Raw genomic sequence first — 55,037 nt, 5'->3', positions numbered from 1 at the left:
AGCAATGAATGCCAGTCGCGCCGACCTCGTCGGCTCACATTCTGCCGGTCGGTCGGCCGCGACGTCCCGGTCGCCGTGGGCGATGCTTGCCATGGCGACCCTCGGTTTTGCGCTCAACTTCTGGGCCTGGGCGTTGCTCAGCCCGCTCGGACCGCTCTTCCGGACCGAGGGGACCCTCGGCAGGCTGACCGAGTCCGACGTTGCGCTGCTGGTGGCGGTGCCCGTCCTGGTCGGGTCCCTCGGCCGGATCCCGGTCGGCGCGCTGACCGATCGGTTCGGCGGCCGCATCATGTTCCCGCTGGTCTCCGCCGCGACCGTCGTACCGATCCTGTTCATCGGCGTCTTCGCCCTGGATTCGTACGCCGCGCTCCTGGTCGGCGGCTTCTTTCTCGGCATCGGTGGCACCACGTTCGCCGTCGGAGTGCCGTTCGTGAACGCCTGGTTCCCGCCGGAACGAAGGGGCCTCGCGGTCGGAATCTTCGGCGCCGGCATGGGCGGTACGGCGATCAGCGCCCTGACCACTGTGAAGCTCTACAGCGACGTCGGCCACCGGGTTCCGTTCCTCATCACCGCGGTTGCCCTCGTCGTCTACGCCGTGGCCGCCTGGCTGGTACTGCGGGACGCGCCCGGCCGCAAGCCCGCCCAGGGATCGTTGCTGAGCCGACTGGTCGCGAATGCCAAACTGCCGATCAGCTGGCAGGCGTGCATCCTGTACGCCGTGGCCTTCGGCGGGTACGTCGCCTTCTCGGTCTACCTGCCGTCGTACCTCAAGACCGCGTACGACCTCAGTGCCGCCGACGCGGCCAACCGGATGGCCGGCTTCGTCGCGGTCGCCGTCCTGATGCGGCCGATCGGTGGCTGGCTGTCGGACAATTTCGGGCCGATCCCCGTACTCGCCACCTGCTACGCGGTCGTCGTCGCGGGCGCGGCGGTGGCCTCCACCACCCCGTTGCTCGAGTACGTCGGCACGATCGCCTTCCTGTCCATGGCAGCCGCGCTCGGCGGCGGCAGCGGAGCCACTTTCGCACTCGTTGCCAAGGTCACCGATCCGGCCCGGGTCGGCGGCGTGACCGGGCTGGTCGGTGCGGCCGGTGGGCTCGGCGGATTCGTGCCCCCGCTGATCATGGGCTATGTCTACGGCCGCACCGACTCGTACGGGATCGGGCTGATGTTGCTGTCCGTCACCGCAGCCTTGACGCTGGTGCTGACTGTGACGATCGTGAGAAAGACCGCGAACCAGAGAACCCGTCCGGAGCAGTCGACCAGCGAGGAAGCTGCATGAGCACTGGGGCTCGTCCAGAACATGGCCAACCGGGACTGGACGGAGGGCTGACCGAGGCCCTGGTCCGGACTCGCCGCTACTTCACCAGGTCCGAGGTGTCCGACGACCTGCGCACCCTGCACAAGACCGGCGGCCGCGGGGCCGACGACTTCTACCGCGACCGCTGGAGCCACGACAAGGTGGTCCGCTCGACCCACGGCGTGAACTGCACCGGTTCGTGCTCGTGGAAGGTATACGTCAAGGACGGCATCATCACCTGGGAGACCCAGCAGACCGACTATCCGTCCGTCGGTCCCGACAAGCCTGAGTACGAGCCCCGCGGCTGCCCGCGCGGCGCGGCCTTCTCCTGGTACACCTACTCCCCCACCCGCATCCGCTACCCCTACGTCCGTGGCGTGCTCCTGCAGATGTACCGCGAGGCCAAGGAACAGCACGGCGACCCGGTGGCCGCGTGGGCTCACATCGTCGACAACCCTGCGCGCGCCCGGCAGTACAAGTCCGCCCGCGGCAAGGGCGGCCTGATCCGTGCGACCTGGGAGGAGGCCACCGAACTCATCGCCGCCGCGTACGTGCACACGCTGAAGAAGTGGGGTCCGGACCGGATCGCCGGGTTCTCCCCGATCCCCGCGATGTCGATGGTCTCGCATGCCTCCGGAGCCCGGTTCACCTCGCTGATCGGCGGCACGATGCTGTCGTTCTACGACTGGTACGCCGACCTTCCGGTGGCCTCCCCACAGGTGTTCGGCGACCAGACCGACGTACCGGAGTCCGGGGACTGGTGGGACGCCGGGTACCTGATCATGTGGGGCTCGAACCTGCCGGTGACGCGGACGCCGGACGCACACTGGATGGCCGAGGCGCGGTACCGCGGGCAGAAGGTGATCGCGGTGTCGCCGGACTACGCCGACAACGTGAAGTTCGCCGACGAGTGGTTGCCTGCGGCACCTGGTACGGACGGCGCGCTGGCGATGGCGATGGGCCACGTGATCCTGAAGGAGTTCTTCGTCGACCGGGAGACGCCGTACTTCACCGCCTACGCGAAGGCCTACACGGATCTCCCCTACCTGGTCCGCCTCGACGATGTCGGCGGCACCTACCGGCCCGGCAAGTTCCTCACCGCGGCCGATCTCCCGGGCACCACCGAAGACAACGCCGATTTCAAGACCGTGGTGCTGGATTCGGTCACCGATCAGCCCGTCGTACCGAACGGGTCGCTCGGTCACCGCTTCGGGGAATCCGGTCAGGGCAAGTGGAACTTGGACCTGGGGTCGGTCGATCCGATGCTGTCACTGGCCGGCGGAGAGACCGTGGAGCTCCGGCTGCCACGCTTCGACACCGGCGATGGCTCGGCGGGAGACCTGCTGCGCGGTGTCCCGGTACGACGAGTGGGCGGCCACCTGGTCACGACCGTCTACGACTTGATGCTCGCCCAGTACGGCGTCGCCCGCCCCGGACTGCCAGGCGACTGGCCGGACTCGTACGACGACGACGCGCCGTACACACCGGCCTGGCAGGAGCGCATCACCGGGGTCCCGGCGGCAGCCGCTGCCCGGATCGCCCGGGAGTTCGCGCAGAACGCCGAAGACTCACGTGGCCGCTCGATGATCGTGATGGGTGCGGGCACCAACCACTGGTTCCACTCCGACACGATCTATCGCGCCTTCCTCGCGTTGACCACCCTGACCGGCTGCCAGGGTGTCAACGGTGGCGGTTGGGCTCATTACGTCGGTCAGGAGAAGTGCCGGCCGATCACCGGCTGGGCCCAGCTCGCGTTCGGGCTGGACTGGTCGCGACCGCCGCGGCAGATGATCCAGACGGCGTACTGGTACCTGCACACCGATCAGTTCCGTTACGACCCGTTCGGCGCGGACACGTTGGCGGCGACGCAAGGACAGGGACAGCTGGCCGGGAAGTCAACGGCCGATCTCATCGCGCTCAGCGCCCGGCTCGGCTGGATGCCGTCGTACCCGACCTTCGATCGCAATCCGCACGACCTGGCCGACGACGCTCGGGCAGCGGGACGTCCGGTCGCCGAGCACGTGGTCGACCAGCTCAAGTCCGGCAACCTCCGGTTCGCCTGCGAGGACCCGGACTCCCCCGAGAACTTCCCGCGGATCCTCTCGGTCTGGCGGGCCAACCTGCTCGGATCCTCGGCCAAGGGCAACGAGTACTTCCTCGAGCACCTGCTCGGCGCAGGCTCCTCATTGCGGGCCGCTGAGGGCGCCCGTCCGCGCGAAGTCGAGTGGCACGACGAAGCGCCGCGGGGAAAGCTCGATCTCCTGCTCACACTGGACTTCCGGCAGACCAGTACGACGCTGTTCTCGGACGTCGTCCTGCCGGCGGCGACGTGGTACGAGAAGCACGACCTCAACACCACCGACATGCACCCGTTCATCCACTCCTTCAACCCCGCCATCGCGCCGCCCTGGCAGACCCGCACCGACTGGGACGCCTGGCAGACGATCGCGGAGAAGTTCAGTGAGCTCGCCGCCGAGCATCTCGGGGTACGTCGCGACGTCGTCGCCGTACCGCTGCTGCACGACACGCCCGACGAACTGGCGAACCCGCACGGCATCGTCCGCGACTGGAAGGCGGGTGAGTGCGAACCAGTGCCTGGCGTGACAATGCCCAAGCTGGTCGAGGTCGAACGGGACTACGGCGCCGTCGCGGCCAAGATGTCGGCGCTCGGACCGCTGATGGACAAACTCGGCGCGACGACCAAGGGCGTCACCTACGACGTGACCGAGTCGGTCGACTACCTGCGGGCGAAGAACGGCGCCGTCCGCGGCGGGCCGGCCGACGGCCGCCCGTCGCTGAAGCGCGACGTCCACGCCTGCGAGGCGATCCTGGCGCTGTCCGGTACGACGAACGGCCGCCTCGCGACCGAGGGATTCAAGACCCTCGAGACCCGGGTCGGCAAGTCTCTCCATGACCTGGCCGCGGAGAACGAGGGCAAGCGGATCACGTTCGCCGACACGCAGGCCGCCCCGGTGCCGGTCATCACCTCACCGGAGTGGTCGGGCTCGGAATCCGGCGGCCGGCGGTACTCGCCGTTCACCATCAACGTCGAACGGCTCAAGCCCTGGCACACGCTGACCGGCCGGCAGCACTTCTTCCTCGACCACGACTGGATCGCCGAACTCGGCGAGAACCTGCCGGTCTACCGGCCACCGCTGGACATGGGCGCACTGTTCGCCGAACCGGAGATCGGCTCGGTCACCGAGCACGGAGTGACGGTTCGCTACCTGACCCCGCACAGCAAGTGGTCGATCCACTCGGAGTACCAGGACAACCTGTTCATGTTGTCGCTGTCCCGCGGCGGCCAGACGATCTGGATGAGTGACAAGGACGCGGCCAAGGTCGGGATCGCGGACAACGACTGGATCGAGGCGGTCAACCGCAACGGGGTCGTGGTGGCACGGGCGATCGTGTCGCACCGGATGCCCGAGGGCACGGTCTACATGCACCACGCGCAGGACCGGTTGATCGACGTACCGATCGCCGAGACCTCGAAGAAGCGCGGCGGCATCCACAACTCGCTGACCCGGCTGCTGATCAAGCCGACCCACCTGATCGGCGGCTACGCCCAACTGTCCTTCGCGTTCAACTACCTCGGCCCGACCGGGAACCAGCGCGACGAGGTGACCGTGATCCGGCGCCGCGCTCAGGAAGTTCAGTACTGATGCCCCGGAGCGGAGCGACACAATGAAACTGATGGCGCAGATGGCGATGGTGATGAACCTCGACAAGTGCATCGGCTGTCACACCTGCTCGGTGACCTGCAAGCAGGCGTGGACGAACCGGAGCGGGACCGAGTACGTCTGGTTCAACAACGTCGAGACCCGGCCCGGTCAGGGGTATCCGCGGACGTACGAGGACCAGGAGACCTGGAAGGGCGGCTGGACGCTCAACCGGCGCGGCCGGCTCACGCTCAAGGCGGGCGGCCGGCTGAAGAAGCTGCTGACCATCTTCTCGAATCCGAAGATGCCGTCGATCCAGGACTACTACGAGCCTTGGACCTACGACTACGCCACTCTCACCGACGCTCCCGCCCAGCAGCACACGCCGGTCGCCCGGCCGAAGTCGCTGATCTCGGGCCAGAACATGAAGGTGTCCTGGTCGGCCAACTGGGACGACGACCTCGGCGGTTCCGCGGCGACGGCCGAGCGCGACCCCGTGCTCCGGAAAGTCGGCGACAAGGTCAAGTTCGAGTTCGAACAGACCTTCATGTTCTACCTGCCGCGGATCTGCGAACACTGCCTGAATCCGTCCTGCGCAGCCTCGTGCCCGAGCGGCGCGATCTACAAGCGGACCGAGGACGGCATCGTGCTGGTCGACCAGGATCGCTGCCGGGGCTGGCGGATGTGCATCTCCGGCTGCCCGTACAAGAAGGTGTACTTCAACCACCGCACCGGCAAGGCCGAGAAGTGCACCTTCTGCTTCCCGCGCGTCGAGGTCGGCCTGCCGACCGTCTGCTCGGAAACCTGTGTGGGCCGGCTGCGCTACATCGGTCTGATGCTGTACGACGCCGACAAGGTCCTGGCCGCCGCGTCGACGCCGGACGAGCACGGGTTGTACGAGGCACAGCGCGACGTCTTCCTCGATCCGTCCGACCCCGATGTACGACGGGAAGCCGAGCGGGCCGGGATTCCGCATGACTGGATCGAGGCGGCTCAACGATCGCCGGTGTACGCGTTGATCAACCGCTTCAAGGTTGCTCTGCCGCTGCATCCGGAGTACCGGACCCTGCCGATGGTCTGGTACATCCCGCCGCTGTCTCCGGTCGTGGACGTGGTCAAGGAGACCGGCGAGGACGCGGAGAAACGGGAGAACCTGTTCGCCGCCATCGACGCGCTGCGCATCCCGATCGAATACCTGGCCGAGCTGTTCACCGCGGGCGACGTACGGCCGGTCGACCTGGTCCTGCGCAAGCTCGCGGCGATGCGCTCGTACATGCGGGACATCAATCTGGGCCGTGATCCCGACGGTGCGATCCCGCTGACCGTCGACATGACGGAGGAAGAGCTCTACGACATGTATCGGCTGCTCGCGATCGCCAAGTACGACGAGCGGTATGTGATCCCGGCAGCGCATGCGGAGGAGGCGCATGCGCTGGAAGAGTTGGCGTGCTCGCTCGACTACGAGGGTGGGCCGGGGATGGGCGGATCCGGGCCGTTCGGCGAGGGCTCCGGCGTACCGACGCCGATCGCGGTCGAGAACTTCCAGATGCTGAAGGACCGGCAGACCAGCGACCGCGTGAACCTGCTGAACTGGGACGGCAAGGGCAGACCGGACGGATTGTTCCCGCCGAAGGACGGTGGCCAATGACCAGACACCCGGATCCGAAGCTGCCGGCGCATCAGTTGACGATCGCTTGGCAGGCCGCGTCGTTGCTGCTCGATTACCCCGACGGCGGACTGGTCTCACGACTGCGGCTCATCCACCAGGCAGCAGCGGAACTCCCTTCACCTGTTGGCGATCCGCTGCGCTCCACTGCCCACGCCCTGGCGTCGGAGGATCTGTCCGCGCTTCAGCAGATGTACGTCGACACCTTCGACAATCGGCGGCGGCACAACCTCTATCTGACCTACTTCGCACACGGGGACACCCGACGTCGTGGGGTCGCGCTGCTCCGCTTCAAGCAGACCTACCTCCGATCCGGCTTCGTGCTGGACGAATCGGAGCTGCCGGACCACCTCTGCGTGGTGCTGGAGTACGGCGCGACGGTTGATCAACGACTGGGGTGGCGCCTGTTGCTCGACCATCGTGCCGGACTCGAGCTGTTGCGGCTGGCTCTCGCGGAGGCCGGGTCCGCTTGGCACGGCGCCGTACAGGCTGTCACTGCGACGCTGCCGCCGCTCGGCGGTGACGAACTCGCCGCCATCGACCGCCTCGCCGCCGAAGGCCCACCACAGGAGGAGGTCGGACTCACGCCGTACACCACACCGGCCTTCGATCCGGCGACCCAGCCGTTGCCGATGCCAACGTTCCCGGGAGCGCGCCGATGAACGAGTTCCTGTGGGTGGTCGTTCCGTACGTCTGCCTGACGGTCTTCGTGGTCGGGCACATCTGGCGGTACCGGTACGACAAGTTCGGCTGGACCACCCGGTCCTCGCAGCTCTACGAGGACCGGCTGTTGCGCTGGGGCAGCCCACTGTTCCACTTCGGCATCCTGGCTGTGTTCCTCGGCCATGTGATGGGGCTCGGCATACCGAAGTCCTGGACCGAGGCGGTCGGCATCTCCGAAGGGGTCTACCACTTCCTCGCTGTCTCGATCGGCGCGATCGCCGGCTTCGGCACGGTGGTCGGCCTGGCCATCCTGATCTACCGCCGGCGTACCGTCGGGCCGGTCTTCTCCGCCACCACGCGGATGGACAAGGTGATGTACCTGTTCCTGGCCACGGTGATCCTGCTCGGGCTGGTCAACACCGTGGTGGCGAACATCGTCGGGCACTACGACTATCGGGAGGGTGTGTCGGTCTGGTTCCGCGGCATCTTCCGGTTCGATCTGCATCCGGAGCTGATGGCTGAAGCGCCGCTGACCTTCCAGTTGCACGGCCTGGTCGCCATCCTCCTCTTCGCTCTCTGGCCGTTCACCCGGCTCGTCCACGTCTTCAGCGCACCCATCGGTTACCTCACCCGGCCGTACATCGTCTACCGGAGCCGCGACGAGCGGATCGCCAGTCACTCTCCACGCTGTGGCTGGGACACCCCTGACAAGTAGGCCCTCGGTCCTGACCCGCCGGGACTTCGTCCCCTGGGGCACCGGCTCCAGCTGAGATTGCATGGTGGTACGGCGCTCAGGAAGGCACCCGAGATGAACACCACCACCCAGCACCAGCTCACGGTCACCATCACGGCCGGTGAGGTGCTTCGGCCCGTCCATCCGACTCTCGAGGGCATGTCGCGGCCGGAATGCCTGACCTTGCTCCAGACCGGCGACATCGGCCGGATCGCCTACCGGGCGGCCGATCAGCTCATCGTGGTTCCGGTGACGTTCAGCCTGTACGACGAACTGATCGTGTTCCGAACCGCCGAGGACTCCGCGATCGCGCAGTACGCGCTGGAGCCGGTCGCGTTCGAGGTGGACCGGATCGACGAGGGCATGCACGAGGGCTGGAGCGTTCTGGTCAACGGCACGGTTCGGCCGGCCACCGACGAGGAGGCGGCCGAGGTGCGCGGGCGGGTGGAACCGTGGGCCGGCGGCACCCGCGACGCGTGCATGGTGATCGAGCCCGCTCAGATCAGCGGCCGACGGCTTCGTGCCTGGTGACCGGCACCGCAAGGTCGGGACCTTGTGCCCTGGCCGGGCGGCGTACCGAGAGGAAGGGTGGACGGCGATGCACACTCACCATGGCTCACTGCGGCCGGCGCTTCTGCCGCTCGACGGCGTAGACGGCCGCCTCGGTCCGGCGCTCCAGACCGAGTTTGCGGAGCAGGCCGGAGACGTAGTTCTTCACGGTCTTCTCGGCCAGGAACATGCTTTGGGCGATCTGCCGGTTGGTCTTGCCCACCGCGATCTCCGCCAGGATCCTGCGCTCCTGCTCGGTCAGCGATTTGTAGCGGGGGTCTTCCTCGTCCTCGGCCGGATGCCGCAGCCGCTCCAGCACCGCCGCCGTCATAGCCGGGTCGAGCAGGGACTCCCCTGCCGCCAGCCGACGGACCGCGCCGACCAGGTCGGTGCCGCTGACCTGCTTGAGCAGGTAGCCGGCCGCCCCCGCCATGATCGCCGTGAACAGCGCGTCGTCGTCGGAGAACGAGGTGAGCATCAGGCACGCGGGCGGATCGTCCATCGCGGACCGGACCTCCCGGCAGACCGTGATGCCGTCACCGTCGGGCAGCCGGACGTCCAGGATCGCGACATCCGGCCGCAGCGCCGGGATTCGGGCCACCGCCTGCGCTGCCGTGGCCGCGTCGCCCACCACCTCGATGTCTGGTTCACCCTCGAGCAACTGGGCCAGACCGAGCCGGACCACCTCGTGATCGTCCAGCAGAAACACCTTGATCGCCATGCTGCCTCGCTCGTGGGTCGAGTCACTCTTCAGCCCAGAGTAGTCCTGCCGCTCCCCGGGATACCGCAATGACGACTCTCGACCGTTTCGACACCGCCGGCCTCGAGATCCTCACGCCGGCGGAGTGCCTGCGCCTGCTCGGTTCGGTGCCGCTCGGGCGGCTCGTCTACACATACGGCGGGCTGCCCGTCGTACGCCTGGTCAATTTCGTCGTCGACGCTGACACCGTTGTCTTCGCCAGCGCCGACGGGGACAAGCTGCGGGCTGCCGAACGCGGTGACGTCGTCGCTTTCGAAGCGGACGCCGTCGATCCCGACAGGCATCTCGGCTGGACCGTGACGTCGGTGGGCCACTTGTCCGTCGTACCGTCCGACGAGGCGGAACAACTCGCCCGCGAGATCCGGCTCCGTTCCTGGGCACCGCTGCTGAACCCGCGCCTGATAAGGCTGGGTATCGAGTCCGTCAGCGGCCGCCGGCTTCGCCCCTGGGCTCAGCGTCCCCATGACTGAGGTTGTCCCGCGGAGCGCCGAACCCGCGCCCAGCGTGGCGTACTTGGTACCGTGAGCGGATGGGGGCATCTGAGAAGGGCGGCACCTGGGACGAAGGCACCTTGGAGTTCACCGGTCTGTCCCGAGTGCGCCTCGACGCCCTGCTGCAGGAGCTGCTCGGCCGGGTCGACGAGATCATGGACACCCAGGAGCGGCTGCGCGCGCTGCTGGACGCGGTCGTCGGCATCGGCGCGGACCTGGACCTCAACAGCACTCTCGACCGGATCGTCACCGCGGCCTGTGACCTGGTCGGCGCGCGGTACGGCGCGCTCGGCGTGGTCGGCCCGGACGGAAAGCGGCTGGTCCGCTTCATCACGCACGGCGTCACCGGCGATCAGATCGCGGCGATCGGCCCGTATCCGGAGGGTCATGGGATCCTCGGCTTGTTGATCGACCACCCCGAGCCGCTACGGCTGCACGACCTCGCCGAGCACCCTCGCTCCTTCGGTTTCCCGGCGAACCACCCTCCGATGAAGTCTTTCCTCGGCGTACCGATCCGGACCCGCGACCATGTCTACGGCAACCTGTACCTGACCGAGAAGTCCGGTGGCGCCGACTTCACCGTGGACGACGAGCGCACCATGATGGCGCTGGCCGCGGCGGCCGGTGTGGTGATCGAGAACGCCCGCCTGTACGCCGACACCGAACGCCGCCGGCGGTGGCATGAGGTGACCGCGGAGATCACTCAGCTGATGCTGGGCGAGTTCGACCCGGAGGAGGCGCTGCAGTTGATCGCCCGGCGGGCCCGTGAGGTGTCCGGCTCGCAGGTCGGCGCAGTACTGCTGAGCGAGAATGGCGAACTGGTCGTCCGTACGATCGAGGGACCCGAGCAGTTCCAGCGCTTTGTGGGAGCGCGGATCCCGGTCGACCTGCCGGTGGTCGGTGACGCCGTGACGGGTGACCAGCAGCTCGTGATCGAGGATCTCGCACAGCTGGCAAAGGAACTCGGCCGGATGTCTGACGTACCAGAGCTCGAGGGACTCGGCCGCACCATCGTCGCACCGCTGCCGGAAGGTACCGGCGGCGGCGCCGGATTACTGGTGGTCGCCGCCGAGCGCGGCGCCACGATCGGGGTCACCGAGGGAACGGACCTGATGCGGATGTTCGCCAATCAGGCCGTGCTGGCGCTGGAACGGGCGCAGGCCCAACGTGATCGGGACGTCCTTGCCGTACTGGAGGATCGCGACCGGATCGCCCGTGACCTGCATGATCTGGTCATCCAGCGTCTGTTCGCCACCGGACTGCAGTTGCAGGGCATGTACCGGATGGCACGACCAGAGCTGCGGGAGCGGCTCAGCCGGGCCGTCGACGACATCGACACCACTATCCGCGATCTGCGCGCGGCGATCTTCGAGTTGCAGCAGGAACCAGGTCAGAGGTCGCTGCGCTCTGACGTTCAGGCCCTCGTCGCCGAGTATGCCGAACCACTCGGCTTCCGGCCGACGCTCGTCTGCACCGGCCCGATCGACACAGTCGTCCCAGCCACGGTCCGGCCACAGATCCTCGCCGCTGTGCGGGAGTCCCTCTCCAACGTCGTCCGCCACGCCCAGGCCACCGAGGTGACCGTCGAGGTGATCGCCGACTCGGAGTCGGTGCTCGCCCGGATCACGGACAACGGGATCGGGATCCCGCCCGACCGCCACCGCAGCGGCCTGCGCAACCTGACCGAGCGCGCCGACTCACTCGGCGGCTCGGTGGATGTCAAGGGCAATCACCCGAACGGCACGGTCGTCGAGCTGCGTGCACCACTGAACCGCGGCTGACGCAGGCGGCGCGAGCGCCAGTCCGGCACGCGCACCGACGGGGGCGAGGCGGATCCTGAAGTCGACCACACAGCGCCCTCCTGGCTGCGCAGGACCCTCGGGCGGCTGGGCCGGGACCTTCGCCTCTGGCCGGTGTTCCCGGCACCGGCGACCCTGGACCTGAACGAGCAGCCAGGAGGCCTGTATGACTGAGCACACGATCGTCGTCGGCGTCGGCGGTGAGTCGGACTGCGAGAACGCGATCCGCTGGGCGGCCGCCGAAGCCGCCGCACGTGGCACCGGCATCCGGCTGGTGCACGCCTTCGTCTGGCCCGAGTTCCCCGTCGCGCTGGGACCGAGCGAGGTCGCGCCCGGCTTGCGCGCGCACGCCGACAAGATCGTTGCGGACTCGCTGGAGCTGGCGACCAAACTCGCACCGGAGATTCCGATCACGGCGGATCGGGTCGATGGCTTCCCCTCACCCGTCCTGCTGCGAGAATCCCGCACCGCGGACCTGATCGTGATCGGCAGCCGCCGGCTCGGCGGGGCCCTGGGTGTCCTGGTCGGCTCCACCGGAACGGATCTGGCCGCCCACGCGCACTGCCCGGTGATCGTCGTCCGCCCCGATGATGCCGTCGATCAGGGCCGCGGAGTGGTCATCGGGTACGACGGTTCGCCCGCCGCCGGTGTGGCCCTCGACTTCGGCCTCGACTACGCCCGGCGTCACCACGTCGACGCGCGAGTGGTCGCCGTACATGCCCCGAACGACGACCAACAGCGGGTCACCCAGCACGACCTGGCCCGCGCGGTTCAGTCCCGGCAGACCGGCCCGGTCGCCGAACTCATCCACGTCACCGGCAAGCCGGCCGAGGAGCTGCTCCGCTGGTCGGCCGACGCACGTCTCGTCGTGGTGGGATCCCGCGGCCGAGGCGGCTTCACCGGCATGCTGCTCGGCTCAGTCAGCCAGACCGTCCTGCGCCAGGCGCGTTGCCCGGTCGCCGTCATCCCCCGCTCGGCGGTCCAGACGTCCTAGCCTGCCGGCTGCCCAGGCGTCCTGGTCTGCTGACGACAGGACCGCCGGTGCGATGCACCGACGGTCCTGGTCTCTGTGACCCGGTCATGATCTCGTCCCGCTACTGGAACCTGGTCGTTCCCGGCGCGGGCACGGTGTCGTCGAAGGCCCAGGTCAGCTCGTTGCGGACGTCGACGACACCGTCGACCTGGCGCGTCAGGTGCTCCGCGACCGCCACCAGACTGCGGTGGTCGATCTCGCCGGCCAGCGTGACGACACCGTCGGTGACCGTCACCTCCACCGCGAACGGGTCGTCCCACAGGCCGTGCTCGATCACGTCACGGCGTACCCGGGCCAGAATCTCGTTGTCAGGCGCAACGAAAGCCTGGAGCAGGTCGGAGCGGCTGACGATGCCGGTGAGCACCTCGCCGTCGGTCACCACCAGCCGGGTGATGTCGTGCGTGAGCATCAGCCGGGCCGCCTCGTCGAGGCTCGAGCCGCCTTCGATGGTCACGGCCGGGTGGGTCATCACCTGGCCGGCCGTCAATGCTGCCGCCTTGCCCCTGGCCCGGTGGTGCCGCCACCGCAGGTACCACGGCAGCGGACGCGCCGCCCTGAACTGTTCCTTGTGCAGCAGATCCGTCTCCGACACGACGCCGACCACTGTGCCGTCCAGGCTGGTCACCGGGACCGCGCTGATGTGGTGTTCGGTGAGGGCCGTAGCCACGGCCTTGAAGGACGCGTCCGCCTGCACTGTGACCACATCCCGGGTCATCACATCGGCGACCGTCAGTTGGTGCCTCATCGCTTCTCCTTCCGGTGCCGCGCCACCACGACCGGGCAGGCAGCACACTGTGCGGCAAGCTCCGGCTCAGAGAGCCGAGCCGCAGACGACGTTCGATCTTCCTTCTCGTGGGTGTGCGTCCTGCTCACGCCGACCACCGCTGCCGGCGGAACGGCCGGACCGTGCGGAGCATCGGCCGGAGCTCTGCCGCGAGCTCCTCGCCCCAGGCGCGGGCGCGATCGAGCTCGCCCTGCTCGACCGGACCGGTCATGTCGTGGACGAAGAAGCTCGCCGGGGCCACCATCAGCTCGAAGTCGCGGTGCCGCAGTAGCTTGGCCGCCGAGCGGGCGGCGGATCCGGGCAGCCGGCGGACCTTGGTGACCCGGGTGTCGAAGGTGGCCGCCACCGTCGGAGTCGTCCGGTCTGGCAGTTCCTGCAGCCACTCCCTGATCCCCTTCTCGGGCGGCATCATGACCTGGTCCTGTTCGGCGGCCTGTGTCCTGGTGGAGCGCCGGCTCATGCTGAACGCGTGGGTCGGCCCACCGACGACCAGCAGCCGGACATCTGCAGGGATCTCGGCCGGTGCCTGGTCGGCACGGACCAACTCGGTGTTGATGACGTCGTGCAGACCGTCCCTGATGGCGAGGGCGATCTTGTGTGTGTTGCCGAACATCGACTCGAAGACGATGAGGGCTCGCGGTGTCTCGGCTGTGGACATGGTCAGCTCCTTGTCTCGGTAGGGGATCCTCATGTCAGTAGGTCGGTACGACGATGTCGCCGCGCCGGACGGGCTTCGCGAGCAACCGTTCCCGCTCGGCGACGGTCGGGTGATGGGGAACGATCGCGACCGGGCAGGTCATCGCGGCGACCGAACGACGAGCGACCGGATCGGCGATGGTCAGTGGACCCGTATGCGCACCCACCACGATCAGTCCGACCTCCCGGCTCTCGTGGACCAGGGCCGACACCGCGTCCCGGCCGGTGAGGAACCTCGTCACCCGGACCTCCGGGAACTCGCGTGTCCAGGGCGCCAGCGCCTCGGACAGGGTGTGGTCGGCGCGGCGGATCCAGGAGTGGCCGTCGTCGTCGGAGATCTTGCCCTCGCCGGCATGCAGGACGATCAGATCGCCCTCACGGTCGGCGGCCTCCCGGAACGCGAACTCCAGCGCCTCGGCCGACAACGGCGTACCGTCGATGCCGACGGCAACTTTCCGGTCGGCGGCCGACGGCCGCCACAACAGCGGAACCACGACGACCGGGCAGCCGGTCCGTCCGGCCAGGAACAGATTGCCCTGAGCGGCGAGCAGGCGCTGCGGTCCGCGCGCGCGGGTCCGGCCGACGACCAGCATCCGGGCATGCCGGGCGACCGTCGGCAGCACCCGCTGCCTGGACCCCTCCTGCGAGACCGCGTTCAACTGGAGACCGTAGCCGTACCGGTGCCGGATGTGCGCCACGGCCGCGCGCAGGCTCGCGTCGGCGAGCTCAGCCGGCGGTTTCGGCAGTTGGCCGGGCTGCATCGGCGAGTACGCCGCATGCGCGTGGTACGGCGCGGCGAGAATCACCGCGGCGCCGATCCGTAGCGCCTCCATGCAGGCGTAGTCCACGATCCGCAGGCCCTCCGCCGTGCCGTCGACCTCCACCGCGATGGGGCCGGTCCGTGCCCAGGTGCTCATGTCGTCCCTCCCGTTCTGACACTTCGAGCGTCTCAGTGGGTCGGACGGCCGCGTCAGAGCCGCCGGGCCCCAGGTCACGTGACACATGGCTGACCCCCACGGGACCTTCGGCCCGTGGGGGTCAGCCGGCCTTCGCCGTCGTCCGGATCACCGCAGCCAGGGGTAGCGCTGGACCAGATCGAACTTGCCCCACCAGCGACCCAGACCCCAGAAGTTGCCAGCAGCAACCAGAGCCAGGACCACCAGGGTGATCGCGCCGAGGATGTGGTCGTCCAGCACCGGGTTGTTCTCCGGAGGCAGAACGGCACTCCACATCAGCAGGTACAGCAGGGAGCCACTGACGGCCGCGATCCGCATCCCGATACCCAGCGTCAGCGCCAGACCGATACCGGCCAGACCGACCATGAACAACGGCGTGACCCACCAGTCACCGACCAGACCCTGGTAGAAATCCGCAAACGGACCAGACGTTCCCTTGCCCAGGAACCCAGCCGTCGGGTCACCACCATCGATCCAGCCCTTACCGGCCGGAGTGGCGTAACCCAAGCCGAAGACCTTGTCGATGAAGGCCCACAAGAAGCTCAGACCGAACGCGATCCGCAGTACAGCCAGCGCACGGCCGGCCGCCACGGTGATGACCGGGCGCCGATCACCGTCGGGTTCCGTCACAGGTGTCGCGAGGTTCTGCCGGTGCGGTGTGGTGGTCATGATCTTGTCCTCTCGTCTTACTGGTTGCCCTGATCGTCCGCCGACCGCCGGTGCTGTCGGCAGAGGCCGTGGTCACCGCCCGGGGTGCCGAACGTCCCGACCCCTCGGGACCGATGCCGCTGCCCGGGCTCAACAGATCCCGGGCATGCTGGGAGAGCGGCATCACATCGCCGCCGAGCAGGTCGAGGAGGCCCCCGATGTCGGACGTCCAGCTGTCGACAGAACAGATCGACGTACTACTCCGCGCAGCGGTCGCGGCGCCGAGCATGCACAACACGCAGCCGTGGCGGTTCGAGGTGAACGGCCATGTCATCGACGTCTACCTGGACGGATCCCGCACGCTGCCCGCGGAGGACCCGACCGGCCGGGCGATGCGAATCGCGGCCGGCACGGCGACCTTCAACCTGCGGTGCGCGGCGGCCGCGCTCGGGTACGGCACCTGGCTCGGCCTCGCTCCGGAGGCCGAGGAGCCCGATCTGCTCGCCCGGATCGTGGTGGAGCCGAGCAGCACGCCGGACCAGCAGTTGCGCGATCTCTACACCGAGATCCCGCGTCGACACACCAGCCGTGATCCGATCCGGACCGCACCGCTGGACCAGGAGACCCGGATCGACCTGGTGAGGGCCGCGCTGGCCGAAGGAGCCGAGCTCACCTGGCTGTCGGCCGAGCAGATCGAGACCGTCGTCGACATGTTCCTCGACACCGATCTGCGCGAGATCGGCGACTGGCGCCGCAGCGCGGAACGAGCCCACTGGGTGGGCGGCAACCGTTCTGACGACGGCATCCCCAGTTCCGCCCTCGGCCCTCGCGCCAGCAGCTACCGGACCGCGTTCCGCGACATGGGCACCCGGCCCGCCGATCGGACCCGGACCCAGGCCACCTTCGAGCAGCACCCGAACCTGGCCGTGCTGTCGACCGAGCACGACGAACCTGCCGACCAGGTCGCCGCCGGCATCGCGCTGGAACGCGTCCTGCTGACGGCGACTCGCGTCGGTGTCGCCGCCTCGTTCCTGAACCAGCCGCTCGAGTACGAGGACCTGCGTCAGGAGGTCCAGCGGACGACCGGCAAGGCCGGGTTCGCCGACATGGTGATCCGCTTCGGCCACGCCCGCCCGGAGGCCTCCACTCCGCGCCGTCCGATCGAGGACTTCGTCCGGCCCACTCCCCCACCGGAGTAGGCGTCTGAAGGAGGAACGATCTCTCCAGACCTGTGCGGGCGGCCGACCGACGTACTCTCGCTGTATCCGGGATTCAGGGGAGGACCGCGATGACTGGCACAAAGCACGGACGGCTGCCGAAGAAGGTCTACGAGGGTGAGCTGCTGCGGCTGCAGGCTGAGCTGGTGAAGCTGCAGGAGTGGGTCCGGGTCGAGGGTGCACGGCTCGTGGTTGTCTTCGAGGGACGCGACGCGGCCGGCAAGGGAAGCACGATCAAGCGGGTGACAGAGTTCCTCAACCCCCGGGTCGCCCGGATCGTCGCACTGCCGGCGCCGACGGAGCGGCAACAGACGCAGTGGTACTTCCAGCGGTACGTCGAGCACCTGCCGGCCGCCGGCGAGATCGTGCTGTTCGACCGCAGCTGGTACAACCGGGCCGGGGTCGAACGGGTGATGAAGTTCTGCACCAGCCAGGAGTACGCGCGGTTCCTGCACCAGTGCCCGATCTTCGAGCGACTGCTCGTCGAGGACGGCGTACTGCTGCGCAAGTACTGGTTCTCGGTCAGCGACAGCGAGCAGGAGAACCGCTTCCGCAGCCGGCTCGACGACCCGATGCGCCAATGGAAGCTCTCGCCGATGGATCTGGAGTCGATCACCCGCTGGGAGGACTACTCACGCGCGAAGGACGAAATGTTCGTCCACACCGACATCCCGGAGGCGCCCTGGTACGTCGTCGAGAGCGAGGACAAACGCGCCGCCCGCATCAACATGATCGCCCACCTGCTCTCCACCGTTCCGTACCACGAAGTGCAACGCCAGCGGCTGAAGCTCCCGGCCCGTCCGCCGTCCGGAGGATACGAACGCACCCCTCGCGACATGCAGACCCAGGTCCCCGACCACGCCGCCGGTCTCGCCCGTCGCTGACCGCTCGTGCCGCCGAGAGGCCCCGCCTGAGGTGACCTTCGGCCCTGCTCCGCGCCCCGGGTACGGCGTGCAATGGCATCAGGCGAACCGAATGAGCTGAACTGTGATGCTGATCAGAGACTTGATGACCACACCGGCGATCACCGTACTGGGCGAGACCCGGTCGGTGCGGCGCTGCACAAAGGCATCGTGAGGTGACCGGGCCGGCCGGCGATCAGGCCCGCCGCCCGGCAGACCATGCACTCGAGCTGGAGGGCCTTCGATGTCGAGACAGGTACTCGTGGCCTATGCCACCAAGATGGGCGCGACCGCGGAGATCGCCGAGGCGATCGGTGCCGAGCTCCGCGAACACGGTCACCACGCCGACGTGCGGAACGTCGCCGGCGTCGAGTCCATCGCTGACTACGACGCGGTGATCCTCGGCAGCTCGATCTACATCCGCCGCTGGCGTCCGGAAGCGGTGCGCTTCCTCCGCAAGCATGCCGACGAGCTCGGCGACCGGCAGGTCTGGCTCTTTCACAGCGGACCCGTCGGACCGGACAAGGACCAGGAACAGGAGCTGCCGGTGAACGTCCGGCGGCTGGCCCGGCGCATCGATGCGCCACCGGTGATGACGTTCGCCGGACGGCTCGAACCCCAGACCGCCAAGGGCTTTCTGGCCCGTCGGCTCGCCCGGGGTGAGCTCGCCGTCGACTCCCGGGACTGGACGCTGATCAAGAACTGGGCAGCGGGCATTGCCGCAACGCTCACGTCGATCGAGGCCGGTTCCTGACCAGGACCCGGCCCTGCGGTGATCGCCGCGATCAGTTCGCCGGCACCGCCGTACCGTTCACACCGGCGGAGAACGGGATACCTCGCCAGCCGGCCGGCGCCGGGCGGACACCGACGACTGCAAGGTCGCCGGCCGGCCCGTCCTTGGCCCAATCGATCGTCAAGGGCCGACCGCCGTACAGGCTCTCCATCGTCGCCGCCCAGTCGGCGAGGACGAGGGCCTCGACGTCGGTGAGGACGTGGCGGCAGCGCTCGTCCGGTCCGGTCGGGACGGTCCTGACGCCACGGGATCCGGCGCACACGACCTTGGTCTCCTTCGTCCCTCGGCGCCGCGCGACCAGCGTGCATGCCGACAGCCCGTCCAGAATCACGTACTCGTCCGGGTTCACCGCGGCACTGTTCGCCGGGTCGCCAAGCCCCCAGATCGCCTTCACCCGGACCAGCCGGGGAGACCTGTTGTCGAGGACCTCCACCGTGCCGGAGGCGGGGAGTTCAGACTCGCCCATCCGCTGCACCTTGACGAACATCGCGGCCGCGAGCTGATCGAGCCCGCACTTCTCCCTCAGCAGGATGGCACGTCCAGCGAACAGGATGGCGAAACACCGCTTGCAGGCGGCCAGCAGCTCCCTGCTGGTCCGCACGTTGAAGAAGATCTCCTGGCGGTCCACGAAGGGCGCCGCTCCGCTCCGGACGACAAGCGGCGTACCGTCGCCACCCAGCTCCCGGTAGGCCGTGGTGATGGCCCGCGCGAGTCCGGCCGGCATCTCCGCGTAGGCGAACGCAGTACGTATCGCCGCTCCCACCGCGAGCAAGTCCGCACCGTGCCGATAACGCCTGAGCTGCCCGGCGATGAACGGCCTGAGCGACGTCGAGCGGATGAACTCCTGGTACGCGTCCACGGTGACGGTGAAGCCGTCCGGGGTCGTGATGCCCAGCGGGCTGAGCTCTCTCACCACCTCGCAACCGCGGGCGTACCCGGCCTTCCCTATTTCGTCGACACCGGCGAAGCGACTCATCTCAAGCTCCTTCATCGCTTCCATTCCATCCGCGCCCCGCCGAGTCCAGCAGGGCCGAAGGTCCCTCCACCACGGCCATTGGCCCTGACCTCACCGTCCCGGCGACGGTCACGGCGGAATCCGTACGGCGGCGCTACCGGTCTGCCGATTTCCGGGATCGTGGGGTCGTGGGCTTCTTCGGACGGGGGATCGAGATGATGGTCCAGCCGGCGGCGAAGATCACGACCAGGAGGACGCGGACCGACTCCGACAAGTCGCCGGTCCAGACCGCGGTACCCAGCACCCAGGGGAAGAACAGGAACCAGACGACGATCTCGGCGAACCACGGCAGGCCCCGGATCGAGCTCGCGAGCGCGTCCAGGCGATCCGTCCGGAGCAGGACGAAGAACGCCACCCACATGCCGACCATCCAGACGAACCAGACCTTCGAGCTCGTCGTGACGCGACGTCTCACACTCGGCCGGCGACTCGGCTCCGGAGCGGTGGTTTTCGACAGGTGCTCAGACATGATGGCCTCCTTCACAGGCCGGTTTCTCTCTTCCGACGGCGTCTGTCGCCGTCGGCTGGTTCAGAGATCGATCTCGTGCTCACGCAGCCGAGCGCGGGCGTCATCGAACTCGTCGCGATCGAGCTCCCCGGCGGCGTACCGGCGCTCGAGGATGTCGAGCGGCGACGGAAGCACCCGCGGCGCCGGCCGACTCTGCCTGATCAGGTGCACCCCAAGGCCGACAGCACCCGCCACCAGAGCAAGCCAGAGCATCAGCGCGAGCACGATCCAGACCACGTCCTGGCCACCCATGTCATGCATCATGCGGACCTCCTCATCCCGTCTTCTCAGGAGGTGTGAACGACGGCGATCGGGCTGGTCGCGTGGTGGAGCACGCCCCGGCTGACCGAGCCGAGCAGCATCGATGTGACCCGGCGGATGCGGCGGCCACCGACAACCAGCAACTGGGCGTCGCCGACCTGTGCGGCGGTGATCACGCCGTCGACCGCGTGGCCACGGCGGACATCGACCTCGACGGTCAGGTCCGGATGCTTCTGTCGCAGTTCGTCCGCAACGGACTCGACGTACCGCTGAGCGTTCTCGGACCACTCACTGCTGATCCCGGCGACGTTCGTGGCATCCCAGCTGTAGATGTTGGGCAGGTCCCAGACGTGCACGATCCGTAGCGGTACGTGCCGCTCCTCGGCAGCCGCGACCGCGAACTCGATCGCCGCGTAGTTCTGACCGGAGTCGTCGATCGCGATGAGGACCGGACCGGCGTGGTCGTCCGGTTTCCATCCGTCCGGTACGACGACCACCGGCACAGTTGCCCGATGGACCACCGCCTCGGAGGTCGAACCGATCAGCAGTCGCTTGAAGGCACCCATGCCCCGCCGTCCCACGACCAGCATGGCGCTCCCCTCGGCGGCCTCGGCAAGTTTGATCGCAGGTGGCCCCACCCGCAGGTCGGCGTCGTGGTCCAACGTGCTGCCTGAGCTGTCGAGGTGCCCCTGGACATCGCCGACCAGGTTCGTCGCCGTGTCGTCGATGACGATCGGCGACCAGTACGGCGTACCTCGGACCGCCTCATCGATGACATGGATCGCACGCAGCGGCCGGTGCCGAAGCTCTGCCTCCTGCAGCGCCCACTCGAGTGCGCCGCTCTCACGCCAGGAACCGTCCACGCCGACGAAGATCAGCCGCTCGGAGGTGTTCATGGTCATGTCCTCTCCCCTTGGTCCCTCACCTCGATCGTTCTGCCGCCGTCGCGACACCGGCAGGGTCCGCGGTCACCACCGGACCTGCCGAAGGACCCGGCTACTCGGGACCGATGCCGCTGCCCCCCGGCAAGACGCCGGGGCAGGCTGATAACGCGACCACTCATGCGTCGCCGCGGCAGGTCGAGAAGGAGTGCTGACAATGAACGGAACCGCTTCACTGCTCCGTGAGTTCGACCGCTGGGACGAGGATCTGAGCAGACTCGAGGACGAGTACGCGGCAGGTGACTGGGCCCAGCGCGAGCGGCTGATGATCACCGCGCAGCGTACGGTCGCCACCTATCGGGGCCGGATTCTCCCCCTGCTGAAGGCAGAGGATGCCCCGGCCGTGACGTATGCGCACGTGGTGACGGATCAGCTCACACATGCGGTCGACCTGCTCGAGGATCTCCAGCGTGAGCTGGTCAAGCCGGGCCAGATCAGCCGGCTGGAGCTACGCATCGACGAGACGCTCGCGGTGATCCGGGTCCTCGGCACGGTCGTCCGCCGCGTCCACGAACTCGACCACGCGAATCAGCCCTGATCCGGGCGCGGAAGGAACCGATATGAGCATCACCAACTCCGTCACCGAGGACGAGGTGGCCATCCTGCTCGCCGCCGCCGGACAGGCACCCTCGATGCACAACGCCCAACCCTGGCGGTTCGAGATCAACGGACCGGTGATCGACGTCCTGCTGGACGCCGAGCGCGCCCTGCCCGCGGCCGATCCGGCCGGCCGGCTGACGCGCGTCGGCCTCGGAGCCGCGGCGTTCAACCTCCGCGTCGCCGCGGCCATGCTCGGCCACGAGACGACGCTGGCGATCGACCCCGACCCGGCCGTACCGGACGTGGTGGTGCGAATCTTCCTGGCCGACCGGAAGGTACCAGTCGCGGGCCTCGGCTCCCTGTACGGCGAACTGGGCCGGCGCTTCACCTATCGCGGCCCGATGGCCGACGTGCCGATCTCGGCCAGGCTGATGCAGCGGCTGACCGACGCGGCGACGGCCGAACGAGCGGACCTGCGGTGGCTCGACGACGAACAGCGCGCAGGCCTCGGATCGATCCTGCGGACCGCCGACGACCGCGACATTCACGAGGAGGACCGGCTGCACGAGCGGCTGCAGTGGATCGGCGGTGACCGCCAGGCCGAAGGTGTTCCAGAATCCGTACTCGGCCCGGTGCCGGCCCGTCCCGCCCCCGTCCGGGACCTGTCTGCGGGCTTCGACCACCCACGCCGCGGTCAGGCTGTCTTCGAGCCGGCGCCGATCATCGCGGTGCTCGGTACGGCGGACGACGACGAGCGAGCCTGGGTACGGACCGGCCTGGCGCTGCAGCGAGTGTTGCTCACGGCAACGTCTTACGACCTGGCGGCGTCGTTCCTCAACCAGGCCGTCGAGTACCCGGACCTCCGCGACCAGGTCCGGACGCTGATCGGCCGCGATACCTGGCCCCAGCTGATCCTCCGCCTCGGCTACCCGGCCGAGGGATCCGGCCTGACCCCCCGCCGGCCGTGGCACGAGACCCTGAACTACCCGCACTGACGCGCCATGATGAACGACTGGAGGATGCGGTTCACCGGGTACGACCCGCTCGACGAGCGTCGACGGGAGGCGCTGTGCACGGTGGGCAACGGCTACTTCGCCACTCGTGGCGCCTGGGCCGGGTCCGTGGCCGGAGACCACCACAGCCCGGGCACCTATCTGGCCGGGTACTACAACCGGCTCACCGACGAGGTTGACGGACGGACCGTCCAGAACGAGAGCCTCGTGAACCTGCCGGACTGGCTGCCACTGACGGTGGCGGTGAACGACGGCCCATGGCTCACGCCGGACAACAGCGACGTACTGGAACACACCGAGGAACTCGACCTCCGGCGCGGCGTACTGACCCGATCCTTCCGCCTGCGGGACGCCGACGGCCGGGTTGTCGCCGGGGTGGAGCGCCGGTTCGCCAGCATGGCCGATCCTCATCTGGCCGGACAGTCCCTGACCGTCACGGCGGAGAACTGGACCGGACAGTTGCGATTGGCAACAACAATCTCCGGCGAGATCCGCAACAGCGGTGTCGAACGCTACCGGAAACTGTCCGGCGACCACCTCACCGACATCGAGACGAATCTGCAGGGCGAGACCCTGCTCGTCGCCGCGACGACCCGGCAGTCCCGCAGCAAGATCGCGGTCGCCAGCCGAACAGTTGCTGGAAGCAACGACAAGTGGCGTGGGAGCAGGTCGGCGAAGTCCGTGTCGAGCGAGCTCGTGGTGACGGTCTCGCCCGGCCGGGCCGTCACCGTGGAGAAGGTGGCGGCCATCTACGGATCGCGGGACGCCGGCATCTCCGAACCCGTCACGGCGGCACTGACCGCACTCGATGCCGCTCCCGGTTTCGACGAGTTGCTCGACGCTCATGTCCTGGCCTGGTCACAGCTGTGGCGCCGGTTCGATGTCGACGTGACAGAACCGGCCGACGGCATGCAGGCCGCCGTACGGCTGAACCTGTTCCATCTGCTGCAGTCCGTCTCACCGCACTGTGCCAACATCGACGCCGGCGTACCTGCCCGCGGCTTGCACGGGGAGGCCTATCGCGGCCACATCTTCTGGGACGAGTTGTTCGTGTTCCCCGTGCTGACGCTGCGCGCACCGGCCTTGACGCGGGCGCTGCTGCTCTATCGACATCGTCGGCTTCCGGCCGCCCGCCGGGCCGCTCGGGAGGCCGGATTCCGCGGTGCGATGTACCCCTGGCAGTCCGGCAGCGACGGTCGCGAGGAGAGCCAGCGACTACACCTCAATCCGTTGTCGGGACGCTGGACCGAGGACGCGACGTTCCGGCAGCGGCATGTCGGCCTGGCCGTTGCCTACACGATGTGGCAGTACGTCGAGACGACCGGCGATCGGGAGTTCCTGGCCGACCACGGGGCCGAAGTGATCATCGAGGTGGCGCGCTTCTTCGCCAGCCTCGCGCGGTACGACAAGGCCCGGGACCGCTATGTGATCCGAGGCGTGGTCGGACCGGACGAGTTCCACACCGGCTACCCGGATCGGCCCGCCGAGGGGATCGACAACAACGCCTACACGAATGTGATGGCCGCCTGGTTGCTGGGCATCGCCGCCCGGGCACTCGAGGCGCTGCCTGTCTGGCGACGGTCCGAACTGACGGAAGCGCTCGGTCTCCAGCCGCAAGAACTGAACCACTGGGACGACCTGACCCGGCGGATGTTCGTACCGTTCCACGACGACGGGGTGATCAGCCAGTTCGAGGGGTACGGCGACCTCGCCGAGCTCGATTGGCCGCACTACCGCGACCGGTACGGCGACATCCGCCGGATGGACCGGATCCTCGAGGCCGAGGGGCACGACGTGACGTCGTACCAGGTCTCGAAGCAAGCCGACGTCCTGATGCTGCTGTACCTGCTGCCCCGGCAGGAACTCCACGACGTGATGCATCGGCTGGGCTACCCGCTGTCCGCCGACATTATCCGCCGGACGGTCGACTACTACCTGACCCGGACCTGCCACGGCTCGTCGTTGAGCGCGATCGTGCATGCCTGGGGCCTCACCTCGCTCGCACCGGACCAGGCGCTCAGCTTCCTCCATGAGGCCGTGCACAGCGACCTCGGCGATGCCGTCCAGACCAGTACCACCGCAGAGGGGATCCACCTCGCCGCGATGGCGGGCAGCGTGGACCTGATCCAGCGCTGCTTCACCGGCCTGTCGGTCTCCCGGGATGTGCTCCGATTCCGCCCACGCTGGCCGTCCGGCCTGGGCGTCCTGCGAATGCCGCTGTGGTACCGCGAGTACCGGCTGACGGTGGAGGTCTCGGCGGCCGGCCTGGTGGTCTCGGTCGACCAGGGATCCGGGCGCGGGGTGACCGTCCGCTGCTACGGCCACACCCGGCTCCTCCGCCCCGGCGAGACCGGAACCTGGCCGGCACCCGGCAGCTGACGGGCGGGCTCAATCCAGCAGTACGTCGATGAGCGGGCGGCGAGCTTCCGCCTGCGGCTCGCGGCCCCAATGCACTCCACGGAATACCCTCCGCGGTTCTGTCGCCGCCGACCCACCGGCGCCGCTCAGCAGTTCGGGTCCGGCCCTGTAGCCACGGTGATCCAGGACCTGCTCTCGATCGTGGTCTACTTCGCCGCTGTGACTCTGCTGGTGACCTGACGCCACCGAGACCGGGACACCCAGGAGGGGAAGTTCAGCGATCAGGTGCCGAAGGTCCCGGTGCACAGGACCGAATGGCCGGTGTGGGCGGCTACGGAGCAGACAGATGCTCAAGGCAGACCGATCTGGAGGTGGCCTCGTGCATCATCAGGACTCGAAGGTCGTGCCGGTGCCATGGGTCCGCCGGCTCATCATCGACACGGGCCGGACCGCCCGCCGGCGACACGCCATCCACGGCCTGATCGAGGTGGATGTGACGGCGGCCCGCGAAGCGTTGCGCGCGCATCGGGCGAAGACCGGTGAGGAACTGTCGTTCACCGCGTGGGTGATCGCCTGCGTGGGACGCGCGGTCGCCGCCGAGCCGGCCGTCCAGGCGTACCGCGACCTCCGTGGCCGGCAGGTGATCTTCCAGCGCGTCGACATCGGCCTCCCCGTCGAAGTCACCCTGGAAGGGTCTCCCTTCGCCTTCACCCATGTCGTCCGCGATGCCGGCGGTCGATCGGTGCGGGAGATTCACCACGAGATCCGCGCGGTCAAGGCCGATCCGAGCCGGAGCCCCTCGGTCCGCAGGGCCAGCTGGGCGCGTGCCTACCTGCTCCTGCCCGCCGTCGTGCGCACGGGGTTGCTCGGCGCACTGCATCGGCTGCCGGACCGCCAGCGAGCGCTGGCCGGGACCGTCGGCATCACCGCGGTCGGCATGTTCGGCGCGGGCGGCGGTTGGGGCATCGGCTTCCAGCTGCACACCCTCAGCATCGTCATCGGCGGCATCACCGCCCGCCCAGCCCTTTGCGCCGGGCAACTGATCGAGCGCGAGTGGCTCCAGCTCACCGTCAGCGTCGACCACGACATCGTCGACGGCGCCCCCGCGGCGCGGTTCGTCCACCGGTTACGCGAGTTGCTGACGGCCGCCGACGGACTACCGCCCGGCCGGACCCGGGACCACGAAGGGGCGTAGGGACCGGGTGGTGTGGACCTTGGACCCTGACCGGACCGGCCTTTTCCTTCCTAGCGTCAGAAGTGGAGTGGAGGGAGGACCATCAGATGGATCTCGCGATCCGGACCCGCCGACTGACCAAGAGGTTCCGCCGGCAACTCGCCCTGACGGAGCTGAATCTGGACGTGCCGCGCGGCATCGTCTTCGGCTACCTCGGTCCCAACGGCGCCGGCAAGACCACCACGATCCGGTTGCTCACCGGGCTGATCCGCCCGACCTCCGGCTCGGCGATGGTCTTCGGCTTCGACGCCGCCGATCAGTACGACGCCCTGCAACGGCGGATCGGCTATCTGCCCGGCGAGTTCGTGCCGTACCCCGATCTCACGGTGACCCAGTACCTGCGCTACTTCGCGCACCTGCGCGGCGGGGTGGACCAGACGATGATCGACGGACTGGCGAAACGGTTCGAGCTCGACCTCACCGCCCGGATCGGTGCCCTGTCGCACGGAAACAAGCAGAAGGTCGGCATCGTCCAGGCATTCATGCACGAGCCAGACCTGCTGGTCCTGGACGAGCCGACCAGTGGACTCGACCCGATCATGCAGCGCGAGTTCCTGGCGCTGCTCCGGGAGTGCAGGGATGCCGGCCGGACCGTCTTCCTGTCGTCGCACATCCTGTCGGAGGTCGAGGCAGTCGCGGACACGGTCGGCATCCTCCGGCGCGGTGAACTCGTCACCACCCAGTCGATCGAAGCTCTCCGGAACCAGGCTCGCCGACGGCTCGACCTCACCTTCGCCGCGGCCGCACCGATCGACGTGATCCGCGGTGTCCCCGGCGTACAGGAAGTCGCCGCTGATGCCCAGACCGCCCACGTGACCGTGACCGGGTCGACCGCGCAACTCGTGACGGCGGTCGCTCCGTACGAGGTGACCAACATCGTCACGCACGAGGCCGACCTGGAATCGGTCTTCCTCGACTACTACCGGGCGCGAGGATGAGCCAGATGTTCCAAACCGTCTTCCTCAAGACACTGCACGATCACCGCCGCGGGCTGTTCGGCTGGTCCGTCGCGATCGCGTTCCTGGTGCTGCTGGAGTGCGCGCTGTGGCCGTCGATCCGGGACGCCCCGGGCCTGCAGGACCTGTACAAGTCCTTCCCCGAGGAGATGCGCACGTTCTTCGATCTCGAGGCGATGACGACCGGCATCGGCTTCCTCAACGCCGAACTCTTCACCCTGCTGCTGCCCGGCATGTTCCTCGTGTACGGCATCAGCCGCGGCGCGAAGGCGATCGCCGGCGAAGAGGAGCAAGGCACCCTCGAGCCGCTCCTCGTCACGCCCGTGTCGGGTGCCCGGATCGTGCTCGACAAGGCGCTCGCCCTGGCCGTCTCCATCGCGACGCTCGGGCTCGTCCTGTTCACCGCGACCCTCCTCGGAAGTCTCGCCTTCGACCTCGGCATCGGCCCGTCCGACGCCGCCGGCGGAGCGATCGCGATGACGCTGCTCGGCATCGAGTACGGCGAACTCGCCCTGGCCGTCGGCGCCCTCACCGGCCGTCGCGCGGTGGCGATCGCCTTCTCGGCCGTGGCCGCGACCGGCGGCTACGTGCTCTACGCGGCCGGCCTGATGCTCGAAGCCGTCGAATCGTGGGCGCCGCTCTCACCCTTCCACCAGGCCTTCACCGGTGGCCCCCTCGGCGCCGGCCTGCCGGCTGCCTACCTCTGGCTCCTCGGCGGCGCCGCCGTCCTGGTCGCCCTCGCCCTGCCGTCTCTCGACGGCCGCGACATCGCGACCAGCCACGGCAGGTGAGCCGGATGAAGGCAGAGCACACCACTTTCTCTGCGCCACATCAACAGTGAGGAGTTCGCGATGGACATCCGGACCGGCACGATCTCGATGCCACTCCAGGCGGGGACGGAGATGCGGGCGCTGGCCCGCTTCCACCGCGACGTCACCTGGACCGGAACGATCGAGGCCGGCGCGCTCGGCCCCGACAGTCCCCCGATGACCGCGACCGGTGGCGGCGTCCACCGGGTGATTCAGGACGGTCTGTGGATCGTCGGGGACTACTGGCAGGACCAGTTCCTTGCCGACGGCATCTTCGTGCTCCGCTGGCACCTGCACTGGGTGGCCGGCTGGGACCCGCAGGCCAAGGAGTACCGCGCCACGATCGCCGACAACTACGGGCACACCGAGATCCTGCGTGGCTGGATCGACGGTGACCTGCTCACCTTCCAGACGATCGGCCGGAAGCCGATCCGGATCCGCCTGGTCTGGCATCTCGTCGACGACACCACGATGACGTGGCGCAACGAGGCCTCCGTCAACGGCGGCCCGTTCCAGCTGGTCGAGCACTACGCGTGCCGCACCCAAGTACTCACCCCCGGCGTAAGCCCAGACGGCCCCGGGTGACCGCGACAAGGATCGCCACCGCGGCCAGGTAGACAGCCAGGATGGCCCAGTCGGGTCGGTCCAGCGCGGACGTGTAGGCGCGGTCATGCGCCATCAGGATGAGGTTGTCCTGGGCGGGCGTGAAGCTCGCGTGAAGCACGATGCACAGCAGCACACTGCTGGTCTTGGCCCACAGGTAGGTGTAGAAGAAGGCAAGGACCATCGGGACCACGAACCCCAACGGACCATAGACGGGAACGTGCCAGATCCCCCAGACGAGGCCGATGATCAGGGTCGCTCGCATCGGGGAGCGGTCCTCGAGAAGATGCGGCAGACCATAACCCCGCCATCCGAGCTCCTCCATGGCTCCACCGAGAACGAGGACGAAGAGGAAGCCGGCGGCGTAGGCGGGCAGCCGATCCACCGCGAGCCGCCACTCGATCGGTTCGCCCGTCAACTGCAGGGCAAGGGACACGACGGCGAACAACAAGATCGGCAGCCCGAGCGCATACGCCCACCATCGCACTCCTACCCGCCAGGCCAGGACAGGTGCGAGCCATGCCCGGATGGAGCCGCCGGTCCAGTACGTCACCAGCCCGGCTGCCGCCATCGGCCCGAAGACACCGGCCAGGAAGGCGACCTTGCCCCCGCCGGCGGCGGCGATGCCCCAGAGCGTCCACGAGATCCCGTAGGCCACGAGGACGAAGGTGGCGAAGGGATGCCTGGTGACCCATCCGGCGATGCGCTCTTGCGTGGCGGTCTCGGTCATTGCACACCTCGGGTCGGGTCGTCGGGCGGTGACTCGTCCTCCCACAGGCTCGGCCTGAGGAAGGTGTGTTCGTCGGCACGGAGAGCGCGAAGCCATCGCGCGGTCAGCCAGATGCTTGCCACGAGCAATGCTGCCGACGGGCCTGCGTCGGGACCGAGGTGCAACGTCTCTCCGGTGACCAGGACGGCCGCGGCTCCCGCCCAGAGGGCCGTGAACAACGTGACGATCTTGATGAGCGCCACCACCGCCAGCGGGCCGCCGACGGGCCGGCCGCGCAGGAGCATCAGTCCCACGGCTGCGATGCACGGAAGTACGACGACGAGGTCGAGCACGAACACCGGATACGGCGCGCCACCGACGCCCTCCGGGTCCGGGGCAGGTCCGCCGGCGGCGTACGGAACGAGCGTCGAGAGCCAGAGCAGCGCGAACAGGACCGCTACGACGAGCAGCATCCAGCCGGTCCCTCGCTCGAGGCGGCGCGAATCGAGCCGTTGCCAGGCCGAACCACGCAGACGGAACAACCCGTTGAGCAGAGCCGCGCCGGCGAGCGACTCGATCGCCACGTACACGAGGAAGACGCGGTTCATCGGGACGCCGGTCAGGTAGATCGCGTAGCTGTACACGACATACGCCAAGAGGCCGAGCCGGGCGAGGTGGTCTCGCGGAGACACGTGGCGGCGACGGACGAGGAGGACCAGCAGGCCGGCGACCAGGATGCTGCAGACGTCCTGGGCCTGGGCGCCCAGCACGGTCGCGGCCGGAAGATCGCGGTACGGCTCGGCAGCGAACAGACCGTACGCCGATGCCGTCACGATGCCCAGAGCAAGCGCGACGCTGGACCACAGCGTCACGGCGGTGCGGCGGACACCCGATTCCAGCGGTCCGCCCACGTGAGTCGAACTAGTCGCGGTCGTTCGCTCGGTGGTCATGGCGTCACGTATCCCTTCTCAATCTCCAAGCTCGCCACTCGTGCCGGATCGGACCAGGGCCCAAGGTCTCCAGTCACTGGGACTGTTCTCAGGTCGTGGGACCTTTGCCCCTGCCTGTGGAGCCGGGCGCCGGTGCATCGTGAAGGTGTGGGCTACGGGAGGAGACGCAATGAGACCCAGACCAGTCGTGGCCGGTGTCGACGGCTCGCCGGCCGCCGAGGCCGCAATCCGATGGGCGACGGCTGAAGCCGCGGCCCGCGGAGCCGAACTGCACCTGATCCAGGCCGTCACGCCGCTGCGCCCCGGGCAGACCGAGAAGACGTCCGAGCACCGCGCGGCCGCTGATCACATCGTCAGCACCGCGATCGCGCTCGCCCGCGAACTCGATCCCGCGGTTGCTGTCGACGGGCGGCTCGAGGACGGTTCCGCGTCGGCCGCGCTCATCAAGGCGTCGGCGGAGGCGGACCTGGTGGTGATCGGCAGCCGCGGCCTCGGGGTGATGCTGGGTGCGCTGATCGGCTCGACCGGCCTGGACCTGGCCGCCAACGCCCGCTGCCCGATCGTCGTCGTACGCCCCGACCTCGGTGGCGAGTCCGGCAGTCACGTGGTGATCGGGTACGACGGCTCGTCCGCCAGCCGGCTCGCGCTCGAGGTCGGCCTGGACTACGCCCACCGGCACGATCTCAAGGTCCGCGTGGTCGCCGCCCAGCCGCCACAGACCGAGCTCCACCGAATCACCCAGGAGGAGCTCCGTGAAGCGGTGCACGACCGCGAACACGGTCAGGACGCCGAACTCGTCCAGATCACCGGCCATCCCGCCGAACACCTGCTTCGCCTGTCCGCCGACGCACGCCTGATCGTGCTCGGGGCGCGCGGACGGGGCGGCTTCAGCGGCATGCTGCTCGGATCGGTCAGCCAGACCGTCCTCCACCACGCCAACTGCCCGGTGGCCGTCATCCCCGCAGCCACGATCGGAGGCTGATCCACGATGACCAACAGCACCATCCCCGTACAGATCGAACCCGCGCGGGTCTGGCGGACGATCCACTGGGGCTTCGTGGCGATGTTCGGCGCGGGCGCCTTCGTCCACGTCGGCCTCGCCATCGGGAGCCCCGACTCCTATCGGCCGTTCGCGGACGAAGCGTTGTTCGGCTGGGTCTACGACGGCTGGCAGAACGTCTTCATGGCGCACCCGACCCTTTGGGCCCTGCTGCTCGGTGCGGCCGAATTCATGATCGCGGTGCTGCTCGTCCGCGCACCCCGCCTCGGCTACGTCGCGGTGGTCGCCTTCCACCTCGCCCTGATGCTGTTCGGCTGGGGTTTCTGGCTCTGGTGCGTACCGGCCCTCGCCTTCGCCGTACCGGCGATGCTCCACGAGTTCCGCACGGCGTCCGCCCCGCCTCCGTACGACGGCTGAGCCGGACGTCAGCTGCTGAGTCGTCGTTGCAGGAGCACCGACGCCAGGCCGAGCATGCCCAGGGTGAACCCGGCGAGCACGGCCAGCTCGGTAGCGATATCGGTGACGTCACCGGCTCGGGACAACACGGTGATCCAGGCGTCCACCGCCCAGGCGTGCGGTGTCGCGTGACCGAGTGTGCGGACACCCTCCGGCACGATCTCCAGCGGCCACATGCATCCGCCGAGCATGGCGAACCCGATGCCCAGCACCGGCCCGATCGCCGACGCCTGGTCCGGGGTCTTGAACGTCGCACCGCTGAGCATGCCGGCTCCGGTGCCGACGAGCGCCCAAGTCGCGATCAGGGCGATCGCAGCGAGCGGATTGCCCCAGCCGACTCCGAACAGCAGTGCTCCGACACCGACGATCAGAACGGACTGCAGCAAGGCGAACGTCAAGTAGCACAGGGCCTCTCCGAGCACCAGGCTTCTGGTCCGGACCGGCGCCGCCCTCGCCCGGCTGTAGATGCCGAGCTGCCGCGTCTGGATGATCGACGCGCCACCGGCCAGGGCGTTGATGAACACGAACAGCACCAGCATCGTCGGGGCGCTGTAACTGAATCCGAGTGGCAGGTAGTCACTTCCGGTCGCAACGTTCTGGCTTGCGACGGTGATGCGTGGCGTGACCCGCTGCAGTGCGGTTGCCGCGGGCAACTGCTCCCGGACAGTGCTTCCGGTCATCCGCGCAGCGAACGCGGCAGCCTGAACCCGTTCGGCATGCCGACCCACAGCAGCCGCAACAGCGGACCGTACGGCGGCTTGCCAGGAGCACGATGAAGAACAGCGCGGTTCGGTCCCTCAGCATTCTGCGCAGTGAGGCACCGGCAACAGCCAACGCGGTCATGTGGCAACCCTCCGACGGCCGACGAGCACGGCGAGTGCTCCGAGCACCGCGGCCAGGCCGAGGATCGCGAGCACAGGACGGACTGCGCTCCCGGCGGCGGCTCCGGTGGCGAGGTCGGTGAAGCCGCGGAGTGCCCACCCATTGGGTGTCAGTAGAGCCAGTCGCCGCAGCGCCTCAGGAGCTTGGCTGATCAGGACGAAGTTGCCGCCGAGCAGCAGCAGCGCGAAGGTGACCATGGTGGCGAAGCCGTCCGCCTGCCGCTCGGTTCGCGACACCGCGACCACGAGGGCGGTCAGTGCGCGCCGCCCGCGGCACGCTTCGGCACAGGGCACAAGGCCTTCAGGCGACTACCCCAATAGTCCCTGTGCCTACGGGTGCCGAACTGGCACTGTGGTGTGTAGGGGGTGCACTCATGTCAGTGAGGTTGGCTGGAGCACGACGTCGGCGGGTCGCATGGGAAATCGCGCTCATCCTCACCGCGATCGCGCTCTACTTCGGGGTCCGGGGCCTGATGGAGACCCGGGTCGACCTCGCGTACCGCAACGCCGAGCGCGTAGTGGACCTTGAACGCTCGGCCGGAGTCTTCGTCGAGCCCGGGCTGCAGGCAGCCATCGCTGACCACGGCTGGCTACCCGAAGCTGTCAGCTACGTGTACATCTACGGTCACTGGCCGGTACTCGCCGTGACCCTGCTGTGGCTCCTGGTACGACACCGCGACGAGTACCCCCGGTTCCGCAACGCCATGTTGATCTCCGGCGCCATCGGACTCGTCATCTTCGCGATGTTCCCGGTCTCACCGCCACGGTTCCTGCCCGAGTACGGCTTCGTCGACACCGTCACCGCGGAGACCTCGGCCTACCGCGTCCTGCAACCGCCCGCGTTCGTGAACCAGTACGCCGCGGTGCCCAGCCTGCACCTCGGCTGGAACCTCCTGATGGGCATCGCCTGGGCCAGCCTCGCCGGCCACTGGATCGGTCGGATGTTCGGCTGGCTGATGCCAGTGGCGATGCTCGCCTCGATCGTCCTGACCGCGAACCACTACCTCGTCGACGGCCTGGCCGGCGGCGCGATCGCCCTGTTCGCCTTGCTGGTGGCAGCCCGGCTGGCCGGACGGCACGCGCGGCCTCCCCGAGCCCGACATCGACAGTTCCCGCCGCCCAGCGCGCCCCTGGCAGCAACCAAGCGCGCGGGGACCAGTTGACCAGGCCACGCCGTCGATCACCCTGATCCGGGTGCGCCCGCGCGTCCACGTCGCGTACATCAAGATGCGGAGACTTGGGCACTGGAGCTATTGTCTGACGCGTCAGGCACCCGGCTGGCTGGAGCCAACCCCTCACTCTCCGCTGTCCCGGGCGCCGGAAGGAGCCCTCCGTGCAGCTGGGTCATGGGCGCATTGCACCGATCTGGCGGATCGCACACGCGATCGTCACCCACCGCATCACCCGCATCACCGCACTGCTGATCGCAGTCGGCCTGTCCCTGTGGAATGTCGACCGCGTGCCTCACACGGCGTTCCTGCCTGCCGTCGTGGGTCTGCTGCCGTTCGCGATCGGAAAGTACGTGCTGTGCCCACTGCGCTGGCACGCGCTGTCCGGCAGCGGCCGCACGCGGCGCTGGCATCTGCGGGCGTACGCGGAGAGTGAGGTTCTCGGCCTCATCTCGCCCTGGCACGCCGGCGCGGACCTGTGGCGGATCCATCGGCTGGAACGCGTCGGCTTACGACGGACAGCCGCGGTCTCGGAGGTCGCACTCGACCGGTTCGTCGGCGCGGTCGGCCTGATTGCCGCGGTCGCGGTCTGCGGGGTGACGATGCCTCCGGCCGTTCTCGCGGTCGCGGCCGGCGCGGCGGCCGTCGTACTCGTGGCGGCTCTGGTCGTGAACCGCCGCAGGCCCAGTCTGGCCCGTCGCTGGCCGTGGCCGTCACCGAAAGTTTTCGCCCTCGGTGTGCTGCTGTCCGTCGGTTACCAGATCACGATCCTCGGGCTGCTGATCGGCGCGATCCACGCCGTCGGCGACTCGGTGTCCGCGATGCAGCTCGTCGCCGTGTTCGGAGCCAGTCAGCTTGCCGGCGTCCTGCCCGGCGTCCACGGTGCGAGCCCACGCGAGGGCGCTCTCGTCGCCGGCCTGGCGTCGATCGGCGTCTCGTGGACCGCCGCATTCGGCGCGGTCGCGCTGACCGCGTTGCTCTACTGGATCCCGGCACTCCTGCTCGGCGGCGGCTGCCTGCTGCTGCGCTGGCGCGGCTGGTTCACCGAGCCGCACCCCGGTACGACGTGAGACCCCGGCTCGTCGTCGCGCATCGGGCCGGGAACGACCTGACCACGCTGCGCGCCGCCTTGGACGCGGGCGCGGACCTGGTCGAGGCCGACATCCACGCGTTCCGGGGGCGCCTGGAAGTACGGCATCTCAAGTCGCTCGGACCATGGTGGCTCTGGGACCACGGCGAGTTCGTCCGCCGCCGCGACACACCGCTGCTCGAGCTGGCCGACGTACTCGCGGCGCTGGACGGTGACCGCCGCCTGCTGCTCGACCTGAAAGGCGTCCACCCACGCCTGGCGAAGAGACTCGCTGCGGCGCTGCCGGACGTCCCAGTCACCATCTGCACGCAGCACTGGTGGATGCTCGATGCCTTCCGGGATCATCCACAGGTACGCCTCGTGCTGTCGGCCGGAAGCCGTCGCGGCGTACGCCGACTGCGGAGACGGCTCCGCACCCGCACGTCGTACGGAGTCTGCGTACACCGCCGCTTGCTCACCCCAGACCTCGTCACCGAGCTCCGCGGCGGCGCCGACTTCGTGTTCACCTGGCCCGTCGACACCGAAGACGCACTCCACCACGCAAACCACCTCGGCGTCGACGCCCTCATCGGCAAAGACCTGGCCCTGTTCGCTCGACCGAACTCGTCAAGCGAATCCCCGCTCTGACCGCTGTTCGGGTGGGCCTCAGCGCCTTGGACTCGGGCCTTAGGACCCTCGTTCAGACCTGACGAATGCCCGCACCAAACCGAGGACCTCCGGCCCTGTCTGGCGATCTCCCCGCAGCACAGGCTGGGAGTGAATCGGCGGTGGAGGTGGCACACCATGAAGCGCGTCGAAACCCGTCCACGGATCCTCCGGGCGAGCCTGGTGTTCGTTGCCGGATGTCTCGTGCTCGGAGTCGGGGTGGGCCTCGGTCCGCCGTACCTGGCGAAGGTTGGCTTCGATCTCGTCACCGTCATCGGTCTCGCCGTCCTGGTAGCCGGTCAGGTGCTGATCGCTGTCAGCGGGGTGGCCCTGTTGCGTGTCGCCCGGAGCTGGCGCCGGATCCCGCTGGTACCGGCCCTGCTGGCTGTCGTCGCCATCGCGGTCGTGTCGATCGGTCCGGCGGTTGCGGCCACCAACGTGCCACCGACAACGGTCGGCTCGACCACGCCGGCAGGCCGCGGCCTGGCGTTCGAAGAAGTCGCGTTTCCAACGGCTGACGGGGTCGCTCTCGCGGGCTGGTACATCCCCTCGGGCAACCATGCAGCCGTTGTCCTGCTCCACGGGGCGGGCTCGACTCGCTCGAGTGTCCTCGACCACGCTGTCGTGCTGGCACGGCACGGGTACGGCGTACTGCTCTTCGACGCGCGCGGTCACGGTCGCAGCGACGGACGCGCCATGGACTTCGGTTGGTACGGCGACGAAGACGTCGCCGCGGCGGTGTCGTTCCTTCAGACGCGACCGGACGTCGACGACGAGCTGATTGCGGCGGTCGGATTGTCGATGGGCGGCGAGGAGGTCATCGGTGCCGCGGCGGGCGACCGAAGGATCCGCGCCGTCGTTGCCGAAGGCGCCACCCACCGAGTCACCGCCGACCGGGCGTGGCTGTCCGACGAGTTCGGCTGGCGCGGCACTCTTCAGGAGGGTCTGGACTGGCTCACCTACGGCATCACCGACCTCCTCACGGCCGCGGATCAACCACCGGCGTTGCGCGCTGCCGTGGCTGCGACCGCGCCACGAGAAGTGCTGCTCATCGCCGCCGGCGACCGTGCCGACGAAGGAAGCGCGGGCCGCTACATCCAGTCCGCGTCAACCAGCAGCGTCGACCTGTGGATCGTCCCAGGCACGGGACACACCGACGCCCTCCAAACCCACCCGCACGAGTGGGAACAGCGCGTCACCACATTCCTCGCGACCGCACTCCACCTCGAAGCAAACAAGGTCTCGCCATGACCGCGCCGCGGTCTACGCGATCCAAGTCAGCGGTGTCAGCCCAGGTCGGACCAGAGGTCCCTAGTTGACGTGGTCGTCCGGCGATAGGCGTGGGTCGAACGCCTCTCACGTGTTCACCGGCGTCGGCGAAGAGTGGATTCAGAGGTTCTGGCCGTCAGGACCCAACTGCTTGGCGAGGTGAGGAAGATGACGGCAGCAATCGCGACGTCCGGGCTGATCAAGAACTTCGGCTCGACGCAGGCCCTCGACCAGTTGGAGCTGAGCGTCGCACCCGGGGAGATCCATGGTTTCCTGGGCCCCAACGGCGCCGGCAAGACCACCACGATCCGGATTCTGCTGGGACTACTCCGACGCGACGGCGGCGAGGTCAGTGTGCTGGGCGGCGATCCTTGGCGTGAAGCTGTGCGTCTCCACCACCGCTTGGCCTATGTGCCCGGCGAGGTCAACCTGTGGCCCAATCTCACCGGCGGTGAGGTGATCGACCTGCTGGGTTCGCTCCGCGGCGGCTACAACCGCTCGCGACGCGCCGACCTGCTGGATCGCTTCGCGCTGGACCCGACCAAGCGCTGCCGTGCCTACTCCAAGGGCAACCGGCAGAAGGTGGCGCTGGTCGCGGCGTTCGCGTCCGATGTCGAGCTGTACCTGCTCGACGAGCCCACGTCAGGTCTGGATCCGTTGATGGAGACGGTGTTCCAGGACGTGGTGCGGGAACGGCGTGAGGCGGGCAGCACCGTGTTGCTGTCCAGCCACATCCTGTCCGAGGTGGAGGCATTGTGCGACCGGGTGACCATCGTGCGCGCCGGTCGGGCAGCCGAATCGGGCACGTTCGACCAGTTGCGGCATCTGACGCGTACGAGCGTCGTCGTGGAGACCTCCCGGCCGATCGACGGGATCGATCACGTGCCCGGTGTGCACGACGTCGACCTCAACGGTTCGCTGACGAAGTTCAGCGTGGATCAGAGCGAGCTCAACAGTGTGCTGGAGCGCCTGGTGTCGTTCGGCGTACGTAGCCTCGTCAGCTCCCCACCCACTCTGGAGGAACTGTTCCTGCGTCATTACGGCGACGACGTGACCTCGGGGCGCACGGACCTGGCTGGTGTCCGATGAACGCGCTGAGCGGCACCGCCGCCCTGACCCGCCTCGCCTTGCGTCGCGACCGATTCAGCCTCCCGGCCTGGATCCTCGGACTGACCGCCTTCGCCGCCGCTACCACCGCTCTGTGGGCCAATGACTTCCGCAACCCGACCGCCGATCTGGTCCAGGAGACACATATCACCGCAACCAATCCCGGGATACGAATGCTGGGGCTGGCGTCAGGACCCACCGTCGGCGCGTACGCCATGGTCCGCGACTACCTCCTGCTGGCAGTCCTCGCCGCCTTGATGAGCATCTTCGCTGTGGTGCGGCACACCCGGCAGAGCGAGGAAACGGGCCGCGCAGAGCTGATCGGTGCCGCGGTCGTGGGTCGCTTCGCCAGTCTTGCGGCCACCTTGATCGTGACTGTGGTCGCCAACGCCGTACTGGCGGTCCTGCTGGGCCTGGGACTGATGGCCGCCGGGCAGCCGGCCGGCGGCTCGCTCACTGCCGGGGCCGCAGTCGCCGCGGTAGGAATCAGTTTCGCCGGGGTGGCTGCTGTCACCACTCAACTTGCTTCGAGCACCCGCGCCGCCAGCGGTCTCGCTGCCGCCGTCCTCGGAATCGCCTTCCTGACCAGCGGGATCGGCAACATGGCCGGAAACGCCGATCCCAGCGGCCTGCGGGTGAACAGCGCGTGGCCGGCTTGGCTGTCTCCGATCGGCTGGGGCCAGCAGATGCGGCCATTCGGCGGCAACCACTGGTGGCCGCTCGCTCTGGTGGCCGCCCTGGTCATTGCCTGCGTCGGCACGGCGGTCATGCTGGCCGCACGGCGCGACTTCGGGCAGGGACTGCTGCCGCAACGTCCCGGTCACGCGCGGGCCGGTCGAGTCCTGCGGGGCCCGTTCGGTTTGGCCTGGCGGCTCCAGCGTGGCGCATTCATCGGCTGGGCTGTGGGCATGCTGGGCTTCGGCTTCGTCATGGGTGGCCTGATCGGACAAGTCAAGAACTCCACGGGTGCGGCCCGCGACTGGTACACGCAGATGGGCGGTAGCGAGCAGATCCTCGATGCCTACCGCGCCTCCGTCCTGCAGATGGCGGGAATGGCCGCGGCGATCTACGCCGTACAAGTGCTGCTGCGGATGCGCGCCGAGGAGGCCGACGGACCGCTGGAGCAGATCCTCTCGACCGCGGTCAGCCGGTTCCGATGGGCCGCCGGTCACGCTGCCACTGCGGTGCTCGGCTCCGCCGCCTTGCTTCTGCTCTTCGCCATCGGCACCGGAATCGCCGCGGGCGGGGTGCTCGGCGACCGCGGCGGGCAGGTGCGCGTTCTGCTCGGCGCCGCCCTCGTACAACTGCCTGCAATCCTGGTGGTCAGCGCTGTCGTGATCGCCGCAGTCGGACTGACGCCCCGCTTCGCCGGCCCTGTGTCCTGGGCGCTGCTCCTGGGGTTCATCCTGATCGGCCCGCTGTTCGGCCCCAACCTCAAACTGCCGCAGTGGCTGCAGGATGTTTCGCCGTTCACCCACATCCCCAAGGCCCCAGCAGTTCCCGTCACGGCCGCCCCGGTCCTCGCGCTGACCACAGCCTTCACGGTCCTCGCGCTGGCCGGCCTGATCTCACTCCGCCACCGCAACCTCACCCTCCCGGCCTGATCACATGTCCAGGACGGTTCGCGCGCGAACGTAGATGATGGCCGGAGCGATGCCCGTGGCAGTACGGGCGGCGACGCTCGGAGCCTGCCGTCGGCGCCGCGACTCGTGACCGCTACGTCGTCGGCGGCCTCAGCCGGCCGTAGGTGAAGTACGCAATCGGCACCGCACCGGCCGAGTTGATCAGCATGATGGCGAGAGCCCAGCCCCACTTGGGTCCTCTGACCTCAGCAGCCGGCCGACGCACCAGATCGGCCAGAGCGGCGATCTTCAGCGCACCGTCAACAGCACCACCCACGACGATCAGGCGGCGCCTGCGAGGACTGAGCTCGTCCCACTTCATCCTGGCCACGCCTACACCATGCGCCCCGTCCGGCTCCCGCTGCAAGGGCCGAAGCCCCACACGTTGCCGGCAGCAACCAGAGCCGGGACCACCAGGTGATCGCACCCCCACGACCCCGAGGGTGGGACCTACCGGCCCTGGTTCGACGGACTTTCGGCCCTGGTTGCTTCGGGGTCGCGGGCCGCAGGGTTGAAGCACATGTGACGAGACCCGAGGAGCGCAGATGCGGCAGATCACCGACAAGCCACTGACGGACGACGAGGTGCGGGCGCTGGATGCCTACTGGCGGGCTGCCAACTACCTGTCCGTCGGCCAGATCTATCTGCTGCGCAACGCCCTCCTGACCGAACCGCTGCGGGCCGAGCACGTCAAGCCGAGGTTGCTGGGCCACTGGGGCACCACGCCCGGGCTGAACATGCTGTACGCGCACCTCAACCGCGCGATCAAGCAGCGAGACCTCAACATGATGTACGTGATCGGCCCCGGCCACGGCGGCCCGGCCATCGCCGCGAACACGTGGCTGGAAGGCAGTTACAGCGAGACCTATCCCGACGTACCGCGCGACGAGCACGGCATGAACCATCTGTTCCGCCAGTTCTCGTTCCCCGGTGGCATCCCGAGCCATGTGGCTCCTGAACTGCCCGGTTCGATCCACGAAGGTGGCGAGCTCGGCTACTCGCTCAGCCACGCGTACGGCGCCGTACTGGACAACCCGGATCTGGTCGTCGCCTGTGTCGTCGGTGACGGTGAGGCCGAGACCGGCCCTCTCGCCGCATCATGGCACTCCAACAAGTTCATCGACCCGCGCACCGACGGCGCGGTGCTGCCGATCCTGCACCTGAACGGCTACAAGATCGCCAACCCGACGATCCTGGCGCGGATCGGCGACGACGAGCTCACCAGTCTCCTGGAGGGCTACGGCTACCAGCCCTATCTCGTCGACGGCGACGATCCCGAACTGGTCCACCAGAGCCTCGCCGCTACCATCGACCGCGTCCTCGACGAGATCGCGGACATCCAATCCGAGGCCAAGGCTGATCCGTCCGCGTCGCGTCGTGCGTGGCCGATGATCGTACTTCGTACGCCGAAGGGCTGGACCGGGCCGCGAGAGGTCGACGGTGTCCTGATCGAGGGGACCTGGCGAGCTCACCAGGTCCCGTTGTCCGGCGTACGAACGTCACCGGAGCACCTCGCACTGTTGGAGGAATGGCTGCGCGGCTACCGACCGGAGGAGCTGTTCGACGACGCCGGGCGGCCGGTGCCGCTACTGCTGGACCAGGTACCAGACGGCGACCGGCGGATGGGGTCGAATCCGCATGCCAACGGCGGGATCCTCTCCCGCGGGCTGGAGCTCCCCGACCTTTCGGAGTACGCCGTCGACGTACCGGCGCCCGGCAGCGTCAAGCACGAGCCGACCAGGGTGCTCGGGACCTTCCTGCGGGACGTGATGCAGGCCAACGAGCAGGAACGGAACTTCCGGGTCTTCGGACCCGACGAGACCGCCTCCAACCGGCTGGACGCGCTGTACGACGTGACGAACAAGGCGTGGAACGCGGAGGTACTGCCGACCGACGAACACCTCGCGGTGGACGGCCGGGTGATGGAGATCCTGAGCGAGCACACCTGCCAGGGCTGGCTCGAGGGATATCTGCTGACCGGCCGGCACGGCTGGTTCTCATGTTACGAGGCCTTCGTGCACCTGGTCGACTCGATGGTCAACCAGCACGCCAAGTGGCTGAAGGTCACCCGTCAACTGCCCTGGCGCCGACCGATCTCCTCCCTGAACTACCTGCTCACGTCGCACGGCGCACTGCCTGGCCAGCCGCGACTACATCAACGTGATCGTGGCCGGAAAGAACCCGCAGGAGGACTGGCTCGACCTCGAGGCGGCCGAACTGCACTGCGCCCGCGGCCTCGGTGTGTGGAGCTGGGCGAGCAACGACGAGGGCGATCCCGACGTGGTGCTGGCCTGCGCCGGCGACGTACCGACGCTGGAGACGCTGGCCGCGGTCAGCCTGCTCCGGGAACACCTGCCCTCGTTGCGGATCCGTGTGGTCAACGTGGTCGACCTGATGCGACTGCAGCCGGCCTCGGAACACCCGCACGGGTTGACCGACGCCGAGTTCGACGCCCTCTTCACCGAGGACAAGCCGATCATCTTCGCGTACCACGGCTATCCGTGGCTGATCCACCGGTTGACCTACCGGCGGCACAACCACGACAACCTGCATGTCCGCGGCTACAAGGAGGAGGGCACGACCACCACACCCTTCGACATGGTCGTCCGCAACGATCTCGACCGGTTCCACCTCGCCATCGACGTGATCGACCGGGTGCCCGGACTCGGGCAGCGCGCAGTGGCGGTCCGCCAGTGGCTCATCGACCAGCGAACCCGCCACCACGCCTACATCCTCGAGCACGGCGACGACCTGCCTGAGGTCCGTGACTGGCACTGGCCGCTGCAGGAAGGGACATCGTCATGACGAGTTCAGGAACCCCGATCATCGTCGTCGGGTACGACGGTTCGCCGGCCAGCGAGACGGCTGGCCACTGGGCGGCCATCGAGGCGGGACGCAGGCACGCCAAGGTCCGCCTGGTGCACGTGCTCTCGGTCCCGTTGTCCGGACCGATCGGCGTCTCCCTGCAGACCGAATCACTGCGCCAGGCGGCCCAGCGGTTGCTCGACCAGACGTGTGCACACATGCGTGCGGAGCATCCCGGCCTGGAGATCGAGGGGGTGCTGCAGTTCGGCGGCGCCGCTCCAGCTTTGTTGCAGGAGGCAACCGATGCGGTACTGACGGTGGTCGGTTCGCGTGGGCTGGGCGAGTTCCGCGACCTGGCTGTCGGTTCGGTGTCAGCACATGTCGCGACCCATGCGCCCTGCCCGGTTGTGGTCATCCCGCCCCGATGGAGGTCCGAGGGAGCCGACGGAATCGTCGTCGGAGTCGACGGCTCCCCCACCTCGTCGGCGGCGATCGACTTCGCCTTCGCGCAGGCGCAGGCCCGGAACACCACACTCACCGCCGTGCTGGCCTGGCACGATCCCGTTCGCACCGGACCGGGCGACATGCTCCCACTCGTCTACGACCTCGATGCTCTGGAACAGCAGGCCGCCACAGTCCTCGCGGAGTCGATCGCGGGTCGCTCCGAGACGTACCCCGACGTCCTCGTGAAACAGGAACTGGTCCGCGGACACGCCGACGACGTACTCATCGACACCGGACGGACGGCCGAGTTGCTGGTCGTCGGCTCGCGTGGGCGGGGCGCGTTCCGCGGACTGCTGCTCGGTTCCACCAGCCGGTCGCTGGTGCACTACGCGCCCTGCCCGGTGGCGGTTGTGCGTTGACACCACCACCCCATCGCCTCGACCTGCGGCGAGTTCAGGATGAAGGAGCTCAGGGGTTGTCGTCGGGACTCGCGGCTCGCAGGATGAGGAGGTATGGAGCGGCCGTTGGTGCATGAGGAGTTCGAGCGAGCCCGGAAAGACTTTCACCAACTCATCGAGCAGGCGGACGGACAGGCACTCGGCAGGCGGTCCAACGGGACGCGCTGGACGAACCGGCAACTCCTGTTCCACATGCTGCTCGGATATCTGATCATCCGGGCCCTGCTCCGGCTGGCGCGGACCTTCGCGTACCTACCCGACGGAGCCAGCCGGTCATTCGCGCGACTGCTGAACGCAGGGACCAAGCCCTTCGACGTGGTCAACTTCCTGGGCTCGTACGCCGGTGGCAGCACGCTGAGTCCCGAACGCATGGTGGTGATGTTCGACCACGTCATCGACAAGCTGCACCGGCGGCTGGATGCGGAGAGCGCATCGGAGCTGGCACGGGGTATGTACTACCCGACACGATGGGACCCGTTCTTCAAGGAATACATGACACTGGCGGACATCTACTGCTTCCCGACTCAGCATTTCGACTTCCATCGTCATCAACTCACCCTGGACGGCTGACGTCGACCGGCAGCGTGCCTGTCCGGCGCCACGGCTGTGCGGTCACGCCAGGGCGAGGAAGAGTTTTTCCATCTTCTTGAGGTCGGCCTGGCCGGCCGCGGACTCGTCCGCCAGGCACTGCTGCAGGCCGGTGGCGATGATGGCGAAGCCCGCCCGGTCGAGTGCCTTCGAGACGGCGGCGAGCTGGGTCACGACCTCGTCGCACTCACGTCCTTCCTCGAGCATCTTGAGGACGCCGGCGAGTTGACCCTGAGCGCGCTTGATGCGGTTGATGACCGGGGTCATCTCGGCGGGTTCCAGCTGCATCAGTTCTCCTGTTCCACAGTGACAAGAGCGGCGGTGAGGCGCATCCTCGCCTCCGCCACGACAGAGTCCAGCGCCGGCGTACCCAGGTCGATGGTGGCCACGTGGCTGCTCCTTCGGACGTGGGGTGTCCTTGGCTTGAGGATACCCCGGGGGGTGTCTACAGTGGGAGCTGTCAATACCCCCATAGGTATTCCGGAGATCGGCATCGTGACCCAGAACTCGCTATCGAGCCCTCCGGCGACCGGTCTGGCGCAGACCGTGCGCGGCTTCACCGTGATCGCGCTCGACACGCCGTCGCTGGGCGACCGCAGCTACGTCGTTCACGACGGTGAGGTCGCCTTCGTGGTCGACCCGCAGCGCGACATCGACCGCATGCTCGCGGTCCTGTCGGATGCCGGCGTACGGCTCACCCACGTCTTCGAGACCCACATCCACAACGACTACGTCACCGGCGGGCTGGCACTCTCGCGGCAGACCGGCGCCCGGTACGTCGTCAACGCCGAGGACCAGGTCTCCTTCGACCGCACGCCGATCCGCGACGGCGACACCGTCGAGATCGGGCGAATGCGCGTCACCGCGCTGGCCACCCCAGGCCATACCTTCACCCATCTCTCGTACGCGCTGTCCGACAGCACGCCCGGCGAGCAGGTCGCCGTGTTCTCCGGCGGCTCACTCCTCTACGGGTCCACCGGACGCCCTGACCTGCTGGGCCACGATCACACGGCGGAGCTGGTGCGTCATCAGCACGCCTCGGCACGCAGGCTCGCCGCGCTGCTGCCCGACGACGCCGGCCTCTATCCCACCCACGGCTTCGGCTCGTTCTGCTCCTCGACACAGTCCGAGGCGAACGCCTCCACGATCGGAGCCGAGAAGAAGTCCAACCCCGCGCTCACTCAGGACGAGCGGGCCTACGTCCGTGAACTCCTCGATGGACTCGGTGCCTACCCCGCGTACTACGCACAGATGGCACCGCGAAACCTCGCCGGGCCGGCGGCGCCAGACCTGTCCCTGCCTGCCAAGGCCGACCCGGCCGAGCTTCGGCGGCGGATCGAGGACGGCGAGTGGGTGGTCGACCTGAGAACGCGGACCGCATTCGCCGCCGGCCACTCCCCTGGGTCATTGAACATCGGTCTCGACGGGTCCTTCGCCACCTATCTCGGCTGGCTGATCACGTGGGGCACACCGGTCACACTGCTCGGTCAGACCGCCGACGACTTCGCGCAGGCGCAGCGGGAGCTCGTGCGGATCGGTATCGATCGCCCGGCGGCGCACGCCACCGGAGGCCCGGCGCTGTGGACAGATGGTGAGCAGGAGTCGTTCCCGGTCGCCACGTTCGAGGACCTGGACCACGTACTCCGGCACCGGCCGGTCGTCGTACTCGATGTGCGGCGTACCGACGAATGCGTCGCCGGCCGGATCGAGGGATCCGTCAACGTTCCACTGCACGAGCTCGTCGCTCGACTCGACGACGTACCTGCCGGCGAGCTGTGGATTCATTGCGCCCACGGCTACCGGGCGTCCATCGCGGCCTCGATCCTCGCCGCCGCGAAGCGCCACCTCGTCGCCATCGACGACTCCTTCGACAACGCTCGCACAACCGGCCTCCCGCTCGTCGGCGGGCAACCGTGACGGCGTACCGCGCTGTTGCCCTGACCTCTTCGCGCCGGCCCCGGCCACACCAAAGGAGTTCGTCCGATGTGCAGAGCAGTCACCTGTAAGACCTGTTCCAAGATCACCTGGGCCGGCTGCGGCCTGCACGTCGATCAGGTTCTGGCCGCCGTGCCACCGGCAGCGCGCTGCCCTGGCCACGCCGAATCCAACCGCCGGGGCCTCCTGGCCCGCCTGCTCCGCCGGTGACGGTCTCCAGCGGGGCTCCCGGGAGGTGGACCGGCCTCGCCGCCGTCGTCCTCGCGGCGGGTTTCGTCGGCCTCGCCCGGCGCGACTTCGGCTACTGACCGGCCGGGTCGGAGCCGAGTCGGGGACCTTCGGCCCTACTGAGGCGCTTGTCCCTGGACGATGGTTGACGGGTGACGCTCCGGTGGCCCCCGAGCCGGTGTCGTCCATCGCCTGGAGGAGACCATGACCGCACCACCCCTGTTCGACCAGTCCTGCCTCGAGATCATCAGTACGGCGGACTGTCTTCGTCTGCTCGGGTCGGTCCCCCTCGGGCGGCTCGTGCACACGTACGGCGGGCTCCCGGCGGTCCGCCTGGTCAACTTCGTCCTGGACGACGACACGATCGTGTTCACCACGGGGCAGGGTGACAAGCTCCGGGCCGCGGAGCGAGGTGACGTGGTCGCCTTCCAGGCCGATGACGTGGACACCGAACGTCATACCGGCTGGACCGTGACGGCCGTCGGCCATCTCTCCGTCGTCACCCCGGACGAGGCCGCCGCACTCCGCCGTGCCCTGCCGCTGCACTCCTGGCTGCCGATGGACGATCCGCACCTGGTCCGCCTGGGCATCGAGACCGTCACCGGCCGCCGCCTTGTCCCCTGGGGCCGCCGCCCTCGCTCGTCTGCGACGAGCCGAAAGGCCCGTTGATTCGGGACCCTTGCCGCTGGGGGCCGCTCCGCTCGGGCGACAGGCTGGCACCACAGGATGTCCGTCCGTTTCCGGCAGAGGAGGCCTCGATGCTCGACGAGCAACTGACGACCGAGGCGCTCGGCGTCCTGCTCGACGCGGTCGCCACAGGTCCTGCCGCGGACGCTCCTTACGCGACGAGGTGAACGGTCATCTGCTCGACGTCTACCTGGACGGATCGCACCGTCTGTACGGCGCTATCCGCTCACGACCCGATCCCAGAGGCTCCGGCTCAGGGCTGAACCACTCGGAGGGCACGGGCCGCACCGTTGGTGATCATGGGGGACGGGGCTCGGTGCCGGACTTCGACCAGGTAGAGGTCGCCCATGCCGTCCTTGGCCCACTCCAGTTCCATCGGCCGCTTGAAGTGCCGGTCAGCCACGACCGACCACGCGGCGAGTTCTTGGATGTCCTCATCGGTGAGCACCAGCGTCGCGCGTTCCGCCGGTGCGGTGGGAATCGTCCGTGTCCCCCGCAGCTCGGCGTACACGGTCTTCGTTCGCTTGGCACCGCGATGCTTCACGATCATCGGGCGGGCCCCCGGATGAACCGAGTACTGATCCGGGTCCTCTGCAGCCGGCTCACCCAGCCCCCAGGCAGCACGGATGCGGACGAAGGTGCTCTCAGCGCGCGCCGTGCCGGACCCGCCGAGGTCGGAGCGCACCATCCGCTGCACCACCACCGGCATCACAGCGGCCAGATGGTCGGGGCCGCGGAGCTCACGGTGGCCGACCGCAACCGAGCCGAACAACGACGCGAAGCAGCGACGGCACGCCGCGAGCACGTCCGGACCACTGCTGAGATGGAGCACGACCTCGTCGCGCTCGTCGTCCTGTGGTGCCGCCGGACTGCACCGTACGGCGACCTCGGTGCCGTCGCCGCCCAGTTCCTCGTAGGCCTCGAGAATCCGGCCGGCCAGGGCCGGAGGCAACGGTGCCTCGCAGAAGGCGGTCCGGATCGCGCCCGCGACAGCCACCACGTCCCGACCCGCCCGGTACCTGCGGATCTGCCGCGCGATCACCGGACCGAGCCCGGCCTCGCGGACGAACTCCTGGTACGCCGCCGCGGTCACCACGAAGCCGGCCGGGACGCTGATGCCCTCGCGGGCCAACTCGGACAGTCTGGCGTTCTTCACGCCGACCTGTGCTGGATCGATTCCGCCGGCGTCCTGTGGCCGGACGACTACCTCGCTGTTCATCACGATCCCTCCATCTCCAGCATCGGGGCGCACGGCAGCCCGGGGCAGGGCCATACGTCCCGCCCGCGGCACACGAAGGACAGGACTTGGGGCTCTGTGCCGACGTCGGGTGCCGTCCCACAGTGAAAGTGAGGAACAAGGAGGCAGTCATGGACGAGGAACCACTGGGTTCGATCCGGACCGACGACGACACATTGCGGGAACAGGCGGTGGAGGAGCTGCGCAAGCGCCGTGAGCTCGCCGGCCACATCCTCGCCTACCTGACGGTGAACACCTTCCTGGTGGTCATCTGGTACCTGACCGGCGCGGGCTTCTTCTGGCCGGCGTTCCCGATGTTCGGCTGGGGCATCGGCCTGATCTTCCACGCCTGGGACGTGCTCTGGCCGCAGCCGAGCGAGACCGCCGTCCGGGCCACGATGGATCGCATCGCCCGCCGCAGCTGAACACACCGAATGAGCCGGCCGCCGCCTGGGCCGGCTCATTCCACGACTACCGGTCGTCGGTTGGATCGCCGGACATCACGACGTCGGCGAGCAGACGGCGAGGAGTCGGGGGCACCGTCGGGCCGTAGCCGAAGCGGATGACGGCCTGCGGACGGGTCCACGGGCCGAGCGGATCGTCGATCTGCCGGCGGAGGTCCTCGTGCTCGATCACCTGATTCAGCAAGGAGGTCGACACCCCGTGGGCGGTCGCCTCGAGGAGGACGCGCTCGAGTGCCTGGCCGGCGCGCAGCCAGTCGATCGGCCCGTCGTACCGGGTCGTCAGGACCGCGAACTGCGGCTCGTGTTCGAAGGAGGCGACCGGGCGGGCCGCGTCGGCTTCAGTGGCGGCCAGCTCGCGCACGACCGCCGCACCATCCGCCGCCTTCGGTCCGAGCGCACTGGACGGGACACCGTCGACGGCCCGGTCACCACCGACCCACCGCCGCCGCTCCGCCGTCTTCGTCGCGTCCTGGTCATCTGCCGCGACCGCGTCCTTCGTTGCCATTCGCAACCACCAGCGCCGGTCCGGCCCATCCAGCCAGCGCAGCTCGGCGCCCTCGATCCGGGCGCTGAGGCCGAGCTCCGCCCGTACCTCGGCCGGTACTCGCTCGTCGGTGAACGGCCGCCGGTTCGTCCGCCGGTGGATCACGTACGGCGCCAGGAGCTGGAGCTGGCCCGATCGCGGACCGCCCAGCTCGATCACCGCCACCAGGTCCGGCCGGCTTTGATCCATCGGGCACCGGACCTCTGAGCCGTACCCTCGCGCTGCCGCCTCGACGCGCAGATTGAAGATCGCGGCACCCAGGGACAGGTACAGCATCCGCCGATCCGGATCCTCCGCCGGTAGTTCGCGCTCGCGGTCCCGGAACACCTCGACCACCCAGTCGTGGAACCGGAACCGCCAGGGCTGGGTGTTGTGCATGGAAGGTGCCAGCACCGCCGCGCGGAGCATCGCATCCCGATCCCCCTTCGACAGCCCGACCATCGGACTCACCGCCTTCGCCACCAGACCACCTGCTAACGACGGTCTCCCGTGACCGGCCCGGGTGGGCAGAGGCGTCGTACCCGTTGCCTCGGGACCTTCAGCCCCGGGTCAGAACCGCCGCCGGCAGCAGGGTCCATCTGTTGGGCCGGTTGCCCTTCAGCTGTCGTCAGGTGTGCAGGCGGACGGGCTCCTGGGTGATCTGTTCGATGTCGGAGGCGGCCGCGTCGAGCAGTTCGTGCGCCAGGTTGGACAGTGCCCGGGCCACCGCGAGCTCGTCACCGATCTCGGCGATGTCGGTGTCCCTCGGGTTCCGCCGGGCGGTGCGATCCCCTCCCGCTCATCGTCAGCCGGGTGCCCGCGCCTCAGCAGAGCGCTTGGTCCCACCGAGGTGGGCACTTCAGCCCTGTTGCCCACTCGCGCGATGACGTGAGCTGGAGTTGCGAGGAAGGAGTCGGTCATGGCTGACATCGACAATGCCCGCATCCAGCTCCTCCCCCGCCGGTGGCCTGCTGCCGATCGGAGCCGCCGAACCGCCGGCCAGGCTGCTCCGCGACATCGTGCTGTGCAACGACGCCGACCTGCGCGCACCGGGCCCGGACCAGTCCGACTGGCTGCCGCTGGGTGAAATGGGCCGGTCTGCCGACCCGGGCACGAAAGGAGCACCGTCGATGGTTCGCCGGTCATCGCCGGCAGCTGAGCCGGCTGCGCTCTCCGCTCCGTACCCTCCCCGGCCGGAGCGGAGAGGCTCGTCCGTGCTCGCCTGGCTGCGGAGCGCGGCCGGGCTGCTGGTCCTGCTCGCGGTGGTGGACTACTTCGTCCTTCCCAAGCTTGCGGGCACGCAACAGTCACTGCACCTGCTCGGTGGGATCAGACCGTGGTGGGTTGCCGTAGGCATCCTTCTGGAGGCTGCCAGTCTGGTCTGCTATTCGCTGTTCACCCGCAGCGTGCTGCGCGACAGCCCGCTGCGGTTCGGATGGATCCTCCGCTCGGACCTGACCGGCTTCGGCGTGAGCCACGTCGTGCCCGGCGGCGGCGCCACGGCAACCGCGCTGCGTTTCCGGCTCCTGGTGTCGGGCGGAGCACGTCTGGAAGATGTGACCGCCGCGATCGCCGCCGAAGGCGTCGGCGCCTGGCTGTCGCTGGCGGCGATCTTCTGGTTCGCACTCATCCCCGCCGTCCTCCTGTACGGACCGACAGCTCTCTACGTCATCATCCTGCTGATCGGCGCCCTGCTCGCGATCTGTGCGGTGGTCGCGCTCCGGCAGCGGTCCCGGCTGGCGAGACCGGCCAAGCGGATCCTGCGCTTCGCCTTCGACCGGCTGCCGCGGCGGCTCCGGCCCCGGGCGCAGGCGAGCGCCGACCAACTCCGCAACCTGCTGACAGACCGCAACGTGCGCTCGGCCTTCGCCCTCTGGCCGACGGCCAACTGGCTACTCGATGCCGCGGCACTGTGGGTGTTCCTGGCCGCGTACGGACACGCAATGGATCCGGTCGCACTGCTGCTCGCCTACTGCATCGCCTGTTTGCTCGCCGTCCTGCCCTTCACCCCGGGTGGGCTCGGCGTCATCGAAGGCGTCCTGATCTCCGGGCTGCTCGGCTTCGGAGTGCCGGCCGGAGTCGCCGTCCTGGGTGTCGTGTCCTGGCGGCTGTTCCAGTTCTGGGCGCCGATCCCGGTCGCCGGCATCTGCTACCTCTCCCTGCGAACACCAGGCTGGCGGAACAGGATCCCCACCGGGCCCTGATTCCAGGCATGACGAGCACCGGCGCTTCGGTTGTCGCGGGATCTCGTCGATCGTGTCCAGGGGGACCAGACTGGACAGATGAGGACGGAGACGCTCGGCAGTGGCTTCCTGGCTTTGCCCGACGGCACGGGACCGTATCCGGGTCTGGTCGTCATTCACGAGGCATTCGGTCTGAACGACAACATCCGCGACACCTGCCGACGGTTCGCCGCGGAGGGATATGCCGCCCTCGGCGTCGACCTGTTCGAAGGACGCAACCGCGCAGTGTGCATGGCCCGGATGTTCGCCGGCGCCATGGCCGGGAATCTCTAGCACTACGGCGTTCCGGCCCTGAAGGCCGCGCTCGGTCGTCTGGGCGACCATCCCGAGGTAGATGCCGCCCGCATCGGTGCCATCGGTTTCTGCCTGGGTGGTTCCATCGTCTTGACCTGGGCGTGTACCGACGACCGGCTGACCGCGATAGCTCCGTTCTACGGTGCCGCACCGAGGCCGCGGGACGCGATCAGCCGCCTCTGCCCGGTCGTTGGATCGTGGCCGGGAAAGGACTTCACCACCAAGGCCGCCACAGTGCTGGAGACCGAGCTGACAGCGGCCGGTGTTCCGCACGACTTGAGGGTCTATCCCGGCGCCAAGCACTCCTTCTTCAACGACCGGTGGCGCAACTACCAGGCCGCCGCGGCAACGGATTCCTGGCAGCGCGTCCTGGCGTTCTTCGCCGAGCATGTGCGGCACGGAACGCCCGGGCCGGCTGACGTGTAGAGGACGGTGTCGTCAGGGTTCCTTCATCGGGCGTACGACGGCGACCGGGCAGGTCGCGTGCTGCAGCAGGGTCTGGCTGACCGAGCCGAGCAGCAGACCTGCGACGCCGCCGCGACCACGGGAACCGACCACGACCATCGAACTGTTGCCGCTGCGTTCCGCCAGCACGGCGGCCGGGCGGCCGGCGTCGACCTCGGCCCGGACCCGCACTGCCGGGAACTTCTCCCGGTACGGCGCCAGACTCTCGGCCAGCCAATTCCGGAGCAGCTCCTCCGCGTCGTCGATCGCCACCTCCTGGCGAGCCAGTGGCTGCCAGCAGTAGACGACCTCGAGCGGGTTGCCGGACCGGGCCGCCTCCTCGAAGCCGAACAGCAGAGCTGCCTCCGAATACGCGGAACCGTCGGTGCCGACCAGCACAGGTCCGGCCGAGGTGAGTCCGCGCACCACAACGACCGGGCAGGGTGCCTTGGCCGTCACCGCCGTCGCGGTCGAGCCCAGCAGGGCGGCCCCGACCTTGCTGTGCGCCCGCGAGCCGAGCACGACCAGCTCGGCCCCAGGCGCCTCACTCAGTATCGCGTTCGCCGCCGTGTCAGCCGCCAGCCATCCCGACCCGTTCTCGTACCCGAGCCGGTCGCGGACGAAGTCGACCGCGGCGTCCAGGTCGGCCCGGTACCGGTCCACCTCCGGTTCGGAAAGGTAGCCCTCGGCACCGATCGCCGGCCACTTCACCGCCTGGTCCAGATAGGCGTACACCACCCGTACGGCCCGACCTCGCGCGGCGGCCGCGTCGACCGCCCAGCGCAGCGCGACCTGGCTCTCAGAACCAGCATCGACCCCGACGAGGATGAACTTTCCTGCACTCTCCATGATCCGCCCTTCAGTTCGCCGGCCCGTGATCACACGATCGCAGTACGCGAGTCTCTATTCCACTCCGCAGCGGCCACTTCAAGCAGGGTCTAAGGTCCCGATCTCCGGGTCCTCGGCCACCGAACCCGGTCGCGGATCCGAAGGCAGGAGGTCTGTCCGGGCACGGGTCCTTCGGCACTGGTACCCGACGAGGTCCGGTTCTGTAGTGGATGTCATGACAGACGAAGCCGGACGGATCGTCGTGTCGGGCCTGACGAAGGTGTTCGGGACGGTGCGCGCGGTCGACAATCTGAACTTCACCGCGGCCCCAGGGAGCGTGACCGGATTCCTCGGGCCGAACGGCGCAGGCAAGACCACGACGCTGCGCTGCCTGCTGGGGCTGGTCGCCCCGACGGCGGGTACCGCGACCATCGGCGGCCTGCGGTACGTCGACCTCCCGCGACCATCCGGCACGGTTGGCGCAGTGCTCGAGGCGTCCAGCTTCCACCCGGCACGGACGGCCAGAAACCACCTGCGGGTGCTCTGTGTGGCCAACGGATACCCGGTCCGACGCGCGGACGACGTACTCGATCTGGTCGGCCTGACGCCGGCCGCCCGACGCCCGGTGAGCGAGTACTCCGCCGGCATGCGGCAACGCCTCGGCCTGGCCGCCGCGCTGCTCGGCGAACCCCAGGTGCTGTTGCTGGACGAGCCGGCGAACGGCCTGGACCCGGAGGGCATCGTCTGGCTGCGCAGGTTTCTCCGCCGGCTGGCCGCCGAGGGACGCACCATCCTCGTGTCCAGCCATGTGCTCAGCGAGGTCGAACAGACCGTTGACGACGTCGTGATCATCGATCGGGGTTCGCTCGTCCGGCAAGGCAGTCTGGCCGAGCTGGCCGACGGGCAGGCCCGCCCGGTGGTCGTCCGTGGACCCGACCTCGACCGGCTGGCGAAGGTCCTGCATGACCTTGCGGACCTGGCGCACCGTGACGGCGCACTGGTGGTGACGGGTCTGCGCCCCGAAGACGTCGGGCACCTCGCGTTCGCCGAGCGGATCGAACTGCACGAGCTCAGCACCGAACCCAGCGACCTGGAGGACATCTTCTTCACGCTCACCGGTGGAGGTGCATCCGGATGACGAACCTGGTCCGCGCCGAGTTCACCAAACTCTTCACCACCAAGCTCTGGCTCTGGCTTCTCGTCGGCGCCGTCGGCCTGACCGCGCTGTTCGTCAGCCTCACCATCGGGCTCGAGGGACAGGAGGGCAACCCGAGCCCTCCGCTCGACTCGGTGGAGGGCCAGCAGGCACTGTTCAGTTCCGCCGGAGGCGCGGCGGTCTTCTCCGTGGTGCTCGGCATCATCGCGATGACCGGCGAGTACCGCCACCAGACAATTACTCCGACGTTCCTGGTCACCCCGCGCCGCGGCCGGGTGGTGGCCGCCAAACTGATCGCGTACGCGCTCGCCGGCCTGGGCTTCGGAACCGTCAACGTGCTCGTGTCCCTGGCGATCGCCGTACCCTGGCTCGAGGTCAAGGACGTCGACCTCACGCTCACCGCCAACGGGATCCCCGGGACGCTGCTGGGTGTCCTGCTCGGCCTCGCGATCTTCACCGTGATCGGGGTCGGCATCGGTGCGCTGGTCCGCAACCAGGTCGCCGCCGTGGTCGGGACCCTCGTCTATTCGCTCGTCGTCGAGTCCTTCGTCTCGCTTCTGCCGACGATCCGCGACTACTTCAAGTACTTCCCTGGCGGCGCCTTCAGCGGCCTGACCAACAGCTACCAGCCGGACGTGACCTTCCTCGCCGCTTGGCAGTCTGGCCTGCTGATGGTGGCGTACGGCGTTGTCTTCGCCGTCCTGGGCACCACCATCGCCGTCCGCCGCGACATCACCTGAGCCGTCCGCGCGTGCGGGGCCGAAGGTCCCGCGGGCTCGATGACGGAGGGCTCTGTCGGCAGCCGGCAGGGCGCGGAGGCTGGAAGTGAGAGACAACCCTCGGGAGGAATCATGAGCACTCTGTATCCGGTCCGGGTGGACGGATCACTCGACGACCGGCTGAACCGCTGGCTCT

Annotated in this window: 56 protein-coding genes and 3 pseudogenes (1 of these 59 only partly in view); 40 read left to right on the top strand and 19 right to left on the bottom strand. The window is 68.6% G+C overall.

Translation table 11 applies throughout. From position 1 onward, the window contains the following. Positions 1 to 4: 4 nt before the first annotated feature. The 6 genes from ACGFIF_RS07440 to ACGFIF_RS07415 all read left to right on the top strand — a co-directional run bounded on the left by ACGFIF_RS07440 (position 5) and on the right by ACGFIF_RS07415 (position 8,555). Positions 5 to 1,282, top strand: coding sequence for an MFS transporter (locus ACGFIF_RS07440; protein WP_393152448.1), 1,278 nt, complete (start codon positions 5 to 7; stop codon positions 1,280 to 1,282). Continuing rightward, positions 1,279 to 4,965 (top strand): nitrate reductase subunit alpha, encoded by a 3,687-nt coding sequence (locus ACGFIF_RS07435; protein ID WP_393152446.1) that lies wholly within the window; start codon positions 1,279 to 1,281, stop codon positions 4,963 to 4,965. The genes ACGFIF_RS07440 and ACGFIF_RS07435 overlap by 4 nt, the downstream gene beginning before the upstream one ends. A 22-nt stretch (positions 4,966 to 4,987) precedes the next feature. Then, positions 4,988 to 6,610, top strand: a complete 1,623-nt coding sequence (gene narH, locus ACGFIF_RS07430; protein ID WP_393152444.1) for a nitrate reductase subunit beta — start codon at positions 4,988 to 4,990, stop codon at positions 6,608 to 6,610. After that, positions 6,607 to 7,290 (top strand): nitrate reductase molybdenum cofactor assembly chaperone, encoded by a 684-nt coding sequence (gene narJ, locus ACGFIF_RS07425; protein ID WP_393152442.1) that lies wholly within the window; start codon positions 6,607 to 6,609, stop codon positions 7,288 to 7,290. Before narH ends, narJ begins: the two co-directional genes overlap by 4 nt. Then, positions 7,287 to 8,006, top strand: coding sequence for a respiratory nitrate reductase subunit gamma (narI, locus tag ACGFIF_RS07420; RefSeq protein WP_393152440.1), 720 nt, complete (start codon positions 7,287 to 7,289; stop codon positions 8,004 to 8,006). Before narJ ends, narI begins: the two co-directional genes overlap by 4 nt. Before the next feature lie 93 nt (positions 8,007 to 8,099). After that, positions 8,100 to 8,555, top strand: coding sequence for a pyridoxamine 5'-phosphate oxidase family protein (locus ACGFIF_RS07415; protein ID WP_393152438.1), 456 nt, complete (start codon positions 8,100 to 8,102; stop codon positions 8,553 to 8,555). 85 nt (positions 8,556 to 8,640) lie between these two features. On the opposite strand, the gene ACGFIF_RS07410 is transcribed toward ACGFIF_RS07415, so the two are convergent. Further along, the gene (locus ACGFIF_RS07410) at positions 8,641 to 9,294 is read right to left on the bottom strand and encodes a response regulator (RefSeq protein ID WP_393152436.1); all 654 of its coding nucleotides are present in this window, start codon (positions 9,292 to 9,294) and stop codon (positions 8,641 to 8,643) included. A gap of 68 nt (positions 9,295 to 9,362) precedes the next feature. Here ACGFIF_RS07410 and ACGFIF_RS07405 point away from each other — a divergent pair, with 68 nt between their 5' ends. The 3 genes from ACGFIF_RS07405 to ACGFIF_RS07395 all read left to right on the top strand — a co-directional run bounded on the left by ACGFIF_RS07405 (position 9,363) and on the right by ACGFIF_RS07395 (position 12,617). After that, a complete protein-coding gene (locus ACGFIF_RS07405; RefSeq protein ID WP_393152434.1) occupies positions 9,363 to 9,803 on the top strand; it encodes a pyridoxamine 5'-phosphate oxidase family protein in 441 nt (146 codons plus the stop codon). Between the two features lie 59 nt (positions 9,804 to 9,862). Continuing rightward, positions 9,863 to 11,605 carry a GAF domain-containing protein gene (locus ACGFIF_RS07400; RefSeq protein ID WP_393152432.1) on the top strand — a complete coding sequence of 581 codons (1,743 nt, stop codon included), beginning with the start codon at positions 9,863 to 9,865 and terminating at the stop codon, positions 11,603 to 11,605. Positions 11,606 to 11,789: 184 nt separating this feature from the next. Then, the gene (locus ACGFIF_RS07395) at positions 11,790 to 12,617 is read left to right on the top strand and encodes a universal stress protein (protein ID WP_393152430.1); all 828 of its coding nucleotides are present in this window, start codon (positions 11,790 to 11,792) and stop codon (positions 12,615 to 12,617) included. A gap of 100 nt (positions 12,618 to 12,717) precedes the next feature. Here ACGFIF_RS07395 and ACGFIF_RS07390 read toward each other — a convergent pair whose 3' ends face one another. From ACGFIF_RS07390 to ACGFIF_RS07375, 4 genes are all read right to left on the bottom strand, one after another. Next, complete coding sequence (locus ACGFIF_RS07390; protein ID WP_393152428.1) at positions 12,718 to 13,401, bottom strand: CBS domain-containing protein; 684 nt, start codon at positions 13,399 to 13,401, stop codon at positions 12,718 to 12,720. Positions 13,402 to 13,525: 124 nt separating this feature from the next. Then, positions 13,526 to 14,098, bottom strand: a complete 573-nt coding sequence (locus ACGFIF_RS07385; RefSeq protein ID WP_393152426.1) for a flavodoxin family protein — start codon at positions 14,096 to 14,098, stop codon at positions 13,526 to 13,528. Positions 14,099 to 14,132: 34 nt separating this feature from the next. Further along, complete coding sequence (locus ACGFIF_RS07380; protein WP_393152424.1) at positions 14,133 to 15,053, bottom strand: universal stress protein; 921 nt, start codon at positions 15,051 to 15,053, stop codon at positions 14,133 to 14,135. Between the two features lie 147 nt (positions 15,054 to 15,200). Beyond that, complete coding sequence (locus tag ACGFIF_RS07375) at positions 15,201 to 15,761, bottom strand: hypothetical protein (protein ID WP_393152422.1); 561 nt, start codon at positions 15,759 to 15,761, stop codon at positions 15,201 to 15,203. Positions 15,762 to 15,958: 197 nt separating this feature from the next. Between ACGFIF_RS07375 and ACGFIF_RS07370 the strand changes: the two genes are divergently transcribed. The 3 genes from ACGFIF_RS07370 to ACGFIF_RS07360 all read left to right on the top strand — a co-directional run bounded on the left by ACGFIF_RS07370 (position 15,959) and on the right by ACGFIF_RS07360 (position 18,613). Beyond that, on the top strand, positions 15,959 to 16,939 hold the full coding sequence (locus ACGFIF_RS07370) for an Acg family FMN-binding oxidoreductase (RefSeq protein WP_393152420.1): 981 nt from the start codon (positions 15,959 to 15,961) through the stop codon (positions 16,937 to 16,939). Positions 16,940 to 17,028: 89 nt separating this feature from the next. Next, positions 17,029 to 17,841, top strand: a complete 813-nt coding sequence (ppk2, locus tag ACGFIF_RS07365; protein ID WP_393152418.1) for a polyphosphate kinase 2 — start codon at positions 17,029 to 17,031, stop codon at positions 17,839 to 17,841. Positions 17,842 to 18,103: 262 nt separating this feature from the next. Then, a complete protein-coding gene (locus ACGFIF_RS07360; RefSeq protein WP_393152416.1) occupies positions 18,104 to 18,613 on the top strand; it encodes a flavodoxin domain-containing protein in 510 nt (169 codons plus the stop codon). A gap of 31 nt (positions 18,614 to 18,644) precedes the next feature. Here ACGFIF_RS07360 and ACGFIF_RS07355 read toward each other — a convergent pair whose 3' ends face one another. The 4 genes from ACGFIF_RS07355 to ACGFIF_RS07340 form a co-directional block, all read right to left on the bottom strand. Then, positions 18,645 to 19,628, bottom strand: a complete 984-nt coding sequence (locus tag ACGFIF_RS07355) for a PEP/pyruvate-binding domain-containing protein (RefSeq protein WP_393152414.1) — start codon at positions 19,626 to 19,628, stop codon at positions 18,645 to 18,647. A 133-nt stretch (positions 19,629 to 19,761) separates the two neighbouring features. Further along, on the bottom strand, positions 19,762 to 20,136 hold the full coding sequence (locus ACGFIF_RS07350; RefSeq protein WP_393152412.1) for a hypothetical protein: 375 nt from the start codon (positions 20,134 to 20,136) through the stop codon (positions 19,762 to 19,764). 60 nt (positions 20,137 to 20,196) lie between these two features. Beyond that, on the bottom strand, positions 20,197 to 20,439 hold the full coding sequence (locus ACGFIF_RS07345; protein ID WP_393152410.1) for an SHOCT domain-containing protein: 243 nt from the start codon (positions 20,437 to 20,439) through the stop codon (positions 20,197 to 20,199). A 23-nt stretch (positions 20,440 to 20,462) separates the two neighbouring features. Continuing rightward, positions 20,463 to 21,338 carry a universal stress protein gene (locus tag ACGFIF_RS07340; RefSeq protein WP_393152408.1) on the bottom strand — a complete coding sequence of 292 codons (876 nt, stop codon included), beginning with the start codon at positions 21,336 to 21,338 and terminating at the stop codon, positions 20,463 to 20,465. Between the two features lie 196 nt (positions 21,339 to 21,534). Between ACGFIF_RS07340 and ACGFIF_RS07335 the strand changes: the two genes are divergently transcribed. The 7 genes from ACGFIF_RS07335 to ACGFIF_RS07305 all read left to right on the top strand — a co-directional run bounded on the left by ACGFIF_RS07335 (position 21,535) and on the right by ACGFIF_RS07305 (position 28,872). After that, positions 21,535 to 21,915 carry a hypothetical protein gene (locus tag ACGFIF_RS07335; RefSeq protein WP_393152406.1) on the top strand — a complete coding sequence of 127 codons (381 nt, stop codon included), beginning with the start codon at positions 21,535 to 21,537 and terminating at the stop codon, positions 21,913 to 21,915. Positions 21,916 to 21,937: 22 nt separating this feature from the next. Then, the gene (locus tag ACGFIF_RS07330; protein ID WP_393152404.1) at positions 21,938 to 22,912 is read left to right on the top strand and encodes an Acg family FMN-binding oxidoreductase; all 975 of its coding nucleotides are present in this window, start codon (positions 21,938 to 21,940) and stop codon (positions 22,910 to 22,912) included. A 6-nt stretch (positions 22,913 to 22,918) separates the two neighbouring features. Further along, positions 22,919 to 25,309: a glycoside hydrolase family 65 protein gene (locus ACGFIF_RS07325; RefSeq protein ID WP_393152402.1), complete on the top strand. Its 2,391-nt coding sequence runs from the start codon at positions 22,919 to 22,921 to the stop codon at positions 25,307 to 25,309. Positions 25,310 to 25,667: 358 nt separating this feature from the next. Next, positions 25,668 to 26,483 (top strand): 2-oxo acid dehydrogenase subunit E2, encoded by an 816-nt coding sequence (locus tag ACGFIF_RS07320; protein ID WP_393152400.1) that lies wholly within the window; start codon positions 25,668 to 25,670, stop codon positions 26,481 to 26,483. An 86-nt stretch (positions 26,484 to 26,569) separates the two neighbouring features. Further along, positions 26,570 to 27,460 (top strand): ABC transporter ATP-binding protein, encoded by an 891-nt coding sequence (locus ACGFIF_RS07315; RefSeq protein ID WP_393152398.1) that lies wholly within the window; start codon positions 26,570 to 26,572, stop codon positions 27,458 to 27,460. Positions 27,461 to 27,465: 5 nt separating this feature from the next. Continuing rightward, positions 27,466 to 28,269: an ABC transporter permease gene (locus ACGFIF_RS07310; protein ID WP_393152396.1), complete on the top strand. Its 804-nt coding sequence runs from the start codon at positions 27,466 to 27,468 to the stop codon at positions 28,267 to 28,269. A 60-nt stretch (positions 28,270 to 28,329) separates the two neighbouring features. Beyond that, complete coding sequence (locus ACGFIF_RS07305; protein ID WP_393152394.1) at positions 28,330 to 28,872, top strand: DUF1579 family protein; 543 nt, start codon at positions 28,330 to 28,332, stop codon at positions 28,870 to 28,872. Here the strand turns inward: ACGFIF_RS07305 and ACGFIF_RS07300 are convergent. Then, on the bottom strand, positions 28,838 to 29,620 hold the full coding sequence (locus ACGFIF_RS07300) for a CPBP family intramembrane glutamic endopeptidase (protein ID WP_393152392.1): 783 nt from the start codon (positions 29,618 to 29,620) through the stop codon (positions 28,838 to 28,840). The genes ACGFIF_RS07305 and ACGFIF_RS07300 overlap by 35 nt on opposite strands. Beyond that, positions 29,617 to 30,549: a hypothetical protein gene (locus ACGFIF_RS07295; protein WP_393152390.1), complete on the bottom strand. Its 933-nt coding sequence runs from the start codon at positions 30,547 to 30,549 to the stop codon at positions 29,617 to 29,619. The genes ACGFIF_RS07300 and ACGFIF_RS07295 overlap by 4 nt, the downstream gene beginning before the upstream one ends. Before the next feature lie 169 nt (positions 30,550 to 30,718). Between ACGFIF_RS07295 and ACGFIF_RS07290 the strand changes: the two genes are divergently transcribed. Next, on the top strand, positions 30,719 to 31,531 hold the full coding sequence (locus ACGFIF_RS07290; protein WP_393152388.1) for a universal stress protein: 813 nt from the start codon (positions 30,719 to 30,721) through the stop codon (positions 31,529 to 31,531). A 6-nt stretch (positions 31,532 to 31,537) separates the two neighbouring features. Further along, on the top strand, positions 31,538 to 31,966 hold the full coding sequence (locus tag ACGFIF_RS07285) for a hypothetical protein (protein ID WP_393152386.1): 429 nt from the start codon (positions 31,538 to 31,540) through the stop codon (positions 31,964 to 31,966). Between the two features lie 8 nt (positions 31,967 to 31,974). Here the strand turns inward: ACGFIF_RS07285 and ACGFIF_RS07280 are convergent, their stop codons facing one another. Next, on the bottom strand, positions 31,975 to 32,685 hold the full coding sequence (locus ACGFIF_RS07280; protein ID WP_393152384.1) for an ABC transporter permease: 711 nt from the start codon (positions 32,683 to 32,685) through the stop codon (positions 31,975 to 31,977). Between the two features lie 159 nt (positions 32,686 to 32,844). Continuing rightward, a complete protein-coding gene (locus ACGFIF_RS07275; protein ID WP_393152382.1) occupies positions 32,845 to 33,123 on the bottom strand; it encodes a hypothetical protein in 279 nt (92 codons plus the stop codon). Positions 33,124 to 33,260: 137 nt separating this feature from the next. On the opposite strand from ACGFIF_RS07275, the gene ACGFIF_RS07270 reads away from it, so the two are divergent. The 6 genes from ACGFIF_RS07270 (at position 33,261) to ACGFIF_RS07245 (ending at position 39,770) form a co-directional block, all read left to right on the top strand. Further along, positions 33,261 to 34,049, top strand: coding sequence for a phosphatase PAP2 family protein (locus ACGFIF_RS07270; protein WP_393152380.1), 789 nt, complete (start codon positions 33,261 to 33,263; stop codon positions 34,047 to 34,049). Positions 34,050 to 34,219: 170 nt separating this feature from the next. Further along, entirely contained in the window at positions 34,220 to 35,125 is a 906-nt protein-coding gene (locus ACGFIF_RS07265; RefSeq protein ID WP_393152378.1) for a lysylphosphatidylglycerol synthase domain-containing protein, read from the top strand. Then, complete coding sequence (locus ACGFIF_RS07260; protein WP_393152376.1) at positions 35,122 to 35,772, top strand: glycerophosphodiester phosphodiesterase; 651 nt, start codon at positions 35,122 to 35,124, stop codon at positions 35,770 to 35,772. The genes ACGFIF_RS07265 and ACGFIF_RS07260 overlap by 4 nt, the downstream gene beginning before the upstream one ends. A 156-nt stretch (positions 35,773 to 35,928) precedes the next feature. Then, positions 35,929 to 37,041 (top strand): alpha/beta hydrolase, encoded by a 1,113-nt coding sequence (locus tag ACGFIF_RS07255; protein WP_393152374.1) that lies wholly within the window; start codon positions 35,929 to 35,931, stop codon positions 37,039 to 37,041. 186 nt (positions 37,042 to 37,227) lie between these two features. Then, a complete protein-coding gene (locus ACGFIF_RS07250) occupies positions 37,228 to 38,148 on the top strand; it encodes an ATP-binding cassette domain-containing protein (protein ID WP_393152372.1) in 921 nt (306 codons plus the stop codon). Further along, complete coding sequence (locus ACGFIF_RS07245) at positions 38,145 to 39,770, top strand: ABC transporter permease (RefSeq protein ID WP_393152370.1); 1,626 nt, start codon at positions 38,145 to 38,147, stop codon at positions 39,768 to 39,770. The genes ACGFIF_RS07250 and ACGFIF_RS07245 overlap by 4 nt, the downstream gene beginning before the upstream one ends. Before the next feature lie 112 nt (positions 39,771 to 39,882). On the opposite strand, the gene ACGFIF_RS07240 is transcribed toward ACGFIF_RS07245, so the two are convergent. Then, positions 39,883 to 40,119 carry a hypothetical protein gene (locus tag ACGFIF_RS07240; RefSeq protein WP_393152368.1) on the bottom strand — a complete coding sequence of 79 codons (237 nt, stop codon included), beginning with the start codon at positions 40,117 to 40,119 and terminating at the stop codon, positions 39,883 to 39,885. 214 nt (positions 40,120 to 40,333) lie between these two features. On the opposite strand from ACGFIF_RS07240, the pseudogene ACGFIF_RS07235 reads away from it, so the two are divergent. The 4 genes and pseudogenes from ACGFIF_RS07235 to ACGFIF_RS07220 form a co-directional block, all read left to right on the top strand. Continuing rightward, a pseudogene (locus tag ACGFIF_RS07235) lies at positions 40,334 to 41,854 on the top strand (phosphoketolase); the annotation flags it as partial. A gap of 94 nt (positions 41,855 to 41,948) precedes the next feature. Further along, on the top strand, positions 41,949 to 42,593 hold the full coding sequence (locus ACGFIF_RS07230) for a hypothetical protein (protein WP_393153673.1): 645 nt from the start codon (positions 41,949 to 41,951) through the stop codon (positions 42,591 to 42,593). Then, a complete protein-coding gene (locus ACGFIF_RS07225) occupies positions 42,590 to 43,456 on the top strand; it encodes a universal stress protein (protein ID WP_393152364.1) in 867 nt (288 codons plus the stop codon). Before ACGFIF_RS07230 ends, ACGFIF_RS07225 begins: the two co-directional genes overlap by 4 nt. A gap of 93 nt (positions 43,457 to 43,549) precedes the next feature. Continuing rightward, positions 43,550 to 44,065, top strand: a complete 516-nt coding sequence (locus tag ACGFIF_RS07220) for a DinB family protein (protein ID WP_393152362.1) — start codon at positions 43,550 to 43,552, stop codon at positions 44,063 to 44,065. A gap of 42 nt (positions 44,066 to 44,107) precedes the next feature. Here the strand turns inward: ACGFIF_RS07220 and ACGFIF_RS07215 are convergent, their stop codons facing one another. Further along, positions 44,108 to 44,371: a metal-sensitive transcriptional regulator gene (locus ACGFIF_RS07215; RefSeq protein ID WP_393152360.1), complete on the bottom strand. Its 264-nt coding sequence runs from the start codon at positions 44,369 to 44,371 to the stop codon at positions 44,108 to 44,110. 162 nt (positions 44,372 to 44,533) lie between these two features. Between ACGFIF_RS07215 and ACGFIF_RS07210 the strand changes: the two genes are divergently transcribed. The 3 genes from ACGFIF_RS07210 to ACGFIF_RS07200 all read left to right on the top strand — a co-directional run bounded on the left by ACGFIF_RS07210 (position 44,534) and on the right by ACGFIF_RS07200 (position 46,915). Beyond that, the gene (locus ACGFIF_RS07210; RefSeq protein WP_393152358.1) at positions 44,534 to 46,000 is read left to right on the top strand and encodes a rhodanese-like domain-containing protein; all 1,467 of its coding nucleotides are present in this window, start codon (positions 44,534 to 44,536) and stop codon (positions 45,998 to 46,000) included. Positions 46,001 to 46,066: 66 nt separating this feature from the next. After that, a complete protein-coding gene (locus tag ACGFIF_RS07205) occupies positions 46,067 to 46,228 on the top strand; it encodes a hypothetical protein (protein WP_393152356.1) in 162 nt (53 codons plus the stop codon). Positions 46,229 to 46,450: 222 nt separating this feature from the next. Further along, entirely contained in the window at positions 46,451 to 46,915 is a 465-nt protein-coding gene (locus tag ACGFIF_RS07200) for a pyridoxamine 5'-phosphate oxidase family protein (protein WP_393152354.1), read from the top strand. 271 nt (positions 46,916 to 47,186) lie between these two features. Here the strand turns inward: ACGFIF_RS07200 and ACGFIF_RS07195 are convergent, their stop codons facing one another. Beyond that, a complete protein-coding gene (locus tag ACGFIF_RS07195; RefSeq protein ID WP_393152352.1) occupies positions 47,187 to 48,152 on the bottom strand; it encodes a PEP/pyruvate-binding domain-containing protein in 966 nt (321 codons plus the stop codon). Positions 48,153 to 48,301: 149 nt separating this feature from the next. Here ACGFIF_RS07195 and ACGFIF_RS07190 point away from each other — a divergent pair, with 149 nt between their 5' ends. After that, a complete protein-coding gene (locus ACGFIF_RS07190) occupies positions 48,302 to 48,595 on the top strand; it encodes a 2TM domain-containing protein (protein WP_393152350.1) in 294 nt (97 codons plus the stop codon). 46 nt (positions 48,596 to 48,641) lie between these two features. Here the strand turns inward: ACGFIF_RS07190 and ACGFIF_RS07185 are convergent, their stop codons facing one another. Both ACGFIF_RS07185 and ACGFIF_RS07180 read right to left on the bottom strand, forming a co-directional pair. Beyond that, the gene (locus tag ACGFIF_RS07185; protein ID WP_393152348.1) at positions 48,642 to 49,640 is read right to left on the bottom strand and encodes an Acg family FMN-binding oxidoreductase; all 999 of its coding nucleotides are present in this window, start codon (positions 49,638 to 49,640) and stop codon (positions 48,642 to 48,644) included. A 145-nt stretch (positions 49,641 to 49,785) separates the two neighbouring features. After that, positions 49,786 to 49,929: pseudogene (locus ACGFIF_RS07180) on the bottom strand (dsRBD fold-containing protein); the annotation flags it as partial. 163 nt (positions 49,930 to 50,092) lie between these two features. On the opposite strand from ACGFIF_RS07180, the gene ACGFIF_RS07175 reads away from it, so the two are divergent. Both ACGFIF_RS07175 and ACGFIF_RS07170 read left to right on the top strand, forming a co-directional pair. Continuing rightward, the gene (locus ACGFIF_RS07175; protein WP_393152346.1) at positions 50,093 to 51,361 is read left to right on the top strand and encodes a YbhN family protein; all 1,269 of its coding nucleotides are present in this window, start codon (positions 50,093 to 50,095) and stop codon (positions 51,359 to 51,361) included. Between the two features lie 78 nt (positions 51,362 to 51,439). After that, positions 51,440 to 52,120, top strand: a pseudogene (locus tag ACGFIF_RS07170) (dienelactone hydrolase family protein). A gap of 12 nt (positions 52,121 to 52,132) precedes the next feature. On the opposite strand, the gene ACGFIF_RS07165 reads toward ACGFIF_RS07170, so the two are convergent. After that, positions 52,133 to 52,987, bottom strand: a complete 855-nt coding sequence (locus ACGFIF_RS07165) for a universal stress protein (protein WP_393152344.1) — start codon at positions 52,985 to 52,987, stop codon at positions 52,133 to 52,135. A gap of 214 nt (positions 52,988 to 53,201) precedes the next feature. On the opposite strand from ACGFIF_RS07165, the gene ACGFIF_RS07160 reads away from it, so the two are divergent. From ACGFIF_RS07160 to ACGFIF_RS07150, 3 genes are all read left to right on the top strand, one after another. Then, positions 53,202 to 54,104: an ABC transporter ATP-binding protein gene (locus ACGFIF_RS07160; protein WP_393152342.1), complete on the top strand. Its 903-nt coding sequence runs from the start codon at positions 53,202 to 53,204 to the stop codon at positions 54,102 to 54,104. Then, positions 54,101 to 54,862: an ABC transporter permease gene (locus ACGFIF_RS07155; RefSeq protein ID WP_393152340.1), complete on the top strand. Its 762-nt coding sequence runs from the start codon at positions 54,101 to 54,103 to the stop codon at positions 54,860 to 54,862. Before ACGFIF_RS07160 ends, ACGFIF_RS07155 begins: the two co-directional genes overlap by 4 nt. Positions 54,863 to 54,973: 111 nt before the next feature. Then, positions 54,974 to 55,037: the start of a DUF4389 domain-containing protein gene (locus tag ACGFIF_RS07150; protein WP_393152338.1), read on the top strand. It continues 1,355 nt past the right edge of the window; only the first 64 of its 1,419 coding nucleotides appear in the window; it begins with the start codon at positions 54,974 to 54,976; its stop codon lies beyond the right edge, outside the window.

Origin of the sequence: Kribbella sp. NPDC049174 (assembly GCF_043197365.1) — a bacterium.
Taxonomy (GTDB): Bacteria; Actinomycetota; Actinomycetes; order Propionibacteriales; family Kribbellaceae; genus Kribbella.
Note: the sequence above shows the minus strand (reverse complement) of the source record. Positions and strands in the feature narration are given on the sequence as shown.

Bases quoted from the DNA above. Each gene is read 5' to 3' on its own strand.
- ACGFIF_RS07220 (WP_393152362.1), top strand. From the start codon at position 43,550: ATGGAGCGGCCGTTGGTGCATGAGGAGTTCGAGCGAGCCCGGAAAGAC.
- ACGFIF_RS07290 (WP_393152388.1), top strand. From the start codon at position 30,719: ATGAGACCCAGACCAGTCGTGGCCGGTGTCGACGGCTCGCCGGCCGCC.
- ACGFIF_RS07370 (WP_393152420.1), top strand. From the start codon at position 15,959: ATGTCGGACGTCCAGCTGTCGACAGAACAGATCGACGTACTACTCCGC.
- narI (WP_393152440.1), top strand. From the start codon at position 7,287: ATGAACGAGTTCCTGTGGGTGGTCGTTCCGTACGTCTGCCTGACGGTC.
- ACGFIF_RS07390 (WP_393152428.1), bottom strand. From the start codon at position 13,401: ATGAGGCACCAACTGACGGTCGCCGATGTGATGACCCGGGATGTGGTC.
- ACGFIF_RS07225 (WP_393152364.1), top strand. From the start codon at position 42,590: ATGACGAGTTCAGGAACCCCGATCATCGTCGTCGGGTACGACGGTTCG.
- ACGFIF_RS07435 (WP_393152446.1), top strand. From the start codon at position 1,279: ATGAGCACTGGGGCTCGTCCAGAACATGGCCAACCGGGACTGGACGGA.
- ACGFIF_RS07315 (WP_393152398.1), top strand. From the start codon at position 26,570: ATGGATCTCGCGATCCGGACCCGCCGACTGACCAAGAGGTTCCGCCGG.
- ACGFIF_RS07175 (WP_393152346.1), top strand. From the start codon at position 50,093: ATGCCCGCATCCAGCTCCTCCCCCGCCGGTGGCCTGCTGCCGATCGGA.
- ACGFIF_RS07400 (WP_393152432.1), top strand. From the start codon at position 9,863: ATGGGGGCATCTGAGAAGGGCGGCACCTGGGACGAAGGCACCTTGGAG.
- ACGFIF_RS07285 (WP_393152386.1), top strand. From the start codon at position 31,538: ATGACCAACAGCACCATCCCCGTACAGATCGAACCCGCGCGGGTCTGG.
- ACGFIF_RS07295 (WP_393152390.1), bottom strand. From the start codon at position 30,549: ATGACCACCGAGCGAACGACCGCGACTAGTTCGACTCACGTGGGCGGA.
- ACGFIF_RS07325 (WP_393152402.1), top strand. From the start codon at position 22,919: ATGATGAACGACTGGAGGATGCGGTTCACCGGGTACGACCCGCTCGAC.
- ACGFIF_RS07300 (WP_393152392.1), bottom strand. From the start codon at position 29,620: ATGACCGAGACCGCCACGCAAGAGCGCATCGCCGGATGGGTCACCAGG.
- ACGFIF_RS07245 (WP_393152370.1), top strand. From the start codon at position 38,145: ATGAACGCGCTGAGCGGCACCGCCGCCCTGACCCGCCTCGCCTTGCGT.
- ACGFIF_RS07205 (WP_393152356.1), top strand. From the start codon at position 46,067: ATGTGCAGAGCAGTCACCTGTAAGACCTGTTCCAAGATCACCTGGGCC.
- ACGFIF_RS07190 (WP_393152350.1), top strand. From the start codon at position 48,302: ATGGACGAGGAACCACTGGGTTCGATCCGGACCGACGACGACACATTG.
- ACGFIF_RS07215 (WP_393152360.1), bottom strand. From the start codon at position 44,371: ATGCAGCTGGAACCCGCCGAGATGACCCCGGTCATCAACCGCATCAAG.
- ACGFIF_RS07380 (WP_393152424.1), bottom strand. From the start codon at position 15,053: ATGAGCACCTGGGCACGGACCGGCCCCATCGCGGTGGAGGTCGACGGC.
- ACGFIF_RS07305 (WP_393152394.1), top strand. From the start codon at position 28,330: ATGGACATCCGGACCGGCACGATCTCGATGCCACTCCAGGCGGGGACG.
- ACGFIF_RS07160 (WP_393152342.1), top strand. From the start codon at position 53,202: ATGACAGACGAAGCCGGACGGATCGTCGTGTCGGGCCTGACGAAGGTG.
- narH (WP_393152444.1), top strand. From the start codon at position 4,988: ATGAAACTGATGGCGCAGATGGCGATGGTGATGAACCTCGACAAGTGC.
- ACGFIF_RS07340 (WP_393152408.1), bottom strand. From the start codon at position 21,338: ATGACCATGAACACCTCCGAGCGGCTGATCTTCGTCGGCGTGGACGGT.
- ACGFIF_RS07375 (WP_393152422.1), bottom strand. From the start codon at position 15,761: ATGACCACCACACCGCACCGGCAGAACCTCGCGACACCTGTGACGGAA.
- ACGFIF_RS07200 (WP_393152354.1), top strand. From the start codon at position 46,451: ATGACCGCACCACCCCTGTTCGACCAGTCCTGCCTCGAGATCATCAGT.
- narJ (WP_393152442.1), top strand. From the start codon at position 6,607: ATGACCAGACACCCGGATCCGAAGCTGCCGGCGCATCAGTTGACGATC.
- ACGFIF_RS07250 (WP_393152372.1), top strand. From the start codon at position 37,228: ATGACGGCAGCAATCGCGACGTCCGGGCTGATCAAGAACTTCGGCTCG.
- ACGFIF_RS07395 (WP_393152430.1), top strand. From the start codon at position 11,790: ATGACTGAGCACACGATCGTCGTCGGCGTCGGCGGTGAGTCGGACTGC.
- ACGFIF_RS07345 (WP_393152410.1), bottom strand. From the start codon at position 20,439: ATGATGCATGACATGGGTGGCCAGGACGTGGTCTGGATCGTGCTCGCG.
- ACGFIF_RS07350 (WP_393152412.1), bottom strand. From the start codon at position 20,136: ATGTCTGAGCACCTGTCGAAAACCACCGCTCCGGAGCCGAGTCGCCGG.
- ACGFIF_RS07410 (WP_393152436.1), bottom strand. From the start codon at position 9,294: ATGGCGATCAAGGTGTTTCTGCTGGACGATCACGAGGTGGTCCGGCTC.
- ACGFIF_RS07195 (WP_393152352.1), bottom strand. From the start codon at position 48,152: ATGAACAGCGAGGTAGTCGTCCGGCCACAGGACGCCGGCGGAATCGAT.
- ACGFIF_RS07385 (WP_393152426.1), bottom strand. From the start codon at position 14,098: ATGTCCACAGCCGAGACACCGCGAGCCCTCATCGTCTTCGAGTCGATG.
- ACGFIF_RS07165 (WP_393152344.1), bottom strand. From the start codon at position 52,987: ATGGAGAGTGCAGGAAAGTTCATCCTCGTCGGGGTCGATGCTGGTTCT.
- ACGFIF_RS07255 (WP_393152374.1), top strand. From the start codon at position 35,929: ATGAAGCGCGTCGAAACCCGTCCACGGATCCTCCGGGCGAGCCTGGTG.
- ACGFIF_RS07405 (WP_393152434.1), top strand. From the start codon at position 9,363: ATGACGACTCTCGACCGTTTCGACACCGCCGGCCTCGAGATCCTCACG.
- ACGFIF_RS07360 (WP_393152416.1), top strand. From the start codon at position 18,104: ATGTCGAGACAGGTACTCGTGGCCTATGCCACCAAGATGGGCGCGACC.
- ACGFIF_RS07155 (WP_393152340.1), top strand. From the start codon at position 54,101: ATGACGAACCTGGTCCGCGCCGAGTTCACCAAACTCTTCACCACCAAG.
- ACGFIF_RS07440 (WP_393152448.1), top strand. From the start codon at position 5: ATGAATGCCAGTCGCGCCGACCTCGTCGGCTCACATTCTGCCGGTCGG.
- ACGFIF_RS07280 (WP_393152384.1), bottom strand. From the start codon at position 32,685: ATGACCGGAAGCACTGTCCGGGAGCAGTTGCCCGCGGCAACCGCACTG.
- ACGFIF_RS07415 (WP_393152438.1), top strand. From the start codon at position 8,100: ATGAACACCACCACCCAGCACCAGCTCACGGTCACCATCACGGCCGGT.
- ACGFIF_RS07335 (WP_393152406.1), top strand. From the start codon at position 21,535: ATGAACGGAACCGCTTCACTGCTCCGTGAGTTCGACCGCTGGGACGAG.
- ACGFIF_RS07270 (WP_393152380.1), top strand. From the start codon at position 33,261: ATGTCAGTGAGGTTGGCTGGAGCACGACGTCGGCGGGTCGCATGGGAA.
- ppk2 (WP_393152418.1), top strand. From the start codon at position 17,029: ATGACTGGCACAAAGCACGGACGGCTGCCGAAGAAGGTCTACGAGGGT.
- ACGFIF_RS07355 (WP_393152414.1), bottom strand. From the start codon at position 19,628: ATGAGTCGCTTCGCCGGTGTCGACGAAATAGGGAAGGCCGGGTACGCC.
- ACGFIF_RS07330 (WP_393152404.1), top strand. From the start codon at position 21,938: ATGAGCATCACCAACTCCGTCACCGAGGACGAGGTGGCCATCCTGCTC.
- ACGFIF_RS07310 (WP_393152396.1), top strand. From the start codon at position 27,466: ATGTTCCAAACCGTCTTCCTCAAGACACTGCACGATCACCGCCGCGGG.